Origin of the sequence: Streptomyces sp. NPDC006476 (assembly GCF_040612015.1) — a bacterium.
Taxonomy (GTDB): Bacteria; Actinomycetota; Actinomycetes; order Streptomycetales; family Streptomycetaceae; genus Streptomyces; species Streptomyces griseorubiginosus_B.
Genome location: NZ_JBEXPK010000022.1, coordinates 1 through 57671 on the forward strand (window position 1 = coordinate 1; position 57671 = coordinate 57671).

45 protein-coding genes, 2 tRNA genes and 2 pseudogenes (1 of these 49 running past the window's edge) are annotated in these 57671 nt (G+C 70.8%); 38 read left to right on the forward strand and 11 right to left on the reverse strand.

Annotation, left to right across the window (positions count from 1 at the left end; all coding sequences use genetic code 11):
• The first annotated feature begins 196 nt into the window (after positions 1-196).
• The 3 genes from rsfS to ABZZ74_RS24750 all read left to right on the forward strand — a co-directional run bounded on the left by rsfS (position 197) and on the right by ABZZ74_RS24750 (position 1462).
• On the forward strand, positions 197-640 hold the full coding sequence (gene rsfS / locus ABZZ74_RS24740) for a ribosome silencing factor (protein ID WP_208783010.1): 444 nt from the start codon (positions 197-199) through the stop codon (positions 638-640).
• The gene (locus ABZZ74_RS24745) at positions 640-1311 is read left to right on the forward strand and encodes a histidine phosphatase family protein (RefSeq protein ID WP_356768376.1); all 672 of its coding nucleotides are present in this window, start codon (positions 640-642) and stop codon (positions 1309-1311) included. Before rsfS ends, ABZZ74_RS24745 begins: the two co-directional genes overlap by 1 nt.
• 78 nt (positions 1312-1389) lie before the next feature.
• A tRNA-Ala gene (locus tag ABZZ74_RS24750) sits at positions 1390-1462 on the forward strand.
• Between the two features lie 28 nt (positions 1463-1490).
• Here the strand turns inward: ABZZ74_RS24750 and ABZZ74_RS24755 are convergent.
• Positions 1491-2357: a helix-turn-helix transcriptional regulator gene (locus ABZZ74_RS24755; protein ID WP_356768378.1), complete on the reverse strand. Its 867-nt coding sequence runs from the start codon at positions 2355-2357 to the stop codon at positions 1491-1493.
• 239 nt (positions 2358-2596) lie between these two features.
• On the opposite strand from ABZZ74_RS24755, the gene ABZZ74_RS24760 reads away from it, so the two are divergent.
• From ABZZ74_RS24760 to ABZZ74_RS24775, 4 genes are all read left to right on the forward strand, one after another.
• Positions 2597-3961 (forward strand): MFS transporter, encoded by a 1365-nt coding sequence (locus ABZZ74_RS24760; protein ID WP_356768616.1) that lies wholly within the window; start codon positions 2597-2599, stop codon positions 3959-3961.
• Positions 3962-4030: 69 nt separating this feature from the next.
• Positions 4031-4204, forward strand: a complete 174-nt coding sequence (locus ABZZ74_RS24765; RefSeq protein WP_133041029.1) for a hypothetical protein — start codon at positions 4031-4033, stop codon at positions 4202-4204.
• Positions 4205-4207: 3 nt separating this feature from the next.
• Positions 4208-4441: a hypothetical protein gene (locus ABZZ74_RS24770; RefSeq protein ID WP_003976229.1), complete on the forward strand. Its 234-nt coding sequence runs from the start codon at positions 4208-4210 to the stop codon at positions 4439-4441.
• 104 nt (positions 4442-4545) lie between these two features.
• Positions 4546-4618, forward strand: a tRNA-Ala gene (locus ABZZ74_RS24775).
• A 128-nt stretch (positions 4619-4746) separates the two neighbouring features.
• Here ABZZ74_RS24775 and ABZZ74_RS24780 read toward each other — a convergent pair.
• Together ABZZ74_RS24780 and ABZZ74_RS24785 are read right to left on the reverse strand one after the other, a co-directional pair.
• Positions 4747-6357 carry an NADH-ubiquinone oxidoreductase-F iron-sulfur binding region domain-containing protein gene (locus ABZZ74_RS24780; protein ID WP_356768380.1) on the reverse strand — a complete coding sequence of 537 codons (1611 nt, stop codon included), beginning with the start codon at positions 6355-6357 and terminating at the stop codon, positions 4747-4749.
• Complete coding sequence (locus ABZZ74_RS24785) at positions 6354-7673, reverse strand: ferric reductase-like transmembrane domain-containing protein (RefSeq protein WP_356768382.1); 1320 nt, start codon at positions 7671-7673, stop codon at positions 6354-6356. The genes ABZZ74_RS24780 and ABZZ74_RS24785 overlap by 4 nt, the downstream gene beginning before the upstream one ends.
• Positions 7674-8093: 420 nt before the next feature.
• On the opposite strand from ABZZ74_RS24785, the gene leuS reads away from it, so the two are divergent.
• From leuS to ABZZ74_RS24810, 5 genes and pseudogenes are all read left to right on the forward strand, one after another.
• Positions 8094-10967, forward strand: a complete 2874-nt coding sequence (leuS, locus tag ABZZ74_RS24790; protein ID WP_356768384.1) for a leucine--tRNA ligase — start codon at positions 8094-8096, stop codon at positions 10965-10967.
• Between the two features lie 174 nt (positions 10968-11141).
• A complete protein-coding gene (locus ABZZ74_RS24795; protein WP_356768386.1) occupies positions 11142-11870 on the forward strand; it encodes a hypothetical protein in 729 nt (242 codons plus the stop codon).
• Positions 11871-11942: 72 nt separating this feature from the next.
• Positions 11943-12788, forward strand: coding sequence for a DegV family protein (locus ABZZ74_RS24800; protein WP_356768388.1), 846 nt, complete (start codon positions 11943-11945; stop codon positions 12786-12788).
• Positions 12789-12904: 116 nt separating this feature from the next.
• Positions 12905-14029 (forward strand): ComEA family DNA-binding protein, encoded by a 1125-nt coding sequence (locus ABZZ74_RS24805; RefSeq protein ID WP_356768390.1) that lies wholly within the window; start codon positions 12905-12907, stop codon positions 14027-14029.
• A 119-nt stretch (positions 14030-14148) separates the two neighbouring features.
• Positions 14149-16101, forward strand: a pseudogene (locus ABZZ74_RS24810) (ComEC/Rec2 family competence protein); the annotation flags it as partial.
• A 130-nt stretch (positions 16102-16231) separates the two neighbouring features.
• On the opposite strand, the gene ABZZ74_RS24815 reads toward ABZZ74_RS24810, so the two are convergent.
• Complete coding sequence (locus ABZZ74_RS24815; protein WP_356768392.1) at positions 16232-16840, reverse strand: hypothetical protein; 609 nt, start codon at positions 16838-16840, stop codon at positions 16232-16234.
• Between the two features lie 418 nt (positions 16841-17258).
• Here ABZZ74_RS24815 and ABZZ74_RS24820 point away from each other — a divergent pair, with 418 nt between their 5' ends.
• The 10 genes and pseudogenes from ABZZ74_RS24820 (at position 17259) to holA (ending at position 28418) form a co-directional block, all read left to right on the forward strand.
• Entirely contained in the window at positions 17259-18725 is a 1467-nt protein-coding gene (locus ABZZ74_RS24820) for a hypothetical protein (protein ID WP_356768394.1), read from the forward strand.
• Positions 18709-20628, forward strand: coding sequence for a hypothetical protein (locus ABZZ74_RS24825; RefSeq protein ID WP_356768396.1), 1920 nt, complete (start codon positions 18709-18711; stop codon positions 20626-20628). The genes ABZZ74_RS24820 and ABZZ74_RS24825 overlap by 17 nt, the downstream gene beginning before the upstream one ends.
• On the forward strand, positions 20625-22697 hold the full coding sequence (locus ABZZ74_RS24830; protein ID WP_356768398.1) for an integrase: 2073 nt from the start codon (positions 20625-20627) through the stop codon (positions 22695-22697). The genes ABZZ74_RS24825 and ABZZ74_RS24830 overlap by 4 nt, the downstream gene beginning before the upstream one ends.
• Entirely contained in the window at positions 22694-23134 is a 441-nt protein-coding gene (locus ABZZ74_RS24835; protein WP_356768400.1) for a hypothetical protein, read from the forward strand. The genes ABZZ74_RS24830 and ABZZ74_RS24835 overlap by 4 nt, the downstream gene beginning before the upstream one ends.
• Before the next feature lie 66 nt (positions 23135-23200).
• On the forward strand, positions 23201-24469 hold the full coding sequence (locus tag ABZZ74_RS24840; RefSeq protein WP_356768402.1) for a hypothetical protein: 1269 nt from the start codon (positions 23201-23203) through the stop codon (positions 24467-24469).
• 114 nt (positions 24470-24583) lie between these two features.
• A pseudogene (locus ABZZ74_RS24845) lies at positions 24584-25183 on the forward strand (MBL fold metallo-hydrolase); the annotation flags it as partial.
• A gap of 4 nt (positions 25184-25187) precedes the next feature.
• Positions 25188-25988 carry an arylamine N-acetyltransferase gene (locus tag ABZZ74_RS24850; protein WP_356768404.1) on the forward strand — a complete coding sequence of 267 codons (801 nt, stop codon included), beginning with the start codon at positions 25188-25190 and terminating at the stop codon, positions 25986-25988.
• Positions 25989-26116: 128 nt separating this feature from the next.
• Complete coding sequence (locus tag ABZZ74_RS24855; protein ID WP_356768406.1) at positions 26117-26998, forward strand: YceI family protein; 882 nt, start codon at positions 26117-26119, stop codon at positions 26996-26998.
• Positions 26999-27120: 122 nt separating this feature from the next.
• Positions 27121-27366 carry a hypothetical protein gene (locus tag ABZZ74_RS24860; RefSeq protein ID WP_356768408.1) on the forward strand — a complete coding sequence of 82 codons (246 nt, stop codon included), beginning with the start codon at positions 27121-27123 and terminating at the stop codon, positions 27364-27366.
• Between the two features lie 62 nt (positions 27367-27428).
• A complete protein-coding gene (gene holA, locus ABZZ74_RS24865; protein WP_356768410.1) occupies positions 27429-28418 on the forward strand; it encodes a DNA polymerase III subunit delta in 990 nt (329 codons plus the stop codon).
• A 503-nt stretch (positions 28419-28921) separates the two neighbouring features.
• Here the strand turns inward: holA and rpsT are convergent.
• Positions 28922-29188, reverse strand: a complete 267-nt coding sequence (gene rpsT, locus ABZZ74_RS24870) for a 30S ribosomal protein S20 (protein WP_133041041.1) — start codon at positions 29186-29188, stop codon at positions 28922-28924.
• Positions 29189-29432: 244 nt separating this feature from the next.
• Here rpsT and lepA point away from each other — a divergent pair, with 244 nt between their 5' ends.
• Positions 29433-31301, forward strand: a complete 1869-nt coding sequence (gene lepA, locus ABZZ74_RS24875) for a translation elongation factor 4 (RefSeq protein WP_133041043.1) — start codon at positions 29433-29435, stop codon at positions 31299-31301.
• A gap of 249 nt (positions 31302-31550) precedes the next feature.
• On the forward strand, positions 31551-33425 hold the full coding sequence (locus ABZZ74_RS24880; protein ID WP_356768412.1) for an AMP-binding protein: 1875 nt from the start codon (positions 31551-31553) through the stop codon (positions 33423-33425).
• Between the two features lie 31 nt (positions 33426-33456).
• Here the strand turns inward: ABZZ74_RS24880 and ABZZ74_RS24885 are convergent, their stop codons facing one another.
• Positions 33457-34011 carry a response regulator gene (locus tag ABZZ74_RS24885; protein WP_356768414.1) on the reverse strand — a complete coding sequence of 185 codons (555 nt, stop codon included), beginning with the start codon at positions 34009-34011 and terminating at the stop codon, positions 33457-33459.
• Positions 34012-34023: 12 nt separating this feature from the next.
• Positions 34024-38160, reverse strand: a complete 4137-nt coding sequence (locus ABZZ74_RS24890; protein ID WP_356768416.1) for a HAMP domain-containing protein — start codon at positions 38158-38160, stop codon at positions 34024-34026.
• A gap of 102 nt (positions 38161-38262) precedes the next feature.
• On the opposite strand from ABZZ74_RS24890, the gene ABZZ74_RS24895 reads away from it, so the two are divergent.
• Positions 38263-40185 (forward strand): SpoIIE family protein phosphatase, encoded by a 1923-nt coding sequence (locus ABZZ74_RS24895; RefSeq protein ID WP_356768417.1) that lies wholly within the window; start codon positions 38263-38265, stop codon positions 40183-40185.
• Positions 40186-40216: 31 nt separating this feature from the next.
• Positions 40217-41449, forward strand: coding sequence for a radical SAM family heme chaperone HemW (gene hemW, locus ABZZ74_RS24900; protein ID WP_356768419.1), 1233 nt, complete (start codon positions 40217-40219; stop codon positions 41447-41449).
• 22 nt (positions 41450-41471) lie between these two features.
• Here the strand turns inward: hemW and ABZZ74_RS24905 are convergent, their stop codons facing one another.
• Positions 41472-42269, reverse strand: a complete 798-nt coding sequence (locus ABZZ74_RS24905) for a DUF3097 domain-containing protein (RefSeq protein ID WP_356768421.1) — start codon at positions 42267-42269, stop codon at positions 41472-41474.
• A 31-nt stretch (positions 42270-42300) separates the two neighbouring features.
• Positions 42301-43032 carry an MBL fold metallo-hydrolase gene (locus ABZZ74_RS24910; protein WP_356768423.1) on the reverse strand — a complete coding sequence of 244 codons (732 nt, stop codon included), beginning with the start codon at positions 43030-43032 and terminating at the stop codon, positions 42301-42303.
• Positions 43033-43182: 150 nt separating this feature from the next.
• Here ABZZ74_RS24910 and hrcA point away from each other — a divergent pair, with 150 nt between their 5' ends.
• The 10 genes from hrcA to ABZZ74_RS24960 all read left to right on the forward strand — a co-directional run bounded on the left by hrcA (position 43183) and on the right by ABZZ74_RS24960 (position 53978).
• Positions 43183-44199 (forward strand): heat-inducible transcriptional repressor HrcA, encoded by a 1017-nt coding sequence (hrcA, locus tag ABZZ74_RS24915; protein WP_208782632.1) that lies wholly within the window; start codon positions 43183-43185, stop codon positions 44197-44199.
• Positions 44200-45336: a molecular chaperone DnaJ gene (gene dnaJ, locus ABZZ74_RS24920; RefSeq protein ID WP_356768425.1), complete on the forward strand. Its 1137-nt coding sequence runs from the start codon at positions 44200-44202 to the stop codon at positions 45334-45336.
• A 190-nt stretch (positions 45337-45526) separates the two neighbouring features.
• A complete protein-coding gene (locus tag ABZZ74_RS24925; protein WP_356768427.1) occupies positions 45527-46603 on the forward strand; it encodes a nitronate monooxygenase in 1077 nt (358 codons plus the stop codon).
• Positions 46600-47346 carry a 16S rRNA (uracil(1498)-N(3))-methyltransferase gene (locus ABZZ74_RS24930; protein WP_356768429.1) on the forward strand — a complete coding sequence of 249 codons (747 nt, stop codon included), beginning with the start codon at positions 46600-46602 and terminating at the stop codon, positions 47344-47346. Before ABZZ74_RS24925 ends, ABZZ74_RS24930 begins: the two co-directional genes overlap by 4 nt.
• Before the next feature lie 19 nt (positions 47347-47365).
• Complete coding sequence (locus tag ABZZ74_RS24935; RefSeq protein ID WP_356768431.1) at positions 47366-47758, forward strand: VOC family protein; 393 nt, start codon at positions 47366-47368, stop codon at positions 47756-47758.
• 85 nt (positions 47759-47843) lie between these two features.
• On the forward strand, positions 47844-48404 hold the full coding sequence (locus tag ABZZ74_RS24940) for a hypothetical protein (RefSeq protein WP_356768433.1): 561 nt from the start codon (positions 47844-47846) through the stop codon (positions 48402-48404).
• 45 nt (positions 48405-48449) lie between these two features.
• Positions 48450-51650 carry a S41 family peptidase gene (locus ABZZ74_RS24945; RefSeq protein WP_356768435.1) on the forward strand — a complete coding sequence of 1067 codons (3201 nt, stop codon included), beginning with the start codon at positions 48450-48452 and terminating at the stop codon, positions 51648-51650.
• A gap of 52 nt (positions 51651-51702) precedes the next feature.
• A complete protein-coding gene (locus ABZZ74_RS24950; protein ID WP_356768437.1) occupies positions 51703-52056 on the forward strand; it encodes a histidine triad nucleotide-binding protein in 354 nt (117 codons plus the stop codon).
• 6 nt (positions 52057-52062) lie between these two features.
• Complete coding sequence (locus tag ABZZ74_RS24955; RefSeq protein WP_356768440.1) at positions 52063-52968, forward strand: ribonuclease Z; 906 nt, start codon at positions 52063-52065, stop codon at positions 52966-52968.
• Between the two features lie 20 nt (positions 52969-52988).
• Positions 52989-53978, forward strand: a complete 990-nt coding sequence (locus ABZZ74_RS24960) for an adenosine deaminase (protein WP_356768442.1) — start codon at positions 52989-52991, stop codon at positions 53976-53978.
• Here ABZZ74_RS24960 and ABZZ74_RS24965 read toward each other — a convergent pair.
• Positions 53975-55159 carry an MFS transporter gene (locus tag ABZZ74_RS24965; RefSeq protein ID WP_356768444.1) on the reverse strand — a complete coding sequence of 395 codons (1185 nt, stop codon included), beginning with the start codon at positions 55157-55159 and terminating at the stop codon, positions 53975-53977. The two genes, ABZZ74_RS24960 and ABZZ74_RS24965, sit on opposite strands and share 4 nt — an antisense overlap.
• Before the next feature lie 188 nt (positions 55160-55347).
• Entirely contained in the window at positions 55348-56133 is a 786-nt protein-coding gene (locus ABZZ74_RS24970) for an IclR family transcriptional regulator (RefSeq protein ID WP_356768446.1), read from the reverse strand.
• A 76-nt stretch (positions 56134-56209) separates the two neighbouring features.
• On the opposite strand from ABZZ74_RS24970, the gene ABZZ74_RS24975 reads away from it, so the two are divergent.
• Both ABZZ74_RS24975 and ABZZ74_RS24980 read left to right on the forward strand, forming a co-directional pair.
• A complete protein-coding gene (locus tag ABZZ74_RS24975; RefSeq protein WP_356768448.1) occupies positions 56210-57175 on the forward strand; it encodes a 5-dehydro-4-deoxyglucarate dehydratase in 966 nt (321 codons plus the stop codon).
• Positions 57172-57671, forward strand: the 5' portion of a protein-coding gene (locus ABZZ74_RS24980) for a glucarate dehydratase family protein (protein WP_356768450.1). 790 nt of this gene lie beyond the right edge of the window; 500 of the gene's 1290 nt are visible here — the first part of the coding sequence; the start codon lies at positions 57172-57174; the stop codon falls past the right edge of the window. The genes ABZZ74_RS24975 and ABZZ74_RS24980 overlap by 4 nt, the downstream gene beginning before the upstream one ends.

The following is a 57671-nucleotide window of genomic DNA, read 5'->3' on the forward strand; positions in this document are numbered from 1 at the left end:
GACCAGCGTCAGGTGGACTGGCAGTTCACCAACCACGACGCACGCATCAAACTGCGCCACCTCTACCCCAGAAATTAGCTGCGACAATCTACTAGTCACCCGGCGGGCGCCCCACGTGATCCCTTAATCACGTGGGGTGCGCCCGGCGGTCCGTGAGACCCTTGGTGTCAAGTGACCGCCGACCGAAAGCCACGTAGTGACCGCCACCGACCGCTCCATCGAACTCATCCACACCGCCGCCCAGGCGGCCGCCGACAAGCTCGCGCACGATGTCATCGCCTACGACGTCAGCGACGTCCTGTCGATCACGGACGCCTTCCTGCTGGCCTCCGCTCCCAACGACCGCCAGGTCAAGTCGATCGTCGACGAGATCGAGGAGCGGCTGCAGAAGGAACTCGGCGCCAAGCCGGTGCGCCGCGAGGGCGACCGCGAGGCCCGCTGGGTACTGCTCGACTACGTCGACATCGTCGTCCACGTCCAGCACAGCGAGGAGCGTGTCTTCTACGCCCTGGAGCGGCTGTGGAAGGACTGCCCCGAGCTGGAGCTGCCCGCCGACGCCAAGGCCACCCGCGGCAAGGGCGAGGAGCACGCCAAGCTGCAGGCTGCCGAGGAGGCAGCCGACCTCGGCGGTGAGTGGTGATGAGCGCCACCGGTGAGGTGTCCACCGGCCGCCCCGGGCGGGGCCGCCGCGTCATCCTGTGGCGGCACGGCCAGACCGCGTGGAACGTGGAGCGCCGCTTCCAGGGCACCACGGACGTGCCGCTGACCGAGTCCGGGCTGGCTCAGGCCCGCCGGGCCGCCCGGCTGCTGGTCTCCCTGGCGCCGGACGCGATCGTCGCCTCCGACCTCCAGCGCGCGGCCCACACGGCGGCCGAGCTCGCCGCGCTCACCGGCCTGGAGGTCACCCACGACGAGGGCCTGCGCGAGACCTACGCGGGCGTCTGGCAGGGGCTGACGCACAAGGAGATCATCGAGCGGTACGGCGAGCAGTACGCCGCGTGGAAGCGCGGTGAGCCGGTCCGCCGGGGCGGCGGCGAGCTGGAGACCGAGGTTGCCGACCGGGCGGCCCCCGTGGTGCTCCGGCACGCCGAGAAGCTCCCCGACGACGGCACGCTGGTCGTGGTCAGCCACGGCGGGACGATCCGCACCACCATCGGGCGCCTGCTCGGTCTGGAGGCCCACCACTGGGAGAGCCTCGGCGGTCTCTCCAACTGCAGCTGGTCGGTCCTGGGCGAGGGCGCCCGCGGCTGGCGGCTGCTCGAGCACAACGCCGGCACCCTGCCGGAACCGGTGCTCGGTGACGACGACTGAGCGGATTTCACTTTCCGGCAGGTCGCAGGCTAAAGTTCTTCTTGTTCGCCCCGCCGAGCGGGGAGAACGAGGGAACACGGGGCTATAGCTCAGTTGGTAGAGCGCCTGCATGGCATGCAGGAGGTCAGGAGTTCAATTCTCCTTAGCTCCACAAACTTCACACCGGGATCCCGCCTCCGTCAGGAGGCGGGATTTCTCGTTGGCCACACCCGCTCGCTGCGCTCCCGGAGCAGCGCCACCTTCGTCCGTGCCGCCTCGTCCTCGGGCGTGTAGACGACGATGCGGCACTCCGGCATCCCGTCGATCTGCAGCGACTGCGAGCCCATCCGCAGTTCGCCCACCGCCTCATGACGGAACGTCTTCACCCGCGGCCCCGGAGGTGTCACCTCGCCGCTCGCCCACAGCCGGGCGAAGTGGGGACTGGCCTCCGACAGTCCGCTGATGAACCCCTCCCAGGCCGGCTCGCCCACGTGGCGGCCGTACCAGGACCGCAGCGTCGCCACCATCAGCGGCAGCTCGCGGTCGCGGTACACCACCGGGCAGGCCTCCTCCGGCAGTGTGAACAGCGTCCACAGCACGTTCGGTACGCCGATCCGGAGCGTTTCCGGCACCAGGAACAGGGCGCGGTAGGCGGCGTTGGTGGCCAGGACGTCGTACCGCGAGCTGTAGACCACCGCCATGAGCGGGTCGAGGGCGTCGATGATGCTCTGCACCTCCGGCCCGACGGACTGCGTCAGCCGCTCCGGGTCCGGTTCGAAGGGCACCTCCGCCAGCCGGTACAGATGCTCCCGCTCCGGCGGGTCCAGCCGCAGTGTGCGCGCCACCGCGTCCAGGACCTGCGCGGAGGCGTTGATCGGGCGGCCCTGCTCCAGCCATGTGTACCAGGTCACGCCGACGCCGGAGAGCTGGGCGACCTCCTCGCGGCGCAGGCCCGGTGTGCGGCGTCTGAACCCCGGGGGCATGCCGACGTCCGCCGGAGTCACCCGGGCCCGCCTCGTGCGCAGGAAGGCGGCCAGCTCCGGCCGCTTGCGATGTGTCGTCGTCATCGTCACGTCCCCCGTCACGTCCCCGTCGTACACCCATCCTCAATGCCGGGCTTGTCCGCTGCCAGGTGCTGTCAGTACCAGCATCGGCGGGCTCTCGGCACCCGTACCGAGTCGTCGTCAGGCTCGACGGCATGACGACGACCACGCCCGGGACGGGGCCGGGTTCCGTCCCGGCTCCACGCCCCGCATCCAGTAAAGCCCCCGCCACTGACAACCGGTCCCGGCAACTGCTCGCGCTGGTGCTCGCGGCCCAGTTCATGGCCCTGCTCGACGTGTTCATCGTGAACGTCGCGGCTCCCACCATCGGCACCGAACTCCACGCCTCCGGCTCCGACTTGCAGCTGGTCGTCGCCGGATACGCCATCACGTACTCGGTGCTGCTGATCACCGGCGCCCGCCTCGGCGACCGGCTGGGACACGGCCGGGTCCATCTCGCCGGGCTCGCCCTGTTCACCGTCGCCTCGCTGGCCTGCGGACTGGCCCGGGGGTCGACCGAACTCATCGTGTTCCGGCTGGTGCAGGGCGCCGGATCGGCCGTGATGATCCCGCAGGTGCTCAGCCTGATCCAGCGCACCTTCACCGGCGAGGCCCGGGCCCGGGCGCTCGGCGCGTACTCAGCCGTCATCGCCGTCGGCGCCGCCGCCGGGCAGGTCGTCGGCGGACTCCTGGTCAGCGCCGACCTGTTCGGCACGAGCTGGCGGCCGGTGTTCCTGGTGAACGTGCCCGTGGGCCTCGTCCTGCTGGCCGTCGGCAGCCGGGTCCTGCCGGCCAGGGACTCGGCCGCACCGGAGCGGGCGCGCGGCCTGGACCTGCCCGGTCTGCTGCTGCTCGGCGCGGCCGTGTCGCTGTTCACGGTGCCGCTGGTGCTCGGCCAGGAGCAGGACTGGCCGCTGTGGTCCTGGCTGTCCCTGGCCTGCGCGGCGGTCCTCTTCGCGCTGTTCAGCCGTTACGAGTCCGGGCTGGCCCGGCGCGGCGGCGCCCCGCTCATCGCACCACGGGTGCTGCGGCAGCCCGGCATGGGCCTGGCGGTGTTCCGCATCCTGGCGGTCATGGCCGTCAACGGCGGTTTCCTGTTCGTGCTCACCCTGCACGTCCAGGGCGGCCTCGGATACAGCGCCCTGCGCGCGGGCCTCGGCTTCGCGCCGACGGCGGTCGTCTTCGGCGTCGTGGGACTGACCTGGCGCTCCTGGCCCGCGTCCTGGCAGCGGCTGCTGACGCCGGCCGGTTTCGTGGTGACCGCCCTGTCCGTGATCGGCGTGGGGCTGCTGCTGAAGGGCGGCGACGACGGCGGGGCCGCACTGTACGTGGCGTACGCCGGTGTCGGCGTGGGCATCGCGCTCGGCTTCAGCCCGACCCTGACCCGGGCGCTGGCCACCGTCCGGCCGGAGGACGCGGCGGACGCCAGCGGCCTGCTCGCCACGGTCGCACAGCTGGGACAGCTGACCGGAGTCGCCGCGTTCGGCACACTGTTCTTGAACCGGCTTGAGTCACTTGGGGCCCCGGGGGCGTATACCTCTGCGGAGGCGCTTCTGGCGTGCATGTTCGCGCTGGCCGGTACGGCCGCGGTGGGTGCCGTGTCCGGACTGGTACTGAGGCGTCGCTGACCGTATCGGTCCGGCCGTGGCAGAATCAAACGGCCGGAAGGGGGCGCGGCCCGACGGGAGGGAGCAGTGATGCCTGCGAGCATCCTCGAGGAGGACGGCCACCTCCTCGAAGCGGCGTCGACACGGGACACGGTCACCCGCCTGAGCTGCCCTTCCTGTGGTTCCGCCCACGTCGCGCAGGTTCTCGGCGACAACGGCGGGATCTCCTACGTGTGCACGGCCTGCGGCCACAGCTGGAGCTGAACGATGGGTGCACACAGGCGGAAGTGCGACTGGTGCGGCAGTGGTACGCCCATCGTCCGCGACATGGAACCGGTCAATCCCGACTACCAGTACTGGTGCGAGGAATGCGCGCGGGCGCTGATCATAAAGGGCGACCCGATCGAGACCTACCGCGAGCTGGAGGGCGAGCCGATCTACGGCCGTCTTCTGGAGGAACACTGCACGCTCAAGCGGTTCTACTCGTTCGTGACAGCCTGACCCCGTCCCGCGCGCGGGCCTCGGGCAAACGATTTGGTGTTCCACCCGGTCGACCGTGTAATGTTGGCGTCGCCGCCGGGGAAACCGGGCGGAACACACCGCAAGGGGCTATAGCTCAGTTGGTAGAGCGCCTGCATGGCATGCAGGAGGTCAGGAGTTCAATTCTCCTTAGCTCCACAGCAGATCCCGCCGGATCATCACGATCCGGCGGGATCTTTTCTGCGTTCAGGGGGAGTTGACTTCCGGGAGTCGGCGCAAACGGAAGGGCCGCCCGGTCGGGCGGCCCTTCGACGTGCGCGTGCGGCTCAGCGGCCCAGGGCGCGCCGTCCGCGGCCCTGGGAGAGGACCGGCAGGTTGCGGGCGGGGGCGCGGGGCGTCTCCTCCTCGATGCGCAGGGCGAGCGCAGGGCAGCGGCGCACCGCGCGGACCGCCTTGGCCTCCGCGTAGCGCGGCACCTGCGCCTGGGCGACGGTCGGGAAGCCGTCGGCGCCCAGCTCGAAGACCTCCGGGAGGATGTCCGCGCACAGCCCGTGGCCCCGGCACAGCGTCCAGTCGACGTAGATCTTCTGGCGGCTGGCCCCGTTGTCCGCAGGGGCCTCCGCGCCGCCCGGGATGCCTGTAGGCATCTTGCCACCCTCGAAGAGCGGCAGAACGCCCTCCACGGGCCGTCCGCAGCCGTTTCCGAGGACATGGGCGGCCAGGTCGTCGGTGAATGCCTTGATGGTCGACTCCAGGAACATCGCGGAGCCGTCCGGGTGCGAGCACGCACCGCGCCGCTTGACGTTCTTGGCGACCTGCTTGAGGGCCTCCAGGGCGGCCGGACCGCCGCCGTTGATGATGTCCTCCATGCCGCGCGCGGCGGCCGGCAGACCGAGGTAGCAGGGACCGCACTGGCCCGCGCTCTCCTCGGCCAGCCACTGCGCCACCCGCAGCGACTCGCCGAGCGGGCAGGTCTCCTGACTGATCGGCAGGATCGCGCCGGCGCCCAGCGCACCGCCCACCGCGTCCAGGGAGTTGCGGGAGATGACCGCCTCGTTGACGGTCGCCGCGTCGATCCACTTGCCGTGGTAGCCGCCGGTCAGCACGCCCTGCGGGACCGGCGGGGCGCCGGCCAGCTGCAGCACGTAGCGCAGCGGCACGCCCGTGGGGACCTCGATCACCATGGGGCGGGCGACCGCGCCGGAGACGGTGAGCATGACGGTGCCCGGCTCGTCGTACAGGCCGGTGTTGCCGTAGCGCTCGGGGCCGATGCGGGCGGCGATGGCCAGCTGGGCGAAGGTCTCGGCGTTCGACAGCAGCGTGGGCGCACCGCCGACGCCGTTCTGCGAGGCGCTGACCTTGCGGCCGGGCGGGATCGCCGGGCCGCCGTCGATCGACCGGATCAGCGACGCGGCCGCACCGGTCACCATGCGGACCGGGTTGCGCTGGACGAACGCCTTGAGGGCCGAGCGGCGGCTGTTGCTCAGGCCGCGTTCGGCGAGGGCGGCCTCCATGGAGCGCTGGGTGGACTCCCGGGTGACGCCGATCACGAGCGTGCGGGCGCCCAGGGCCTCGGCGCACAGCAGCGCGCCGTCCAGGATGAGGTGCGGGGCACGGTTGATGAGCACCGTGTCCTTGCGGCAGGCCGGCTCGTCCTCGCTGCCGTTGACGACCACGACGGGCCGCACCCCGCGCTTGATCGCCACTTCGGCGACCGAGCGCAGCTTCTTATGGAAGGGGAAGCCCGCGCCGCCGCGGCCCTTCAGGCTGATGTTCTCGGCGAGCTTGGCGAGTGCCTCGCCGCCGAGGGGGTCGAGCGGCCCATGCACCTTGAGGTGCATGGGCAGATCAAGTCTTTCGACAAGGTCGAAGCCCGACGTGAGCTGCGGAAGACCGACCACGCGGACTTCTGGAACGTCGGGCAGGGCCTCGTTCACCTATAGCCTCCGGAAGGCGTGTTCCAAGGTTCGCCCGAACCCGATGCGTCGAACGACTCACCGGGGGGTTGATTGGCGGGACCGCTGTTGTACGTGTCGTTCGGGTTGTACGTCCCGTAGAGGTTGTTTGTCTCACCGGTGTCGTACACATCACTGCTTTGGTACGCGGTGGTGCCCGAATTGCCATAGGTAGGGATGTTGTATCCGGTGTCCTGCATCGGGTCGTACGCCGACGGTGGCGCCTCGCCGACCGGAGGCGGAGTGGGGACCGGCCAGGTGCCCGAGGTGCTGCCGCCGGTGTCCACGCGCGGGATGCCCCCCGTGCCCTGCATGTCCGGCAGGTCCATGCGGGCCGTCTGGTCGGCTCCGTAGGGCTGCTGGGTGCGCTGCTGGGGCGTGACGGCGCGGTAGGCGGCCGCGAAGCCACCGGTGGAGTCCGGGGGCATCGTGCGCGAAAAGCCGGTGTCGTAGAACCCGTTGGTGGCGGGTGGGGTCATCGTCTCCGTGGGGGCCTGCCGCGGTGCGCGCATCTCGTAGCCCGGCAGTGCGGACGAGGCCTTGGCCACGCGCGCGCGGCTGGACTCGAGATCGTCGCGGGCGGCCGTCGGCTCGTTGCCGAGCATCATGGCGAGCCGGTCGGCGACCCTGCGCTTGAACGGGCGCGGGGCCGCGCGCAGGGCGAGGGCCGCCATGATCCCGACCAGGCACAGCTCGTACGAGATCATGAAGAAGGGCTTCGCGGGGCGGCCCGCGAACAGGCCGTGGATCACCGCGAAGCACAGGGCGGGGTAGGCCAGCATGTGCATCGCGCGCCAGCGGGCCGCGACCGGCGCCGGGGAGGCGAACTGGTTGCGCAGGGCGCCGGTGACGCCTACGAAGATCATCAGGTAGGCGGCCATAGAGCCCATGCCGATCAGGGCGGCGCTGTCCGGGTTCGCGTCCCCGCTGCCGGAGAACACCAGACCGAACGGGATCAGAGTCGCGATCCAGCTGGCGTGGTCGAGCGCGATCTTTTCCCCGATGTGGACGATCAGGAACGCGATGGATGCGACGGCGGTCACCCGGTGGATGCCCTGCGCCACGATCCGCTGGCGGATGTTGAGGATGAGCCGGTCCTGGGCCACCAGGCCCCAGATGCACGAGCAGGTGAGCAGGACGAGCGACAGCACGCCCGCACCGAAGTTCAAAAACTGCTGCAGCCAGTCGCCGCCGGCCAGCACGACTATGGGTATGAGCAGCAGGACGACAGCCGTCGCCACCCCATAGGCCGACCGGCCGGGCTTGGGGAGCGAGCTGTTACTACGACGAGGGTTCATGGGGGCAACTCCGAGCAGTTTCGGGAAAGCGGTCCCGCTGCCGAACTCTAAGTGGCGCCATACCGATCGGTACGAGGTTTGAGTTATTGCGCTGTTACCTAAGGACAACGCAGTCGTTGTGATGTCCGGATGTCGGGTGTTACGCGAAGTAACTTTGACCGTGATTCAGTTGTGGCACCGGGCGTGCGCCCGGTGCCAAGGACCCATACGGAAGCGCGTCGCATCGTGCTCAAGCGCTGCGGTACCCTAACGCCATGCGTGCCGTACGCCTTCTGCTTAGCGGGCCGCGCTGATCAGTCCCGACCACCGGGCGGACCGGATGGTTCGGAATCGGCGCGGCGTCCCCTCCTGTGCGAGGGGATTTTTCGTTTCCGGCAACGAGCAGCCGCTGGCAGAGACGACCGATGGAGCTTGAGGATCATGAGCGAGACGAACCCCGCTGCCACCGCCGAGGTGGTCGCGCCGCACCGCTACACGGCCGCGATGGCGGCCGAGATCGAGGCACGCTGGCAGGACTTCTGGGACGCCGAGGGCACGTACGCGGCGCCGAACCCCAAGGGTGACCTGGCCGGCGACCCGGAGGTCGTCGCCCGCCCCAAGAAGTACATCATGGACATGTTCCCGTACCCCTCCGGTGCGGGCCTGCACGTCGGCCACCCCCTGGGCTACATCGCCACCGACGTCTTCGCGCGCTTCCAGCGCATGACGGGCCACAACGTCCTGCACACCCTGGGCTTCGACGCCTTCGGCCTGCCCGCCGAGCAGTACGCGGTGCAGACCGGCACGCACCCGCGTGTCTCCACCGAGGCCAACATCGAGAACATGAAGGTCCAGCTGCGCCGGCTGGGCCTGGGCCACGACAAGCGCCGGTCGTTCGCCACGATCGACCCGGAGTACTACAAGTGGACCCAGTGGATCTTCCTGCAGATCTTCAACTCCTGGTACGACGACGAGGCGGACCGGGCCCGTCCGATCTCCGAGCTGATCGCCCAGTTCGAGACCGGTGAGCGCGTCGTACCGGGCCACACGCGCGCGTGGCACGAGCTGAGCGCCACGGAGCGCGCCGACGTCCTGGGCGGGTTCCGGCTGGCCTACGCCTCCGACGCGCCGGTCAACTGGTGTCCGGGCCTGGGCACCGTGCTGGCCAACGAGGAGGTCACCGCCGACGGCCGCTCCGAGCGCGGCAACTTCCCCGTCTTCAAGGCCAAGCTGCGCCAGTGGAACATGCGCATCACCGCCTACGCCGACCGGCTGCTGCGGGACCTGGAGGCGCTGGACTGGCCCGAGGCGATCAAGCTGCAGCAGCGCAACTGGATCGGCCGCTCCGAGGGCGCCCGCGTCGACTTCCCGATCGACGGCGAGCGCATCACGGTCTTCACCACCCGCCCGGACACCCTGTTCGGCGCGTCCTACATGGTGCTGGCGCCTGAGCACCCGCTGGTCGAGAAGTTCACCCCGGCCGCCTGGCCGGAGGGCACCCACGAGGTGTGGACCGGCGGTCACGCCACGCCCGCCGAGGCCGTCGCCGCCTACCGCGCGCAGGCCGCCTCCAAGTCCGACGTGGAGCGGCAGGCCGAGGCCAAGGACAAGACCGGTGTCTTCATCGGCGCCTACGCGACCAATCCGGTCAACGGCCGGCAGGTCCCGGTGTTCATCGCCGACTACGTGCTGATGGGCTACGGCACCGGCGCGATCATGGCCGTCCCGGCGGGCGACCAGCGCGACTTCGAGTTCGCGCGCGCCTTCGAACTGCCGATCGTCTGCATCGTCGAGCCGACCGACGGCCGCGGCACCGACACCTCCACGTGGGAGGACGCCTTCGCGTCGTACGAGGCGAAGATCATCAACTCCTCGAACGACGACATCTCCCTGGACGGCCTGCCGGTCGCCGAGGCCAAGGCGCGCATCACCGAGTGGCTGGAGCGCAAGGGCATCGGCGAGGGAACGGTCAACTTCCGGCTGCGCGACTGGCTGTTCAGCCGCCAGCGCTACTGGGGCGAGCCCTTCCCGATCGTCTACGACGAGGACGGCGTCGCGCACGCCCTGCCCGAGTCGATGCTGCCGCTGGAGCTGCCCGAGGTCGAGGACTACAGCCCCCGCACCTTCGACCCGGACGACGCCGACACCCAGCCCGAGACCCCGCTGTCGCGGAACGAGGAGTGGGTCGACGTCACCCTGGACCTGGGCGACGGTCCGAAGAAGTACCGCCGTGAGACCAACACCATGCCCAACTGGGCCGGCTCCTGCTGGTACGAACTGCGCTACCTGGACCCGCACAACGCCGAGCAGCTGGTCGACCCGGAGATCGAGCGGTACTGGATGGGCCCGCGCGCGGGCATGCCGCACGGCGGCGTCGACCTGTACGTCGGCGGCGCCGAGCACGCGGTGCTGCACCTGCTGTACGCCCGCTTCTGGTCCAAGGTGCTGTACGACCTGGGGCACGTCTCCTCCGCGGAGCCGTTCCACAAGCTGTTCAACCAGGGCATGATCCAGGCCTACGTCTACCGCGACAGCCGGGGCATCGCCGTGCCGGCCGCCGAGGTGGAGGAGCGCGACGGCGCCTACTACTTCCAGGGCGAGAAGGTCTCCCGGCTGCTGGGCAAGATGGGCAAGTCCCTGAAGAACGCGGTCACTCCGGACGAGATCGCCGCCGAGTACGGGGCCGACACCCTGCGCCTGTACGAGATGGCGATGGGTCCGCTGGACGTCTCGCGGCCGTGGGACACGCGCGCGGTGGTCGGCCAGTTCCGGCTGCTGCAGCGGCTGTGGCGCAACATCGTCGACGAGGCGAGCGGTGAGGTCACCGTCTCCGACGCCGAGCCCGACGAGGACACGCTGCGGGCCCTGCACAAGGCGATCGACGGAGTCCGCCAGGACCTGGAGGGCCTGCGCTTCAACACCGCCATCGCCAAGGTCACGGAGCTGAACAACCACCTGACCAAGGCGGGCGGAACCGTGCCGCGCTCGGTCGCCGAGCCGCTGGTCCTGCTGATCGCGCCGCTGGCCCCGCACATCGCCGAGGAACTGTGGCGCAAGCTGGGCCACACCGACTCGGTCGTCCACCAGGACTTCCCGGTCGCCGACCCGCGGTACGTGGTCGACGAGGCCGTGACCTGCGTCGTGCAGATCCGGGGCAAGGTCAAGGCCCGCCTGGAGGTGCCGCCGTCCATCTCCGCGGAGGAGCTGGAGAAGGTGGCGCTGGCCGACGAGAAGGTCGTCGCGGCACTGGAGGGCGCCGGGATCCGCAAGGTCATCGTGCGTGAGCCGAAGCTGGTGAACATCGTTCCCGCGTAACCGTCGGGCAGGTGGGGCGGGCGACACGTCCGCCGTCTCCGGGTAGTCCCCTAAGGGCAGGATCCGGGTCTTCCACGGGCAGGTTCGGGGTTCTTCTGGAACTCCGGACCTGCCCGTCTCGTTTACCGTGGAAGAGCCGCGCGACATGTCGCGACAGCCCGGAGGAGGAGCACAGTGGAAGCAGTGATCGCAGTGTTCGCCCTGCTCTTCGTCCTCTTCCTGGTGCTCGGCGCGTACGCCACCGTCAAGGTGATCGGCGCCGCCAAGCGCGGCGTGGACCGCACCATCGACCAGGCCCGGCGCACGGTCGAGGACCACACCCTGCGCGCCAAGAGCTTCGTGCAACAGGGGCCGGCGGCCGAGGTCGCCGCGCTGCGCCTGAAGCTGCGCACCTCGATGCGCGCCACCCAGGACGCGCTGCACGCGGGCGCCCGGGACGACCAGTCCCTGAAGGAGTCCCTTGACCTCTTCCGGCGACTGAGCGTGCACGGGCACGAACTGGACGGCGAGCTCAAGCGCCTCGAGGGCGAGCCCGACCGGGCGACCCTCGCCCAGCGGCTGCCAGACCTGCGCGCCCGCACCGAGCGCATCACCCAGTCCGCCGACTCCCTGCGCTGGGCGGCCCGGGACCGGGCCCACCGGTTCGCCGCGGACGACCTGGACACGCTGAGCGCCCAGATCGACGTGGAGGCGGGCGCCCTGCGGCACTGGACGAAGGAGGAGCCGTCCGCCGCCCCGCCGCCGTGGCCGGACGCACCGGCCGCCGACAACGCGAGGGCGCAGCAGACCTGGCCGGAGACACCGCGCCGAGCCGAGGAGCCGAAGCGGGCCGCCATCACCCCGCCGGGACAGCGCCCGAGCTACCCCTGGCAGAAGAAACCCCGTCCCGAGAGCACTACTTGATCCGGTCAAGGGCAGACCAGGTGACAGGGGTCGGGCTGCCGTACGGGCACTACGCCAGGTAACCTCCAGCTCATGTCCCGCCATGTCGCGATCGTCACCGATTCAACGGCCTACCTGCCGCCGCGGACGATGGAGCGCCACGGCATCACAGCGGTCCCCCTGACCGTGGTCGTCGGTGGCCAGGCGCTGGACGAGGGCACCGAGATCTCGACCCGTTCGCTGGCCCAGGCACTGCAGAAGCGGCGCCCCGTCACCACCTCGCGGCCCAGCCCCCAGCTCTTCGCCGAGACCTACCGCAAGGTCGCCGAGACCGGCGCCACCGGAATCGTCTCCCTGCACCTCTCCGCCGAACTGTCGGGCACCTACGACGCGGCGGTCCTCGCGGCGCGTGAGGCGCCGGTGCCGGTGCGGGTGGTGGACACCGGGACGGTCGCGATGGCGCTCGGCTTCTGCGCGCTCGCCGCCGCGGAGGCGGCCGAGGCGGGCGGCACGGTGGACGAGGCCGTCACGGCCGCGGAGAAGCGGTCCGCGGGCACCTCCGCCTACTTCTACGTCGACACCCTCGACTATCTGCGCCGGGGCGGTCGGATCGGCGCGGCACAGGCGCTGCTGGGTTCGGCGCTGGCCGTGAAACCGCTGCTCCAACTGGACGGCGGGAGAATCGAACTCCTCGAGAAGGTCCGGACCGCGTCCAGGGCGATCGCCCGGCTGGAGGAGATCGCGGTCGACCGGGCCGGCAGCGCGCCGGTCGACATCGCCGTCCACCATCTCGCCGCCCCCGACCGGGCCTCGGCGCTGGCGGACCGGCTGCGGGCGAGGGTGCCCGGGCTGGCGGACCTGCATGTGAGCGAGGTTGGGGCGGTGATCGGGGCGCACACCGGGCCCGGACTGCTGGGGGTCGTGGTCTCGCCGCGGTGACGGTGACGTTGATCGGTTCACCCGTGCGGGTGGCGGAGTTGTCCACAACCGGTGGGTAATCCCCAGGAATTGAGCAAGATCATCGCGGTGGTGGCGGGGCGGGTGATCCTCGCCGCATGGCACTTCGATCACGTTCACGCACAGCGACCGTCTCCAGCGGCCCCGGACGCGGCCCCGCCACGGACGGCCGGATTCGCCATCGCCGCGCACCGGCAGGAAGCCGGGGGCGGGCCCGGCATCGGCATGAGTCGGCGGAGGAGCTCCGTCGGCGGGCGGAGGTGCTGTTTCCCGAACGGCCGGAGGGATGGCGGGGGTTGGGGCCACCGGGGCCGCCGGGACCGCCCGAGGAGGACGGGGGTGACTTGCCTCAGGAGGGGCGGGACTGCCCTCAAGGGGAGGGGCGGGGCTTTCCACCGGCGGGAGATGTGGCCGAACAGACCGAGGTCCGGCGGCCGGTGGAGACCTGGCGGGCGCGCGTCGGACCCGCGCTGCGGGAGCGGATGCCGGTGTGGTTGCAGACGCGGTGCGGGCTGGAGCGGCGGAGCGTGGTCGCGCTCGGGGTGCTGCTCGTGGTCGCCGCCGTGTTCGCCGTGCAGCACTTCTGGAGCGGGCGGCCGCAGTCCGTGCGGGCACCGGAGGTGGTGCCGGCGGCGGTGCCGCTCGGTGAAGGGAAGGGCGGGGAGGGGGAGTTCGGGCAGGGGAGGCTCGGCGGCTGGAAGACTGACGGAGAGTCGGGTGCGGGTGGCTCCGGCGGTGTGACGCGGGCCGGAGGTATGGCTGGGGCCACCGCCGGCGCCGAGATCGTCGTCGATGTCAGTGGCAAGGTCCGCAGGCCCGGGATCCAACGGCTGCCGGCCGGTTCACGGGTCGTCGACGCCCTGCGCGCGGCCGGTGGCGTGCGGCCCGGCACGAACACGGACGGACTCAACCGGGCCCGTTTCCTCGTCGACGGCGAGCAGGTGGTCGTGGGCGGGCCGGCCGCTCCGGCGCGCGGTCCGGCGGGTGTTGCCGGTGCGGCCGGCGGTGGTCCGGCAGGGGCGGCCTCAGGGGCGCCCGTCGCCCTCAACACGGCGACCGTGGACCAGCTCGACACCCTGCCGGGCGTGGGCCCTGTCCTGGCCCAGCACATCATCGACTACCGCACACAGCACGGCGGCTTCCGCTCGGTGGACGAGCTGCGCGAGGTGAACGGCATCGGCGACCGCCGCTTCGCCGACCTGCGGAATCTGGTGCGGCCATGAGCCGCGACCCCGTTCGGCCCGGGAACGGTACGGATCACCGCGCCGACAACCGGGCCGACAACCGGGCCGACAACCGGGCCGACGCCCGCGCCGCCGTCCACGCCGCCTCCGGAACCCGCCTGGGAGCGGCCCACCCCCGGCAGGAGGGACCGACGGACCTGCGCCTCGTCCCACCCGCGCTCGCGACCTGGGCGACGGCGGCGCTGACACTGGACGCCCCGCCAGGGTGGGGCACGGGCATCGCAGTGCTCTGTCTTGGCGCTGCGGGTCTGCTGCTGTTGGCGGGGAGACGGGTGGTGGCGGGCGGCCGTACTGGGAGAGGTGCATGGCCGCGGACCTCTCTCGCCGCCCTGCTGCTGTGCGTCACCGCGGCCGCCGTGTCCGCCGGGTTGCACGGTGTCGATGTGCGCCGTGGGCCCGTGCCGGAGTTGGCGCGGCGGTACGCCACCGTGACGGCCGAGGTCGAGGTGACCCACGACCCGCGGGTCACCCGGCCCAGGGTGAGAGGGGACCACGCAGCCCCGGCCTCCGTGCTGGTCGAGGGAGAGGTGCGCCGGGTCGAGGAGGCGGACGGAACGGTCGTGGCGACGCGGGCGCCCGTGCTAGTGATCGTGAACGTCGCGTCGCGAGAGGCGAAAGCCGACAGGGCGGACGCCGCCGGGTCGGCAGCCGGCAGGTCGGCAGCCAGTAGGGCGGAAGCCGGCAGGGCACCCTCCGTCGAGGGCCCGCCCCGGTCGCCCTGGCTCGAGTTGCTGCCCTCCACGCGGGTGCGGGTCGTGGCGCGGGTCGTGCCCGCGCTGGTCGGTGGGGACCGGGTCGCCGGGGTGTTGCGGGTCCGGGACAAGGGCGTGCCGGAGGTGGTGGGGGGACCGTCGGCGGCACAGCGGTTCGCCGGGCGGTTGCGGGGCGGGCTGCGGGAGGCGACCGACGGATTGCCGGAGGACGCCCGGGCCCTGCTGCCGGGGCTGGTCGTCGGCGACACCTCGCGGATCGGCCCGGAGCTGGACGAGGCCTTCGAGGAGACGGACCTCGCGCACACCCTCGCGGTGTCCGGAAGCAACCTCACGATCATCCTGGCCCTGCTCATCGGACCACCCGGCATGGCCCAGTTGGTGGAGCGCCGAGGGCTCGCGCCCAGGCTCGGCATTCCGCTGCGCGCGACCGCGGTGCTCGGCGGCGCGCTCACCCTCGGGTTCGTCGTCGTGTGCCGCCCGGACCCGAGCGTGCTGCGCGCCGCCGCCTGCGGAGCCGTCGTCCTGCTGGCCCTGGCGACCGGGCGCCGCAGATCGCTGATCCCGGCGCTGGCGACGGCCGTCCTGCTGCTGGTGCTCTACGACCCCTGGCTGTCGCGGAGTTACGGCTTCCTGCTCTCCGTGCTGGCCACCGGCGCGCTGCTCATCCTCGCCCCGCGCTGGAGCGAGGCGCTGCGACGGCACCGGGTTCCGCCGAGGCTGGCCGAGGGGCTGGCCGCGGCGGCCGCGGCGCAGGCCCTGTGCGCGCCGGTCGTCGCCGTGCTGTCGGCGCGGGTGAGCCTGGTGGCGGTGCCCTGCAACCTGCTCGTCGAGGTCGCCGTCGCCCCGGCGACCGTGCTGGGCTTCGCCGCACTGGCGACGGCGCCGGTGGCGATGCCCGTGGCCGAGGCGCTGGCGTGGTGCGGGAGTTGGCCCGCCGGGTGGATCGCGGGTGTCGCCCGCGCCGGGGCGGCTTTGCCCGGCGGGGGAGTGGACTGGCCCGGCAGCTGGGGCGGGGCGCTGCTGCTGGCCCTGGTCACGGTGGTCGTCGTACTGGTCGGGCGGCGGCTGCTGCGGCACCCGTGGCTGTGCGTGGCGTGCGGGCTTCTGCTGCTGCTCGTCGTCGTGCAGCCACCGCCGCTGACCCGGGTGATCACGGGGTGGCCGCCGCCGGGATGGCGGTTCGCGATGTGCGATGTGGGCCAGGGCGATGCGACGGTGCTCGCGGCGGGGGACGGCGCTGGTGTGGTCGTGGACGCCGGGCCCGACCCCAAGCTGGTCGACCACTGTCTGCGCACGCTCGGGATCACCCGCGTCCCGCTCGTCGTGCTCACCCACTTCTTCTCCTGGTAGTTGTGGCGACTCTCATCGAGAGACAGCCGGACCGGAGCATCGGAGTCGGGAGCGCGTCGACAGCTGTACGCCCCCTCCTAGGAGGGGGCGTACAGCTTCCTGTGCTTGTGATGTTCTCTCAGATACGCCTATCACTAACGCGCTTGATGCCCTGGTACAGCTTTTTCCTGGAGATGAGAAATATGAGGAACAGGCCCCCTGCGGCGGCAATCTTTCCTGGATCCAAGGGTTTCCGGGTCCTGGTCTCTGTGACCGCCCCTTCGTGTTGATCCTCCGTGCCAGCAACCTGTCGTGGAACAAGGAGTTTTGAGGCTCCGGTTTCTGCCTCTGCCCTTTCCTGCGGATCTTCAGCAAGATGAACGGTGTTTGCGCCGTCCTTTCGGAGCCTGTTAATGATCGATACCGCGACAAGGAACGTCAACTCGATCAGTGTGGCGTCAACGTGATAGAGGCCGACGAGTGTGAGCCCGGCGACCTCGAAACATGCAAGTGTAATTACGGTGACCTTGTTCCAGCCTCCAAGGATGTCGGACAGGGTCCGAGCAAGGTCCCCGAGTCCTGCGGCGACCAGGATGACGAGGATCAGGTGCTGATGCAGTGCGATCAGCACCAAGCTGGATGCGAGGAGCGATACGATCACCGCGCCGGTCCAGGGGTTACCGTCCGGCAACGGTCCGTGTTTTTCCTTGCGTGTTCCTTCCTGAGCCGCGCTAGACTCAGTTTCCATCGAACCTCCAGTAGGTCCGTGGGGGCGGTGGCGACCGACCTTTTCTCGAGAGAGATCGCCAGCGCCCCCGGTTTTTTATGTTGTGGAGTAAGGCTGCCACGCACACCTCGTGCTGCGAAAGTGTCTCCCGTGGCCATGGTCACGTGCGGGAAGTTGTTGCCCCAAACCCACAAAGCTCCCGAAACCCTTGCGGTGCTTGGGTCCACTGCGGTGCGGTCTCGGCAAGGTCTGATGGTGATCCGCGAATTTCGTACCTTCATCCAAGGTCTATTCGCGAGTGAATTACCGTTCCTCTTCGTGTCCTGACTGCGACGGCTGGTGATCACCGATCTCGGCGATGAGGCGGGGAAGGTTGACGCCGTAGGTTCCCCATCCTCGTTACCTATGTCGGTTGGGCGTTCTGTCACCGGGAGAGGTAGTGGATCTGTTCTTCGTTCGCCGTGCCTATCTCCGGGAGCGGGCTGAGCTGTTCCCGGAGGTGGGCGAGGAGGCGTTACGACGGCTGGACTTCCGTGCACTCCCGGAGCGTCTGCCGGTCATCGTGGACGAGCAGATGCGGCCGGTCGAGCCAGCGTGCAGTTGGTTTCGTCACCTGGCCTACCTGGGGCGCGATCCGGAGGACACGCTGCGGCACTACGCCTACATCGTGCTGCGGCTGATGGAGTTCCTGGCGGAGCGGGGCCGGGACCTGGCCACGGCAGTGGAGTCCGACCTGGTGGCTTACCGGCGGTCGCGCACGGAGTTGCAGGACGAGCCGGTGGGCGGGACGGTCTGGGACCGCGAGGCTTCGGTGATCAACACGCTGCTGGACTGGATGGTCAGGCAGCACCTGCGCCGGGCGTCGCCTCTGCGGGCGGCCGGCTCCTCGAACCCGCTGTCCACCGGGATGAGCCGGGACATGGACATCCGGCACCTGACGCTGGGGCAGTACCTGTTCTTCCGGGACGTCGGACTGGGCGGGCAGAACCTGGACGGCGGGGTGGACCGGGCCTTCCGCGGCCAGGCGCCGAACCGGAGCCGGGCGGCGGCCGACCTGGCCCTGACGTCGGGGATGCGGCCACAGGAGTGGTCGACGGTGCTGCTGCCGGAACTCGCGGTCGGGCGGCGGCGCCCCGGTGAGGGGGCGGAGTTCGACCTCCAGGCATGCGCGAAATACCAGAAGCACCGCCTCGCCTACGTCCCGCCAGACACGCTGACCTCGGTGGACCGCTTCGTGCTGATCGAGCGGCCGGAGATGGCGGAGGCGATGGCCCGCACGCTGGAGCGGCGCCACCGGGACCTGTTTGTGGTCGCCGAGATCGACTACGCACGGCGTCGGCTGCGGGGACGCTGGCAGGGCCGGGACCGGGCGTTCGCCTGGCCGGCGATGCCGCCGAAGCTGAGGCGGGTCACGGTCCACGAGGGACCGGCCGGGCTGGAGCCGTTGGCGGTGTTCATCGGTCACGGCAGCCTGATGCTCACCTCGTCGTCCTGGGACCGGGTCCGCTACCAGGCATGGGACCGGATGACGGCGGTCCGTGAGGACGAGCGGGCCCCTCAACTCCCTACGAAGCGCTGGCGCTTCCACGACCTAAGGCACACGTTCGCCCTTCGGCTGTTGGACTTCCTGATGCGGCGGGCGGCCGAGCGCGAGCGGACCGCGGACCGGGCGGGCACGGCGACGCTCGCCGAGCACATCGCCTTCAACCCGCTGCTGATCGTCAGCCGGAGGCTCGGTCATTCGAGCCCGGCCGTGACCTACGAGTACCTGCGCTACCTGGAGGACCCGATGTCCTACGTCGACGCGGCGTTCGCCCAGTGGGTGGCCGGGGATGAGGACACCTACGCGGACATCGCCCTGCGGGCCATGAAGGTCGAGGAGGCCGGTCATGCCGCGGCGCGGTGAACGGCGCCGGGACTTCCGGCACGACGACCCCGATCCGGGGCCGGTGAGGATCGGCGTCCGGCAGGTGGTCACGCCGGACGCCACGGGCAAGAAGCGGGTCCTGCGGTTCGACCCGTCGCAGTTCGCCTGCCGGACGCTCGCGGAGGAACTCGCAGACGAGTGGGTCGAATACATCGAGGTGACCGCCCGCAGGACCGGCACGGCCAGCAACCACCGCCAGGTCCTGCGGCTGTTCTGCGAGTACGTCGACGCCCATCTGCCGGACCGGGCGGCGAAGGCGTCCCTGGCCAGGGAGGACCCGGATCTGGCCGCGGTGCTGCTGGCCTGGGAACAGTCGCTGCCCGCCAAGTGGCCGCGCAGGTCGACACGTCCCGGGGCCTTCGCGGCGAACCTGCGCATTCTGATCAACCGGCGTCAGCAGCATCCCGACCGGGTCCTCGCCGCCAGGCTGGGACGAGTGGCCGCCCAGCACCACGGCTTGGCCTGGGGCACCACCCAGGAGCTGGATGAGTTCTCCCGCAAGGACAAGGCCGCGCTGGTCAGGGCGGCCTGGGACGACGTCGCCCGGCTCCGCAGGCGGCTGCGGGACGGCTGGGAGATGGCCGCCGTCGGCGGACACCCGGCCGAACACGGCTGGTCGAGGATGCCGGATCTGCTCTGGGCCCTGGCCCACCGGACCGTGTCGCCCCTGGAGATGGCCCAGAAGATTCCCTTCCCCCTGACGCCGGAGCTGGCGGCGCTCATCCCGGACAACATCCGGACCGAGGGCACGAGCTCCGGAATGCGCGGCCACGTCCTGCTCCGCGGTCTGCTGAACCAGCTCTATCCCAACGAGCGGGACCTGCACGCCTTCCGGGTCCTCCTGGTCGCCGCGACCGGGCACGCACCGGAGGAGGTGACCGGCCTGACGGAGGACTCGGTGGAGTTCACCGAGAACGGCATCCGGCTGACCATGACCAAGAACCGGGCCCGCAGGATTCACCGCCGGGCCTTCACCCGCATGGACAAGGTGAACGCGGTTGAGCACGTTCGCGAGTACGCGGACCGGCCCCGCCTGGAAGTCTCAGCGATCGTCCGGCAGCTGATGGAGACGACCGCACCCTTGCGCGAGCTCTGCGACGCCCGTCCGGCGCCGTTGTTCTTGCAGGGAACGCTGCCGCCCAACTGGCAGTTCACCGTCAGCCGGGGACGGCTGCGGCTGTTCGGGCGGTGGGTGGAGGAGATGGGGCTCGATCTGGAGGGCCGGGCCGACATCCGGCGGCTGAGGAAGTCTGTGAAGGTGGAGAAGGCCGTCGCCTTCGGCGGCCGGATCACCGACATCGCGGACGATCACCACGAGGAGACGTTCCGCGGCCACTACGCGCAGGGCACAACTCTGCGGATGATCTCCGGACAGGTGATCACCACAGCTCAGCAGTCCTGGTTCGACAAGGCCACCGCTGGCCCGGTCGTCCTGGACGCCGCGGCCGAGGCGGTGCTCGGTGAGGAGGAATCCACACCGGCCCTGCGGGAGTTGGGGCTGAGCGCCGAACAGGTCGAGGACCTGCGAAGCGGGGCGATGGAGATGGGCGTCACCAGCTGCCGTGATCCTTTCGACTCGCCGTTCTCCCGCCCCGGTGACCTCTGCGCGGTCGCCCCGTTGCGCTGCCTGGAGTGCCGCAACGCCTGGATTCTGCCCTCGCACCTGCCTCAACTGCTTTTATTCCAGGACCACTTGGAGGAGTTGCGCACCCGGCTGAGCCCGGTCCACTTCCAGACCCTCTGGGGGCAGACCGCCGCCAACCTGGCGGCGGTCCTCGCCGAGCGGACCGAGGCGGAGACCGCTGCCGCCCGCTGGCACATCGCCGAGGGCACCGCCACCTTGCAGCTTCCCCTCGCCGCACGAGCGGAGTTCGACGCATGAACAGCACAGCCCCCGACCTGCTGGCCGGCGCGGTCTTCCGCGCGGACGAGCCGGTCCTGACCTCGCGTTCCCTGCTGCCGGGCGGGGTCAGTCCACTCTTCGGGCAGAGTGATCAGTGGGACCTGAATGGGGTCCTGCGGCGTCCGGCGAACCTGCACCCGGCCGAGTGGAAGCTGAAGTTCGGTGGCTTCACCGGCTCCTGGCACCTTCGGGCTCGGGAACTGGCCGTGATCGCACTGAGCCCGCGGCACCCGAAGGTGATGGCCGCCGGGATTCCCGCACCGCGCAGGCCGGTCGACCCGCAGACGGCCATCAGGAGGCTCGGTCCCTTGCGGGCCCTGGCGGCCTGGGCCGCTGAGCGCGGTCTTCCGGAGGATCTCGGGGTCTGGTCCGAGCATCAGCTGCACGTCCGCATCGCCGGGCTGAAGGAGTCGGGGCTGTCCGTCGGCACCGTGGTCAGCCACATCACGGTGATCCGCGAGCTGCACCGCTGCGGACCGCTTCTGACCGGGGGCGGCCTGCCCCGAGATCCCTGGGCAGGCATGTCCTCGCGGGCGGCTGCCGGTGTCGCTGCGAGCGGCCCTGGGACGCTGTCGACGCCGGTCATCCCGCCGGAGGTGTGGTTCCCTCTGGTCCGGGCCGCCTGGACCTACATCGACACCTTCGCTCCGGACATCCTGCGAGCCCAGGAGCGATGGCGGCAGCTCCAGGCGGAGGCGACACGGTCGTCCCTGGGCGCGGCAGACCGGCTTCGGGCCTGGCTGGCCGACCCGGGCAACCGCGTCCCGCTGCACGACGAGCTCCTGCCGCCGCGGATCACGGACGCGGGCGAGGTCCACTGGACCCTGCTGTCGTTCCTGATCGGCATCGACAGAGCGGCCAACATCTTCAACCCGCACCGGGGCCTTCGGAAGGTCGCGCTGGAGGCGGTGGAGCGCGGCCAGTGCGCGAGCGCCAGCCTTCTGCCGGAGTATGTGCAGGTCAGGCGCGCGGACGGCACGATGGGCGGCTGGAGCCGGGGACTCGCACCCCGCAGTCTGAAGCGGGAGATCGAGATCATCCGGGTCGCCTGCTACATCTTCGTCACCGCGCTCAGCATGATGCGCGACTCCGAGGTCCAGGAGATCCTCAAAGGCTCGGTGGTCGAGTACTTCGGGGCGCCGGCCGTGGTCTCGGCGGAGGTCAAGGGCGAGGAGGACTTCCCCCGCAAGCACTGGTGGATCATCGAACCGGTCGCCCGAGCGCTGGCCCTGGCCGAGGAGATCACCCCTCACCCCGAGCGGCTGTTCACCGGCATCGCCGGAGAGGTCAGGAACGCGGAACGGTTCACCGCGGCCGAAGGGATCAAGGCTTTCGTCGCGCACGTGAATGCCCGGACCGACGTCAACGGGCTGGAGCCCATCCCGTCCGAGCGGGTTGCCCCGCACATGTTCCGCCGGACCATGAGCATGCTGACCGACCAGTTCCCCGGCTCCGAGATCGCCCTGGGCATCCAGCTCAAGCACGTCGCCTCACGGGCCCTGGCCAACCGCACCACGCAGGGCTATGCCGCCTCCGCGGCGTCCTGGGCCAAGCACCTGGACGCCGCGGTCGAAGCCGCCCGGTTCCGCGGACTGCGGGACCTGTTCGCCGCCCACAAGGCGAACGAGCCGATCGGCTTCGGCCCTGGCGCCGACCAGCTGACCCGCACCTTCGACACGATCCGCGACACCGTCGACGCCCAAGGAGGCGACGCGACGGTCGAACACGCGCTGCTGAAGCAGGCCCGCATCTCCATCCGCTTCGGAACCCTGAACAACTGCCTGTTCGACGCCGCCAACCCTGCCGGCGCCGTCTGTCTGGAGAACACCGTGATCCCAACCGGCCACACCGGCCCCCTGCCCGACCGCTGTCGCCCGGACCGCTGCGGCAACAGCATGATCGGCCCCCAGCACGTCGAGATCTGGGACAGCGAGGAGCGATCCCTCACCAAACTCCTGGAGACCCGCCGCCTGGCCCCGGGACATCGCGCGGCGCTCGAACAGCAGCGGGACGAGGCACGGGCCGTTCTGCGAAAGGCCGGACGATGAGCGACACGGGCGTCTCGGCCAAGACCGAGCACAGGCTCCGCGACGCCATGGACCGGCTCCTGGCGGGCAAACCGCAGCACAGCGACGGCCGACTCACGAAGAACAACCTTGCCCTGGAGGCGGGCGTCAGCCCGGCCACGATGTTCCGCGCGAAGGCGGTGCTGGCCGACTGGGACGCCCATATCGAGACTCATGGCAGCCTCACCCCCGGCGAGGCCCGCCGCGACGCCGACATCGACGACCTCCGCCGACAACTCGGCACAGCCAAGCGAGAGATCACCGAACTCAACCGGCGGCTGACCGCTGCCGCCACTGTCATCGCCGCACTCCACCACGACAACACCGCCCTACGCGGGCACCTCCCTGGCCAGGGAGCAGTTGTCGCCCTCGACGGACACCGGGCCTCCACCCGCCCCGAGGTCACCGGACCGCGCTGATCTTCGGAGACGTTCGCCACGAAAAGCATTCCGTCACACCGGAAAGCCGAGCCTACAATCTGCCCCATGACTTCGGATGCCGTTCAGCCCTGCCCAGTGGCTGACGCTCACAGACGACTGATGGACTGCCACACCCAGTGGCATATGCTGCATGATTCCTACCTTGATCCGGATGGATTCAGGCTCAACCTGAATTCTCTGGTTCCAAACCTCAGAAACGTTACCTGGCTGCTTCAGAAGCAGAAGGCGGTGATTCCTAATTTCGCTACCTGGTATCCGGAGTTCCAGGAATCTTGCAAGAAGAGCGAGATCATGGGGTGGGTTGTCAAATCCCGCAACCGGATCACGAAGGAATCGGACCTGGAGCTCCTGAGTAGCTGCCAGGTGGTCTGGACCCGGAACTGGCTTGAGCGTGTCGAGGCAACCGCTACATTCCCGCCCAGGATGTCCACTTCTGAGATCATTCATGCGCTGCGTCACTCCAACACGCCACCTGTCGGCCTGATCACGGTCCGGCGGAAGTGGGTCGACAAAGCGCTCCCTTCGTGGGAACTCCTGGCCGCCACCGCTGAAGCATATTCTTGGCTCAGCCAGATTTTGTGGAGGGCCCACGAGGCGTTCGGCGTCGAGAGGTGTGACCTCGCGGACCGGCCTGTCGAATGTGTCACGTCGGCGCTTCACAGCACGCTGATGCGCTTGCCCTGCATGCACCTGGCCCAGTCGGAACTACAGGCCCACTTCACCATGTCGGGCGGTGTCGTCGAGGAAGAGTTCGAGTCTTTCGAACCTGACCCTGCGACTCTGAAAGCCGCCGGAGAGCGATACGGGGAACTCAAGTTCCCCACGTCCGGCCCCATCGAAAATGTCCCCGGGTTTATGGCGATAGCTCGGACACTGACAGAGAAAGACGGCCACCACGGCATGTTCGCCTTCCTCTATAACGGGGAAAGGGTGGTCGCGACTCAGGAACTGCGGTTCAACGATCAGGACACCAAGATGCTTTCGTTCGAAGGCATCGCCGACCTGGTGGAATCCACGCGAGCCGACGGGATCGTGATCATTTCCGAGAGCTGGCTCGCGATCCCCACGGAGAAGGAGAAGGAGCTTAAGACCATCTTCTTCCCGGCCCGGGACCGTCTCGACCGAATGGAAGGGATCTCGGTCTATGCCGCGACGAGGGACGGCCGGCAAGCGGAACTGCTCTCCATGATCGAGCGTGGCCCCAACGGCGAAGCGAGCTGCGGAGAACCAATAGACGTCACGATTCCGACGGGGGCGAACACGCTCACGCCCATCAGGCGGAAGTGGGACGACATGGAGAAGCGCGGGCTCTGAGCCCTGTCTCGGTCGCCTCTCACGGAACCGCAAACCCACGGCCACGACTCGCACAGCATCAGGCCAGGCCACGGCCACCCCGGGTGTCTCATGAGACATCGAGACGGTGGAGAACACTTCCACGCCGATCATGTGGTGGGACTGCCGGGAGTGCTGCGAGGGCGTTCGGTGGGGGCGATCGAGACGACCGGGTTCCAGGAGCCCGCGGACCAGGTCGAGTTCGTCAGCAGGGAGGCGGCGGCGCGGCACATCCCGCTCACCCGTGCCGTCGCCGGGGAGGTACGGCGCACCGGGGCGCTGTCCTGGCAGGTGCTGTGGCCCCCGCCGGCCCCGGCGCCGGACCCGGACGGGCCGAACGACGCCAGCGTCGCCATGCTGGTCCACTCGGCGGGGCTGCGGCTCCTGCTGCTCGGGGACCTCGAACCGCCGGCCCAGCAGGCCCTGCTGAGGTCACCGCAGGGTGCGCTGCTGGGCGGGGTGGACGTGCTCAAGGTCGCCCATCACGGCTCCGCGTACCAGGATCCGGAGCTGATACGCAGGGTGGCGCCGCGGATCGCGCTGATCAGCTGCGGGGAGGACAACCCGTACGGACATCCCGCACCCAGCACGGTCGCGGCGCTGCGGGCCGAGGGTGCCGTGGTGCTGCGGACCGACCGGGACGGGGCGCTCGCCGTCACGGACCTCGGCGGACGGCCGGCGGTGGCGCGAGACTGAGGGCATGCATATCGCACAGGTCGATGCCTATCTCCGCCGCCTGGGGATCGAGCCCCCGGCATGGCCCACCGCGCCCACCGCCGACGTACTGCGCGACCTGCACCTGCGGCACCTGCGGCAGGTGCCGTTCGAGAACCTGTCCGTGCATCTGGGAGAGGAGATCGTGCTGGAGGAGAAGCGACTGCTGGACAAGGTGGTCGGAGCGCGGCGGGGAGGGTTCTGCTACGAACTCAACGGGGTGTTCGGGGCGTTGCTGGCCGAGCTGGGGTTCGGGGTCACGCTGCTCGCCGCGCGGGTGCACGGGGGTGAGGGGCGGCTGGGGATCCCGTACGACCATCTCGCGCTGCGGGTACGGGCGGTGGACGGGAGCGAGTGGCTGGCGGACGTCGGCTTCGGGGCGCACAGTCTGCATCCACTGGCCTTCGGGGAGCGGGGTGAGCAGCAGGACCCCGCGGGTGTGTTCCGGATCGTCGAGGCGGGGCCGGACCTGGACGTCGTGATGAACGGCGCTCCCCAGTACCGCCTGGAGGTGCGCCCCCGGGAACTGGGCGACTTCGTGGCCGGGGCCTGGTGGCACTCCACCTCGCCGGCCTCCCACTTCGTGCGGTCGCTGGTGTGCTCGCGGGTGACCGAGGACGGCGGGCGGATCACACTCAGCGGACGCACCTTCAAGGTGACGAGCGCCGACGGGGCGCGTGAGCAGCGTGAGTTGGACTCGGACGAGGAGGTGCTGGCGGTCTACCGGGAGGAGTTCGGAATCGACCTGCGCCGCGTGCCGACTGTGCGGAAATCACAACAGGGGTGATGGATCCGGGCGACATCGGACCAGCCGTTGCTACTCGTGCGTAGACAGTCCGTGTTGCCTCGAAAGCCTCATCGGTGATCGAATGTCTCTTCGGCAACATTGGTGTCGAGCGCACAGGGGTGGCGTGGATGTTCGGCCGCTGGCTGGGAAACCGAACGAGTCGGGTGCAACGGACGAGTCCCCTGGCGGCGGTGCAGACTCCGCCGAGCGCGGGGGTGCTGAGCTGCAGGGTGCTGGATCCGGTCAACGAACCGGTGCCGCATGCGGAGTTCGCGGTCAGCGACACCATGGGCCGCAAGGTGGTGGGGGGCGAGACGGATCCGTTCGGGTCGTTCGTGACGACGGTACCGGCAGGGGAGTACCGGCTTGCGGTGTCGGCCGAGGGATACACGCCGTACCGGGCGAGCGCGACCGTCGGGGAGAACACGCTCGCCTCCCTGGGGGACGTGACGCTGCAGATCGCGCAGCCCGCGGAGCTGCCGGCGCCCGGCGACTGGGACATCGAGCAGACGCACTCCTCGATCGGGTTCACGGCGCGGCACATTGGGCTGGCGCGGATCCACGGGCGGTTCAACTCCTTCGCGGGTGCCGTGCGGATCGGGGACCCGGTGGAGCGGTCGGCGATGCATGTGGTGATCGACGCGGCGTCCATCGACACGAACGTGCGGATGCGGGACGACCATCTGCGCTCGGCCGACTTCCTGGACGTGGCGCGCTTTCCGACGCTGGAGTTCTACAGCGAGCGGTTCGTGCACAAGGGCGGGAACCGGTGGGCGGTGACGGGGGCGCTGTCGTTGCACGGGGTGACGCGGACGGTGACGCTGGACACGGAGTACCTGGGGCTGGGCAACGGCATGGAGGGCGAGGTGCGGGCGGCCTGCCGGGCCCGGACCGAGCTGCATCGCGACGACTTCACGGTGAGCTGGCAGACGATGCTGGCGCGGGGCATCGCGGTGGTGGGGCCGAGTATCCGGGTCGATCTGGATGTGCAGATCGTTCGCAAGGGCTGACGGAGGCTGACAGGGGTCGGCAGAGGCCGTCGGGGTCGACGGGGGCCATGCGGGTCATGGGGGCCATGCGGTCCATGGGGGCTGGGTACGGAGAGGCGGCTCGCTGCGCGGAGAATGGGGCCGTGAGTGATGTGAGACATGTGCTGGTGCTGCCCGACCGTGACGCGGCGCAGGAGGCGGCGGAGGCGCTGGGGGAGCGGTTCGGGGTCGTCGAGGAGCCGCGGCTCGTCCGGGACGCCCTGGCGGGTGAGGACGACGCGGAGGACGCGCAGTGGCTGGTCGTCCTGCGGGACGAGGACGGGCGGCTGGATCCCGGAGAGCTGGACGCGTTCGCGGGGGAGTGGGACGGCTGGCGCGAGGAGCCGTGACGCTCGGCGGGGAGTGGTGACGCCGGGCCCCGTTGTCAGTGGGGCGTGCCATGCTTTACGCGATGGCCAGGAAGAACTCTGATGACGACCCTCTCGCCCCCGTGACGCTCGCCGTGGGCCAGGAGGACCTCCTGCTCGACCGTGCCGTGCGGGAGGTGGTGGCCGCCGCCAAGGCCGCCGACGCCGACACGGACGTACGCGACCTCACCCCGGACCAGTTGCAGCCCGGCACGCTCGCCGAGTTGACCAGTCCCTCGCTCTTCGCGGAGCGCAAAGTCGTGGTCGTACGCAACGCGCAGGATCTTTCGGCCGACACGGTCAAGGACGTGAAGGCGTATCTCGGGGCGCCCGCGGAGGAGATCACGCTCGTGCTGCTGCACGCGGGCGGCGCCAAAGGGAAGGCGCTGCTCGACGCCGCCCGCAAGTCGGGGGCGCGGGAGGTCGCCTGTCCGAAGATGACCAAGCCGGCGGACCGGCTGGCGTTTGTGCGGGGGGAGTTCCGGGCGGCGGGGAGGTCCGCCACGCCGGAGGCCTGTCAGGCGCTCGTCGATGCCATCGGGAGTGATCTGCGGGAGCTGGCCTCGGCGGTTTCGCAGCTGGTGGCGGACGTGGAGGGGACCATCGACGACGCCGTCGTCGGGCGGTACTACACGGGGCGGGCCGAGGCGTCGAGTTTTGAAGTCGCCGACCGGGCGGTGGAGGGGCGGGCGGCGGAGGCGCTGGAGGCGCTGCGGTGGGCGTTGTCCACGGGGGTCGCGCCTGTGCTGATCACCAGTGCGTTGGCGCAGGGGGTGCGGGCGATCGGGAAGCTGTCGTCCGCTCGTGGGGGGCGGCCGGCGGATCTGGCGCGGGAGTTGGGGATGCCGCCGTGGAAGATCGATCGGGTGCGGCAGCAGATGCGGGGGTGGACGCCGGATGGGGTTGCTGTGGCGTTGCGGGCGGTGGCGGAGGCGGATGCGGGGGTGAAGGGGGGCGGGGAGGATCCCGACTACGCGCTGGAGAAGGCGGTTGTGGTGATTGCTCGGGCTGCGCGGTCGCGGGGGCGGGGGTAAGGGTGCCGGGGGTGTGGTGACGTTCGGTCGGTGGGCGGGTACGGACCGATGGTTCTCGCCCCCGCCGCCCCTACCCGTCCCATCCCCAGGGGCTCCGCCCCCTGCACCCCCGCCGGGGCTCCGCCCCCTGCACCCCCGCCGGGCCTCCGCCCCGGACCCCGGTCGGCCCTTCGGGCCTCGTCCGCAAACGCCGGACGGGCTGAAACGTCGAACGCCGGACGCGGCCTGAAAAGCCAAACGCCGGACGCCCTGCTTCATGCAAGCCCGCTGAAAGCAATCTCGCGGCCCTTGGCCCAAGCCTGGCCGTGGTATGCCGAAGGCCCCGCCGCCCGCCCGGGGAAGGGCAAGCAGTGGGGCCTTCGGTTCAGGATGTCGAGCCCGTACCCGCGTGGCGAACGCAGGCCGCGTACGGGCTCTGGGGCCGGTTGGGAGCGGATGAGAGAGGGCCCGCTCGGGTCCTTCCGGCGGTGGGTCCTCGTGGACCCGGTCAGATCAGAAAGGTGTCAGCCCTGGAGGGACGCGACCTTCGAAGCAAGCGCCGACTTCTTGTTGGCGGCCTGGTTCTTGTGGATGACGCCCTTGGAGACGGCCTTGTCGAGCTGACGCGCCGCAGCGCGCTGGTACTCGGTGGCCTTCTCGACGTCACCCGCGGCAGCGGCCTCGCGGGCCTTGCGGATCGCGGTCTTCAGGGAGGACTTGACGGCCTTGTTGCGCAGCCGCGCCTTCTCGTTGGTCTTGATCCGCTTGATCTGGGACTTGATGTTCGCCACGAATGAGCCTCTACAGGTTCAGGCACGAGCCAGGAGCACTCCGGGCATGGAGGGATCCGGGTCCCGTACCAGGTGATTTCTTGATGGTGTGCCTCGCGCTGAGAGGGCATGAGACACAGCCACTCAGACTACCAGGGGGCGGGCCGACGGCCCAAAACGGTCCCCGGTCGCCGCCCGTGGGACCATGGAGCCTACGTATCGATCCGACCCGAGGCATAAGGCGCCTCAAGAGACAGGACCCTGCGTGCCCGCGACCCCTAACAATGTGCCCGAGCCGAGCCGTACCGACCCGGCTCTGATCCGCAATTTCTGCATCATCGCGCACATCGACCACGGCAAGTCCACGCTCGCCGACCGGATGCTCCAGCTGACCGGCGTCGTCGAGCAGCGGCAGATGCGTGCTCAGTACCTCGACCGGATGGACATCGAGCGCGAGCGCGGCATCACGATCAAGTCCCAGGCGGTGCGGTTGCCGTGGGCCCCGACCCATGACAAGACCAACACGCACATCCTCAACATGATCGACACCCCGGGGCACGTCGACTTCACCTACGAGGTCTCGCGGTCGCTCGCCGCCTGCGAGGGGACCATCCTCCTCGTCGACGCCGCCCAGGGCATCGAGGCGCAGACCCTCGCCAACCTCTACCTGGCGATGGAGAACGACCTCACGATCATCCCGGTGCTCAACAAGATCGACCTGCCGGCCGCGCAGCCGGAGAAGTTCGCGGAGGAGCTCGCCAACCTCGTCGGGTGCGACCCCGACGACGTGCTGCGGGTGTCCGCCAAGACCGGTGTCGGCGTCGACGCGCTGCTGGACAAGGTGGTGGCGGAGATCCCGGCGCCGGTCGGTGTCGCCGACGCGCCCGCCCGCGCGATGATCTTCGACTCGGTGTACGACTCCTACCGCGGTGTCGTGACGTACGTCCGTGTCATCGACGGTCAGCTCAACAAGCGCGAGCGGATCCGGATGATGTCCACCGACGCCACCCACGAGCTGCTGGAGATCGGGACGAACTCGCCCGAGATGCTGGCGGCCGACGGGCTCGGCGTCGGTGAGGTGGGTTACCTCATCACCGGTGTGAAGGACGTCCGCCAGTCCAAGGTCGGTGACACCGTCACCAGCCAGCACAAGGGGGCCACGGAGGCTCTGGGTGGATACAAGGACCCGAAGCCGATGGTCTTCTCGGGGCTGTATCCACTCGACGGCTCCGACTACCCCGAGCTGCGCGAGGCCCTGGACAAGCTCCAGCTCAACGACGCCGCCCTGGTGTACGAACCGGAGACCTCCGCCGCCCTCGGTTTCGGCTTCCGCGTCGGCTTCCTGGGCCTGCTCCACCTCGACGTCATCCGGGAGCGGCTGGAGCGGGAGTTCGGGCTCGACCTCATCGCCACCGCGCCCAACGTGGTCTACCGGGTCGTGATGGAGGACGGCAGCGAGCACACCGTCACCAACCCGAGCGAGTTCCCCGAGGGCAAGATCAACGAGGTGTACGAGCCGGTCGTACGCGCCACGATCCTCGCGCCGTCGGAGTTCATCGGCTCGATCATGGAGCTGTGCCAGACCCGGCGCGGCACCCTGCTCGGCATGGACTACCTGTCCGAGGATCGGGTCGAGATCCGTTACACGCTCCCGCTCGCGGAGATCGTCTTCGACTTCTTCGACCAGCTGAAGTCGAAGACGCGCGGTTACGCCTCGCTCGACTACGAGCCCACCGGCGAGCAGACCTCGAACCTCGTCAAGGTCGACATCCTGCTGCACGGCGACAAGGTGGACGCGTTCTCCGCGATCACCCACCGCGACCAGGCGTACGCCTATGGCGTGCGGCTCGTCGCCAAGCTGCGCGAGCTCATTCCGCGGCAGGCCTTCGAGGTCCCCATCCAGGCCGCCATCGGCTCCCGGGTGATCGCCCGCGAGACCATCCGCGCCATCCGCAAGGACGTCCTCGCCAAGTGCTACGGCGGTGACATCTCCCGTAAGCGGAAGCTGCTGGAGAAGCAGAAGGAGGGCAAGAAGCGGATGAAGATGGTGGGTTCCGTGGAGGTTCCGCAGGAGGCCTTCATCGCGGTGCTCTCCAGCGATGACAGCGCGGGGTCGGCCAAGGGCAAGAAGTAACCGCGGGTTACAGCCGGTTACCTGTCAAAGCGGGCAGAAGGGGGGCTCGTCGTGCGAAAGCGTGGCGGGCCCCTACGCGTGCGTAACGTCGCGCTCTGTAGGAAGTGACAGGCCGCGGACTCTTACGAACCGGCCGGTCGGGCTCTACTCTGATCTCTGCTCGATAGTTACTCGCGAGTTAAACAAACGCTACTGCGTGAAGCCAGCCGCACTTGAGCCAGCCGCACTGCGCGGGCCCCGGAGGATGTCGTGAGCGACACACAGACCCTGATCGAGAACCGTCCGCCGAGCGTGGCGACCCTCTTCCTGGAGCGCGTGGCGGCCACCCCGGACGCCGAGGCGTACCGCTACCCGGTGCCGCCGGCCTCGGGCGCGGGCCCGGACGAGTGGAAGTCGCTGAACTGGGCGCAGGCCGCCGAGCGGGTCTACTCGATCGCCGCCGGACTCATCGAACTGGGCGTGCAGCCCGAGCAGCGGGTCGCGCTGGCCTCCTCGACCCGGCTCGACTGGATCCTCGCCGACCTCGGCATCATGTGCGCGGGCGCGGCCACGACCACGGTCTATCCGCAGACCAACGCCGACGAGTCGGCGTTCATCCTCTCCGACTCCGAGAGCCGGGTGCTGATCGCCGAGGACGCGGCGCAGCTGGCCAAGGCCGTGGAGAAGCGGGCCGAGCTGCCCGCCCTCACGCAGATCGTGGTGATCGACCCGACCGGTGTCGAGACCAGCGACTGGGTGTTGACCCTCGCCGAGCTGGAGGCCCGGGGCGCCGCGCGGCTGGAGAAGGACCCCGACCTGATCAGGGAGCGGGTCGGCGCGATCACCAAGGACCAGCTCGCCACCCTCATCTACACCTCCGGCACCACCGGCCGGCCCAAGGGCGTCCGGCTCGCGCACGACAGCTGGGCGTACATGGCGAAGGCGATCGCCGCGACCGGGCTGATCGGCAGCGAGGACGTGCAGTACCTGTGGCTGCCGCTCGCGCACGTCTTCGGCAAGGTGCTGACCTCCGGGCAGATCGAGGTCGGTCACGTCACCGCCGTGGACGGTCGCGTCGACAAGATCATCGAGAATCTGCCGGTCGTGCAGCCGACGTACATGGCGGCCGTGCCGCGCATCTTCGAGAAGGTCTACAACGGGGTCGCCGCCAAGGCCCGTGCGGGCGGCGGCGCCAAGTACAAGATCTTCCAGTGGGCGGCGGAGGTCGCCCGCGAGTACGCGAAGGTCTCGCAGGACAACTTCCGGCGCACGGGGACGGCCTCGGTGCCGTTCGGGCTCGGCGCGAAGCACAAGGTCGCCGACGCGCTGGTGTACGCCAAGATCCGTGAGGCGTTCGGCGGGAACCTGCGGGCGTGTGTCTCCGGCTCGGCGGCGCTCGCGCCCGAGATCGGCTACTTCTTCTCCGGCGCCGGCATCCACATCCTCGAGGGGTACGGCCTGACGGAGTCCTCGGCCGCCTCCTTCGTGAACCCGGGCGAGGCCTACCGGACCGGCACGGTCGGCAAGCCGCTGCCCGGCACGGAGGTGCGGATCGCCGACGACGGGGAGATCCTGCTGCGCAGCCCCGGCATCATGCAGGGCTACCACGGGCTGCCGGAGAAGACCGCCGAGGTGCTGGAGGCCGACGGCTGGTTCCACACCGGGGACATCGGCGAGCTCTCGCCCGACGGCTATCTGCGGATCACCGACCGCAAGAAGGACCTCATCAAGACCTCCGGCGGCAAATACATCGCGCCGGCCGAGGTCGAGGGCCAGTTCAAGGCGGTCTGCCCGTACGTGTCCAACATCCTGGTGCACGGCGCCGACCGGAACTTCTGCACGGCGCTCATCGCGCTGGACGAGCCGTCCCTTCTGGAGTGGGCCAAGGAGAACGGCCTGGAGGGCAAGTCCTACGCCGACGTCGTCGCCGCACCGGCCACCGTCGCGATGGTCGAGGGCTACGTCAAGGAACTCAACGCCGGTCTGCAGAAGTGGCAGACCATCAAGAAGTTCCGCCTCCTGCCCCGCGACCTCGACGTCGAACACGGCGAGATCACGCCGAGCCTGAAGCTCAAGCGCCCGGTGGTGGAACGGGAGTACAAGCACTTGATCGACGAGATGTACGCGGGCACGCGCGAGGCGTGAGTCCGCGGTGGTGTGGCTTCGCGTAGTCGGGTCACACCGGGTGTCCGTGGGGCACCAGGCGTCGTAACTCCCGGATCTGGGCGTGCAGTCGGTCCAGGTCCGGGGGGTTCTCGCCGGTGAACTGGTGCTCCAGTTCCGCCAGTCGGTGGCTCAGTTCGCCGTGCAGCCGCTCCAGTTGCCGTTTCTTGCGGTGCAGGTCGAGGAAGACGGTGACCTTGGCCCGGAGCACCCAGGGGTCGAACGGCTTGGTCAGGTAGTCCGCCGCGCCCGTCGCGTAGCCGCGGAAGGCGTAGCCGGAGTCGTCGTCCGCGCCGGTCAGGAAGATGATCGGGACGTCCTTGGTCTGGTCGAGCCGTTTGATGTTGGCGGCCGTCTCGAAGCCGTCCATGCCCGGCATCCGCACGTCGAGCAGGACCAGGGCGAAGCGCCGGCGCAGCAGCGCCTTCATCGCCTCCTCGCCCGAACGCGCGCGGAACAGCGGCTCGTTGAGGGACCCCAGGACGGCCTCCAGCGCGATCAGGTTGTCCTCCATGTCGTCCACGAGGAGGATGCCGGCGCGCTCGTCGGTCGTTGCCTCAGCGCTCATGGTGACTGTGCCTCATTCGGTTTCCGGCGCCGGCGTCGCCGCCGCCTCCTCGGTGTCCGCCCGTTCCGCGTGTCCCGCGCCCTCCGGATCCAGCAGCGCGCAGACGACCGTCAGCAGCTGGTCGACGTCCACCGGCTTGGGTACGTAGTCGTTGGCGCCCCGGGCGATGGACTTCTCCCGGTCGCCGGGCATCGCCTTCGCGGTGAGCGCGACGATCGGCAGACCCGCCCAGCGCGGGGTGCGGCGGATGGCGGCGATGGTCTCGTAGCCGTCCATCTCCGGCATCATGATGTCCATCAGGACCAGTTCGACGTCCGGATTGCGTTCCAGGGTCTCGATGCCCTCGCGGCCGTTCTCCGCGTAGAGCACGGGCATGCCGACGCGGCCGAGGACATGGGTGAGCGCGAAGACGTTGCGGATGTCGTCGTCGACGATCAGCACCCGCCGCCCCGGCAGCACCCGACCGGCCCGCCCGGCCTTCCACGCCTCCAGCTTGGTCGGCGCCGGCCAGGAGTCGTCCACGTCGTGCGTGGCCGTGAACGGCTCGGCGGCGGGCTGCTCCTGCACCGGCGGCGTACGGTCCTCGGGCGCCGGTCCGGTCGCCGCGTGACCGGGGCTGACGACGGGGACGTACAGCGTGAAGGTGGAGCCCTGCCCCGGCTCGCTCTCGGCGACGATACGACCGCCCAGCAGGCCCGCGATCTCGCGGCTGATGGACAGCCCGAGGCCCGTGCCGCCGTACTTGCGGTTGGTGGTGCCGTCCGCCTGCTGGAACGCCTCGAAGATCACCGGGAGTTTCTCCGCCGCGATGCCGATGCCGGTGTCGCTGACGGCGAACGCGATCACCTCGTCGCTGCCCTGGACGTACCGGTGCTCGGGGTCCTTGACCCGGCTCACCCGCAACTCGACCCGGCCGGTCGCGGTGAACTTGATCGCGTTGGAGAGCAGGTTGCGCAGGATCTGCTGGAGGCGCTGCTCGTCCGAGTGCATCTCGCGCGGCACGTCCTCGCCGACCGCCACCTCGAAGGCGAGCCCCCGGTCGAGGGTGAGCGGGCGGAAGGTGGCGTGGACGTAGTCGAGCAGCTTGATCAGCGGCAGCTTCTTCGGCCGTACGTCCATCCGGCCGGCCTCGATCTTGGAGAGGTCGAGGATGTCGTTGATCAGCTGCAGGAGGTCGGAGCCCGAACGGTGGATCGTCGTCGCGAACTGGACTTCCTGGTCGGAGAGATGGCCGTCCGGGTTGTCGGAGAGCAGCCGCGCCAGGATCAGCAGGGAGTTCAGCGGTGTGCGCAGTTCGTGCGACATGTTCGCCAGGAACTCCGACTTGTACTGGGAGCTGGTGGCCAGCAGGGCCGCCTTCTCCTCCAGTTCGGCATTCGAGCGCTGCAACTCCGCCTGCTGCTTCTGCAGTTCGTCGGAGCGTTCCTGGAGCTGCATGGCGAGGCGCTGGGACTCGCCCAGCAGGGACTCCGTGCGGGAGTTGGCGATGATCGTGTTGATGGCGACGCCGATGGTGTTCACGAACTGGTCGAAGAAGGCCAGGTGGACGTCGGAGAAGCGGGAGAAGGAGGCCAGTTCGATCACGCCGAGCAGCTTGTCCTCGAAGAGGATCGGGATGATCACGACGCTGGTGGGAGCCGCCTCACCGAGACCGCTGTTGATCTTGATGTAGTCCGGCGGGGCCTCCTCGACCAGGATCCGCTTCTTCTCCCGGGCCGCCTGGCGCACCAGGCCGTGCACCGGCAGGCCGCCCGTCTCCACGGTCGCGCCCTGCGCCGAGCCGTAGCCCGCGATGAACGCCAGTCCCTTTGCGGGAACGGTTGTGCGGAGGGATGAGCCGTCCTCGTCCGGATCGGCCAGGAAGAACGCGCCGTACTGGGCGTTCACCAGCGGGGTCAGCTCGCGCAGGATCAGGTCGGCGACCTCCATCAGGTCCCGGTGGCCCTGCATCAGGGCCGCGAGCCGGGCGAGGTTCGACTCCAGCCAGTCCTTGGCGCGGGTCGTCTCACGGAGGTTGGCCACCATCAGGTTGATGTTGTCCTTCAGCTCGGCGACCTCGCCGCGCGCCTCCACCGTGATCGAGCGGGACATGTCGCCCTGCGCCACCGCGGAGGCGACCTCGGCGATTGCCCGGACCTGGGTGGTCAGGTTCAGGGCGAGTTCGTTGACGTTCGTCGTCAGGCGCTTCCAGGTGCCGTACACACCCTCGACCCGTGCCTGGCCGCCGAGTTGGCCCTCGGAACCGACCTCGCGGGCCACCCGGGTGACCTCGGAGGAGAACGAGGACAGCGTGTCGACCATGGTGTTGATGGCGGTCTTGAGCTCCAGGATCTCGCCGCGCGCGTCCACGTCGATCTTCTTGGAGAGGTCGCCGTTGGCGACGGCGGTGGTGACCTGGGCGATGTTCCGCACCTGTGAAGTCAGGTTGTCGGCCATGTAGTTGACGTTGTCGGTCAGATCCCGCCACACACCGGAGACACCCAGCACCTGGGCGCGTCCGCCGAGCCGTCCGTCGGTGCCGACCTCGCGGGCCACGCGGGTGACCTCGTCGGCGAAGGCGCGCAGCTGCTCCACCATCGTGTTGACGGTGTCCTTGAGTTCGAGGATCTCGCCGCGCGCGTCGACGGTGATCTTCTTGGAGAGGTCGCCGTTGGCGACGGCGGTGGTGACCTGGGCGATGTTGCGGACCTGCGAGGTCAGGTTCAGCGCCATGAAGTTGACGTTGTCGGTGAGGTCCTTCCAGACGCCCGACACGCCCCGCACCTGAGCCTGACCGCCGAGGTTCCCCTCGGTGCCGACCTCGCGGGCGACGCGGGTGACCTCGTCGGCGAAGGCGGAGAGCTGGTCCACCATCGTGTTGATCGTGGACTTCAGCTCCAGGATCTCGCCCTTCGCCTCCACCGTGATCTTCTTGCCGAGATCGCCCTGGGCGACGGCGGTGGAGACGAGAGCGATATTGCGGACCTGCGAGGTCAGGTTGTCCGCCATGAAGTTGACGTTGTCGGTGAGGTCCTTCCAGACGCCCGACACGCCCCGCACCTGAGCCCGCCCGCCCAGGTTCCCCTCGGTGCCGACCTCGCGGGCCACGCGGGTGACCTCGTCGGCGAAGGCGGAGAGCTGGTCCACCATCGTGTTGATGGTCGACTTCAGCTCCAGGATCTCGCCCTGGGCGTCGACGGTGATCTTCTGGCTGAGGTCCCCGTTGGCCACCGCCGTGGTCACCTGGGCGATGTTGCGGACCTGGGACGTCAGGTTCGACGCCATGAAGTTGACGTTGTCGGTCAGGTCCTTCCAGACCCCGCTCACCCCGCGCACCTGAGCACGGCCGCCCAACTGCCCCTCGGTGCCCACCTCGCGGGCGACCCTGGTCACCTCGTCGGCGAAGGCGGACAGCTGGTCGACCATCGTGTTCACGGTCAGCTTCAGTTCGAGCAGCTCACCGGTCGCCTCGACCGTGACCGTACGGGTCAGGTCGCCGCGCGCCACCGCCGTTGTCACCAGGGCGATGTCCCGCACCTGCGCGGTCAGCCGGGACGCCATGGTGTTGACCGCTTCGGTCACATCCCGCCAACTGCCCGACAGACCCTGCACCTTGGCGCGCCCGCCCAGACGCCCCTCCGTGCCCACCTCGCGCGCGACCCGGGTCACCTCGCCGGTGAACAGCGACAGCTGGTCGACCATCTTGTTCACGGCCCGCCCCAGCCTGCGCAGATCACCCCGCAACTGCCGGTTGCCGTCGTGCAGATCCACCCGTTGGGTCAGATCGCCGCCCGCCACCGCGTCCAGCACCCGGGTCGCGTTCGCCGCCGGGGCCACCAGGGCGTCCAGCACCTGGTTCACATCGTTGACGCGGGAGGTCCAGGCACCCTGCCCCGGGCTCGCCGTGAGCCGCTCGTCGAGCCGCCCGTGACGCACCAACTCCCGCTTCACCCGCTGCACTTCGACGTTGAAGTGGGTGCTGCGGTCCATGATCTGATTGAAGAGCGCCGTCAGTTCGGCCACCATGCCGTGGCCGGTCTCCGGGACCTTCGTGAAGTCGCCGTCCCGCGCGGCCGTCATCGCCGCGAGCAACGGGCGCAGCTCAGATGCTCGGAGTTGTTCCGGTTTCTGTCCGTCTTCGAGCACTGGCGTAGCACTGTTCTCACTCATGGCGGCCCACTTCGGTAACTCGGCGCTTATGGGCGTGGCCAGTCTGTCACTCTGTCCGCATCGACTGAGGTGTATTCGTCCGAACCGCTCGGGGAGTTGGGCATGGGGGCCATTCCGACGCAACGGGAGACGGCTTCCCGTGCCTCCGATGCGCCGGCGCGCCAGGACGCGGACGGCGCGCGGGGCGGCGCGCGGACGTACGCCACGCTGCCCGGAAGCGCCGTCACGCCCAGGGCCGCCCGGGCCCTGGTGCGTACCGCCTGTGCCCAGTGGGCCGAGGAGGAACGGCCCGGCACCGAGCACCTCACCGACCGTCTCGCCGACGACGCCGTCCTCGTCACCAGCGAACTCGTCACCAACGCCGTCGTACACGCGGGCACCGACGTCGAGGTGGAGTGCCGGCTGGAGGAGGCGACCGGCGCGCTCGTCGTCGAGGTCCGCGACCAGCACCCCTCCCGCGCCCCACGCGGCTCGGAGCCCGAAGTACCGTACGAGACGCCGGAGTACGGGCGCGGACTGCGGCTGGTCACCGCGCTCGCCGAGTCCTGGGGCGTCACCTACCGCCGGGGCGCGAAGACGGTGTGGGCGCGGCTGTCCGCCGAGGGCGACACGGCCGTCGACGAGATCGCCGCGTACGCCGGCCGGGAGGCACTGGAGCGCGGGCTCGACGTCGCCGAGATCCTCGCGCCCGAGCCCCGGCGCGCCGAGCGCGACCGGGAGTGGGTGGGCCGGGGCGCCCTGTCCTTCCTCGCCGAGGCCTCCGACCTGCTCGCCGGGCAGCTGGACGAGAACCTGGTCGCCGCGCTCGCCGGGCAGCTGATCGTGCCGCGGCTCGCCGACTGGTGTGCGGTGTGGACGGAGGACGAGGCCATGGGCCGCTGGGACGCCGACGGCGTCTCGGGCCCCGGCGCTGGGCCGAGGCTGGCCCGGGTGTGGCACTGCAGCGAGAACCGCATCGAGGAACTGCGCGCGGCCTTGGAGAAGGATCCGCCGCGCCCTGCCGACGGCATACGGTCCGGGCCGGTGCCGTATCCCTGGCCCGGTGACGCGCTCGATCTGCGCGAGGCGCACGGCACCGCCCTCGCCTACCGGCTGATCGCGGGCGGTCGCCCGCTCGGCACCCTGGTCATCGGCCGCTCCGGCCTGCCGCGCTTCCCCGACGAGGTCACCGGCCTGGTCGAGGACCTCAGCCGCCGGGTCGCCCTCGCCATCGGCACGGCCCGCCAGTACGCCCGCCAGGCCACCATCAGCCAGGTCCTGCAGCGCGGTCTGCTGCCCGTCGCCGTCGCCGAGATCCCCGGCGTACGCAGCGCACTCGTCTACGAACCCTGCGACAAGGGCGGCCCCAGCGGCGACTTCTACGACGTCTTCCCGGCCGGCGACGGCCGCTGGTGCTTCGCGGTCGGCGACGTCCAGGGCAAGGGTCCCGAGGCCGCCGTCCTCATCGGCCTCGCCCGGCCCTGGCTGCGGCTGCTGGCCCGCGAGGGCTACCGCGTCGCCGACGTCCTCGACCGCCTCAACCAACTGCTCCTCGACGACACCACGGAGGCCGCCGACGCCGCGGCCCGCGCCCTCGCGAGCGGTCGCCCACCGGGCCCCGGCGACGGCCCCCAGACCCGCTTCCTCTCCCTCCTGTACGGCGAGCTGGTGCCCGTCGGTGACGGCGTCCGCTGCACCCTCGCCTCCGCCGGCCACCCCCTGCCGCTGCTGCTCGGCGCCGACGGCACCGTCCGCACGGCGGCCCGTCCGCAGACCCTGCTCGGTGTCATCGAGGACGAGACCTACACCAGCGAGACCTTCGAGCTCGGCCCCGGCGACACCCTGTTGTGCGTCACCGACGGCGTCACCGAGCGCCGCTCCGGTTCCCGCCAGTTCGACGACGCCGACGGCCTCGCCACCGCCCTGGCCGGCTGCGCGGGTCTGAGCGCGGAGCTGATCGCCGAGCGCATCAATAGATTGGTGCACGAGTTCGGCGGCAGGCCGCCGGAGGACGATCTGGCGCTGCTGGTGCTGCAGGCGGAGTGAGCAGTCGCAGCGGTACGGGACAATGGAGGGCATGCCTTCCGCACTCCCCGACGGCGAGCCGGTCCCCGCCGACGGCGCGCTCCCCGCCTCCGCGCTCAGCGGGGCGGCCGACCGCCCTCTCGGCTTCTACCTGCACGTCCCGTATTGCGCCACCCGCTGCGGGTACTGCGACTTCAACACCTACACCGCGACCGAACTGCGCGGCACGGGCGGTGTCCTCGCCTCCCGGGACAACTACGCGGACACCCTGGTCGACGAGATCCGCCTGGCCCGCAAGGTCCTCGGCGACGACCCGCGCCCGGTCCGCACCGTCTTCGTCGGCGGCGGCACGCCGACGCTGCTGGCGGCGGACGATCTCGTACGGATGCTGTCCGCGATCCGCGACGAGTTCGGCCTCGCGCCCGACGCCGAGGTCACCACGGAGGCCAACCCGGAGTCCGTCGACCCGGCCTATCTGGCCGCCCTCCGCGAGGGCGGCTTCAACCGCGTCTCCTTCGGCATGCAGAGCGCGAAGCAGCACGTACTGAAGGTCCTGGACCGCACCCACACCCCCGGCCGCCCCGAGGCGTGTGTCGCGGAGGCCCGGGCGGCCGGCTTCGAGCACGTCAACCTGGACCTGATCTACGGCACCCCGGGGGAGTCGGACGACGACTGGCGGGCCTCCCTGGAGGCGGCGATCGGGGCGGGCCCGGACCATGTGTCGGCGTACGCGCTGATCGTCGAGGAGGGCACGCAGCTCGCCCGTCGGATCCGCCGCGGCGAGGTCCCGATGACGGACGACGACGTCCACGCGGACCGGTACCTGATCGCGGAGGACGTCCTGTCCGCGGCGGGCTTCGACTGGTACGAGGTCTCCAACTGGGCGACCGCTCCCGAGGCCCGTTGCCTGCACAACGAGCTGTACTGGCGCGGCGCCGACTGGTGGGGCGCGGGCCCCGGCGCGCACTCGCACGTCGGCGGGGTGCGCTGGTGGAACGTGAAGCACCCCGGCGCGTACGCGGCGGCGCTGGCGGCGGGACGCTCACCGGGCGCCGGCCGTGAACTCCTGACGGACGAGGACCGCCGGGTGGAGCGGATCCTGCTGGAGCTGCGGCTGCGGGAGGGCGTACCGCTGACCCTCCTGAAGCCGGAGGGCCTGGCCGCCGCACGCCGGGCCCTGACGGACGAACTGCTGCAGCGGGGCCCGTACGACGAGGGCCGTGCGGTGCTCACCCTGCGCGGGCGGTTGCTGGCGGACGCCGTGGTCAGGGACTTGGTGGACTGACCAGGGCCCGCCTGTACCCGCACTAGGCGGTGACGAAGTCGATCAGTTCCTCCACTCGGCCCAGGAGCTCGGGCTCCAGGTCCTTGTAGGAGTGGACGCGGGAGAGGATGCCCTGCCAGGCGGCGCCCGTGTTGTCCGGCCAGCCGAGGGACCGGCACACGCCCGTCTTCCAGTCCTGGCCGCGCGGGATGCGCGGCCAGGACTCGATGCCCAGGGCCGACGGCTTCACCGCCTCCCAGATGTCGATGTAGGGGTGGCCGACGACCAGGGCGTGTTCGCTGGTCACCGACTCCGCGATGCGCCACTCCTTGGTGCCCCGGACCAGATGGTCGACCAGCACACCGAGCCGGGCGTCCGGGCCGGGGGCGAAGTCCGCCACGATCGACGGCAGGTCGTCCACGCCCTCCAGGTACTCCACGACCACGCCCTCGATGCGCAGGTCGTCGCCCCAGACCTTCTCCACCAGCTCCGCGTCGTGTCGGCCCTCCACGTAGATGCGCCCGGCGCGGGCCACGCGCGCACGTGCGCCCGGGACGGCGACCGAGCCGGAGGCGGTGCGGGTGGGGCGTGCCGGGGCCGAGGAGGGGCGGACCAGGGTGACCACCCTGCCCTCCAGCAGGAACCCCCGCGGCTCCAGCGGGAACACCCGGTGCTTGCCGAAGCGGTCCTCCAGGGTCACCGTTCCGGCCTCGCAGCGGATCACCGCCCCGCAGAATCCGGTGCCGGGCTCCTCCACTACCAGACCGGGCTCCGCCGGGACCTCCGGGACGGGCTTCGGCTTCTTCCAGGGAGGGGTCAGGTCGGCGGAGTACTGGCGCATTCGGATGACGATAGGAGAAGCGCGACGGCGATCACCGCGACACGCCGAAACGCGCCGCCAGCGCGTCCCGTTGCGCCCTTACGAACCCCGCGTCCACCACTGCTCCGTGACCGGGCACGTACAGCGCGTCCTCGCCGCCGAGAGCCAGCAGCCGGTCCAGTGCGGCCGGCCAGTGCGACGGTACGGCGTCGGGTCCCGCCTGCGGTTCGCCGGACTCCTCGACCAGGTCGCCGCAGAAGACCACCTCCGGGGAGCCGGGCACCAGGACCACGAGGTCATGGGCCGTGTGGCCCGGGCCCACGTTCGCCAGCAGCACCTGCCGGCCGCCGCCCAGGTCCAGGGTGCGCTCGCCGGAGACATGATGGCGGGGCGCCACGAGGGCGGTCACGGCCTCCTCGGCCACCTCCGCGTCCATGCCGTTGCGCACCGCGTCCGCCACCAGCTCCTCCCGCGCGTGCCGGGCCTCGAACACCGAGTCGATGCCGACCGCGCCGTACACCTCCGCGCCCGCGAAGGCGGGGGCCCCGAGGACGTGGTCGAAGTGCGGATGCGTGAGCGCGAGATGAGTCACACGCCGACCGGCCAGCGCCTCCGCCCGGGTCCGCAGCTCCGCGCCCTCCGCCAGGCTCGACCCGGCGTCGATCACCAGCGCCGTGCCCGCCCCCACGACCAGCCCCGCCGTGCAGTCCCACCCCGGCAGCCGACACCGCCCCACCCCGGCCGCGACCCGCTCCCACCCGAGCTCTTCCCAAGTCACCGTCATACCGCGACGCTAACCGTACGACCCTCTCAACCGGGCCCGACCTTGCCCTGGGTGTACCCCACAGCCGTACACTGGGCCGGGGAACGCTGGCACTCGGCGGGACAGAGTGCCAGGCGAAGTGGCTAGGGGACGACTTCTGGAGGTGTGCGCATGCTGAGTGAACGACGGCTCCAGGTGCTGCGCGCCATCGTCCAGGACTACGTCGGCACCGAGGAGCCGGTCGGGTCGAAGGCTCTGACCGAGCGGCACAACCTCGGCGTCTCCCCGGCGACGGTCCGCAACGACATGGCCGCCCTGGAGGACGAGGGGTACATCGCCCAGCCGCACACCAGCGCCGGGCGCATCCCCACCGACAAGGGCTACCGCCTGTTCGTCGACAAGCTCGCCGGCGTCAAGCCGATGAGCGCCCCCGAGCGGCGCGCGATCCAGAACTTCCTCGACGGCGCCGTCGACCTCGACGACGTCGTCGCGCGGACGGTCCGGCTGCTCGCGCAGCTGACCCGGCAGGTCGCCGTCGTGCAGTACCCCTCGCTCACCCGCTCGACCGTGCGGCACGTGGAGCTGCTCTCGCTCGCCCCCGCGCGCGTGATGCTCGTGCTGATCACGGACACCGGCCGGGTCGAGCAGCGCATGGTCGACTGCCCGGCGCCCTTCGGTGAGGCCTCGCTCGCGGACCTGCGGGCGCGGCTCAACAGCCGGGTCGCGGGACGGCGCTTCACGGACGTCCCGCGTCTCGTGGAGGACCTGCCCGAGGGCTTCGACGTGGAGGACCGGGGTACCGTTGCGACGGTGCTCTCCACCCTCCTGGAGACGCTCGTCGAGGAGAACGAGGAGCGGCTGATGATCGGCGGAACCGCCAATCTGACCCGCTTCGGACATGACTTCCCCCTCACCATCCGGCCCGTCCTGGAGGCGCTGGAGGAGCAGGTCGTCCTCCTCAAGTTGCTTGGAGAGGCAGGGGATTCGGGCATGACCGTACGCATCGGTCATGAGAACGCCTACGAGGGACTCAACTCCACGTCCGTGGTCTCGGTCGGCTACGGTTCGGGCGGCGAGGCAGTCGCCAAACTCGGCGTGGTCGGACCGACCCGCATGGATTACCCGGGAACGATGGGAGCGGTACGCGCAGTGGCACGGTACGTCGGACAGATCCTGGCGGAGTCGTAAGTGGCCACGGACTACTACGCCGTTCTCGGCGTGCGCCGCGACGCGTCGCAGGAAGAGATCAAGAAGGCCTTCCGGCGGCTCGCCCGCGAGCTGCACCCGGACGTCAACCCCGATCCGAAGACCCAGGAGCGGTTCAAGGAGATCAACGCCGCTTACGAGGTGCTCTCGGACCCGCAGAAGAAGCAGGTCTACGACCTCGGCGGCGACCCGCTCTCGCAGGCGGGCGGCGGTGGCGCGGGCGGCTTCGGCGCCAGCGGCTTCGGGAACTTCTCGGACATCATGGACGCGTTCTTCGGTACGGCGTCCCAGCGCGGCCCGCGCTCGCGCACCCGGCGCGGCCAGGACGCGATGATCCGGCTGGAGATCGAGCTCGACGAGGCGGCCTTCGGCACCACGAAGGACATCCAGGTCGACACCGCGATCGTCTGCAACACCTGCAACGGCGAGGGGGCGGCCCCCGGCACCACCGCGCAGACGTGTGACATGTGCCGTGGCCGCGGTGAGGTCTCCCAGGTGACCCGGTCCTTCCTGGGCCAGGTCATGACGTCGCGTCCCTGCCCCCAGTGCCAGGGCTTCGGCACGGTCGTACCGACCCCCTGCCCGGAGTGCGCCGGTGACGGCCGGATCCGCTCCCGCCGCACGCTGACGGTGAAGATCCCGGCCGGTGTGGACAACGGCACGCGGATCCAGCTCGCCGGCGAGGGCGAGGTCGGCCCGGGCGGCGGCCCGGCCGGTGACCTGTACGTCGAGATCCACGAGCTGCCGCACACCACCTTCCAGCGGCGCGGGGACGACCTGCACTGCACGGTGACGATCCCGATGACGGCGGCGTCGCTGGGCACCAAGGTGCCGCTGGAGACGCTGGACGGCATGGAGGAGGTCGACATCCGGCCCGGCACCCAGTCCGGCCAGTCGATCCCGCTGCACGGCCGGGGCGTCACGCATCTGCGCGGCGGCGGCCGGGGCGACCTGATCGTCCACGTCGAGGTCCAGACCCCCACCAAGCTCGACCCGGAACAGGAACGCCTCCTGCGCGAACTGGCCAAGCTCCGCGGCGAGGAACGCCCCCAGGGCCAGTTCCAGCCGGGGCAGCAGGGGTTGTTCTCGCGGTTGAAGGATGCGTTCAATGGGCGCTGACGTGGGCTGAGTGGGCTGCCGGGGGTCCGGGGGTTGGCCCCCGGGCGGGCACAGTCAGCCGGGGCAGCAGGGGTTGTTCTCGCGGTTGAAGGATGCGTTCAATGGGCGCTGAGGCTCACTCATTCACGTGGTCCATGCCGTGGGGGATGCCCGATTCGGACTTGTTCGGAGGACGTGACAACATGCGGTCATGTCCTCCGCGCTGACCGATCTCTTCCCGTATCCGATCGTGCAGGCCCCCATGGCGGGCGGCGTCTCCGTGCCCGCGCTCGCCGCCGCCGTGTCCGAGGCCGGCGGGCTGGGGTTCCTGGCCGGTGGGTACAAGACCGCCGACGGCATGTACCAGGAGATCAAGCAGCTGCGGAGCCTGACCAGCCGCCCCTTCGGCGTGAACCTCTTCCTGCCGCAGCCGGAGTACGCCGACCAGGGCGCCGTGGAGATCTACACCCACCAGCTGGCCGGTGAGGCCGCCTGGTACGAGACCGAGCTCGGCGACCCGGACAGCGGCCGGGACGACGGCTACGACGCCAAGCTCGCCGTCCTGCTGGACAACCCGGTGCCCGTGGTGTCGTTCCACTTCGGCGTCCCCAGCCGGGACGTCGTCGACTCCCTGCACCGCCTGGGCACCTTCGTCCTGGTCACCGCGACCACCGCCGAGGAGGCCCTCGCCGTGGAGGGGTCCGGCGCCGACGTGGTGATCGCGCAGGGCGTGGAGGCCGGCGGACACCAGGGCACCCACCGCGACACCCCGGAGAACGACGGCGCCGGCATCGGCCTGCTCTCCCTCGTCGCCCAGGTCCGCGAGACCGTGACGATCCCGATCGTCGCCGCCGGCGGCATCATGCGCGGCGGCCAGATCGCCGCCGTCCTCGCGGCGGGCGCGAGCGCGGCCCAGCTCGGCACCGCGTTCCTGGCCACGGCCGAGTCCGGCGCCAATGCCGTCCACAAGCAGGCGCTCACCAATCCCCTGTTCACGCGTACGGAACTCACCCGCGCCTTCTCCGGCCGCCCCGCCCGTGGCCTGGTCAACCGCTTCATGCGCGAGCACGGCCCGTACGCCCCCGCCGCCTACCCCCAGCTCCACCACATCACCGCGCCGCTGCGCAAGAAGGCCGCCGCGTCCGGCGACGCCCAGGGCATGGCGCTGTGGGCGGGCCAGGGGCACCGCATGGCCCGCGAGCTGCCGGCCGGGCAGCTGGTCGAGGTCCTCGCCGCCGAGCTCGACGCGGCCCGGACGGCGTTGTCGGGCCAGGGGGACCTGCGATGACCGCGCCGGTGTTCGTCGCCGAGGACCTGCCGGCCGGCGCCGGTCCGTACGTCCTCGACGGCGCCGAGGGCCGGCACGCGGTCTCGGTGAAGCGGCTGCAGCCCGGCGAGGAGGTCGTCCTCACCGACGGCGCCGGACGGCACGCGGCCTGCGAGGTGACCGGCACCGAGGGCAAGGACCGGCTGATCGTCCGCATCGTCTCGGTGTCCGAGGAGCCGGAGCCCGCCCCGCGGATCACGGTCGTCCAGGCCCTGCCCAAGGGCGACCGCGGCGAACTGGCCGTGGAGACCATGACCGAGGTCGGTGTCGACGCCGTCGTGCCCTGGCAGGCCGCCCGCTGCATCACCCAGTGGAGGGGCGAGCGCGGACTGAAGGCGCTCGCCAAGTGGCGGGCCACCGCCCGGGAGGCCGGCAAGCAGTCCCGGCGGGTCCGCTTCCCCGAGATCGCGGACGCGGCGACGACCAGACAGGTTGCCGCACTTCTCGCCAAAGCCGACCTCGCCGCCGTCCTGCACTCCGACTTCGAGCACCGCAGCGAGCACCTGGCCACCGCCGAACTCCCCGCCCACGGCGAGATCGTGCTGGTCGTCGGCCCCGAAGGGGGCGTCTCCAAGGACGAGTTGGCGCTGTTCGAGGAGGCGGGTGCGAAGGCGTACGTGCTGGGGCCTACCGTGCTGCGTACATCGACCGCCGGCACCGCGGCCGCGGCCCTGCTCCTGGGCCGCACCGGCCGCTGGTCCTGACCACCCAACGGGGGACCACGTGGAACTCGCCCAAGTCCGCCTCCTCGTCGCCGACTTCGCCGCCTGCTACCGCTTCTACGCCGACGTCCTCGGCCTGAAGCCGCAGTCCGGGGCGAGCGAGGGACCGTACGAGAAGTTCAGCCCGGCCACGGGGTCGGCGGGGATCGCCCTGCAGGACCGCTCGATGATGGCCGAGGTCCTGGACGAACTGGGCGACCCGGCCACCGGCCACCGCTCGCTGGTGGTGCTGCGCGTCGACGACCTCGACGCCTACTGCGAGCGGATCACGGAGCGCGGGGCCACCGTGCTGCACGGACCCGCCCCGATGACCGACCGCATGCGCGTGGCCCATCTCAAGGACCCCGAGGGGAACCTGGTGGAGCTGCAGGAGTGGCTGCTGCTGCGGACCTGAGGCCGGGTCGGCTCCTCCTCGAGGGGCGCTCCAATGACCGTATGCGCCCTTCCGCGGACGCGGACTCGGTGGCAGGCTGCCCTTCATGGGGGTGTTGAGGCGCAGTTGGCGACGGCCACCGGCACGACGGGTGGTGGCCGTGGCGGGGCTTGCCGTCGTGGCCGTCGGAGGAGCCGTGGCCTGTGATCCTGGTGGGCTCGGCACCGCGGCCGTCGCGTACACCACCGACCAGACCGCGACCAAGGAACTGAAGCGGCACAACATCGACGTGCAGTGGCTCAGCTGCACCTCCAACTACGGCAACAACAACACCAGTCACAACAGCATGCCCAGCGCGAGCGAGACCACCGTCGCCAACGTCGACTGCCAGGGGCAGACCAAGGACGGCAAGGACATCACCGTCACCGGCAAGGTCACCCGCGCCGTGGACGGCGCCTGTGTGCGAGGTGACCTGACGGCCAAGGTCGGCGGGAAGACGCTGTTCCACGTCGCCGGGCTCGGCGACTGCACCTCCACGCCCTCCCCGATCGTGAACAATCCCAGCGGCGGCAACGGCAACCAGCCCGGCGCCACCGTCACCGTGACCGTCACGCGGACCATCTGGTGCAAGGGCGACCCGCAGTGCTGGCCGGTCCAGGGCAAGTGATCCAAACCGCTGCCCGGCGACCCGGCGGCTGCCTAGAGTGATCGTGTGACGCAGCCCGCAGCCCCCGCGTATCTCCGGTTCCCGCACCTGCACGGCGAGTTGCTCGCCTTCACCGCCGAGGACGACGTGTGGCTCGCCCCCCTCGACGGCGGCCGGGCCTGGCGGGTCAGCGCGGACAACGTGCCGGTGAACCACCCCCGCATCTCGCCCGACGGCACCACCGTCGCCTGGACCTCCACCCGCGACGGCGCCCCCGAGGTCCATGTGGCCCCGATCGACGGCGGCCCCGCGAAACGCCTGACGTACTGGGGCAGTTCACGCACCCAGGTGCGCGGCTGGACCCCGGACGGAGACGTCCTCGCGATCAGCACCCAGGGCCAGGCCAGCCTGCGCCGCAGCTGGGCACGGGCGATTCCGCTCGACGGCGGCCCGGCGGCCACCCTGCCCTACGGCCCCGTCGGCCATGTTGCCTTCGGCCCGTCCACCGTCCTGCTCTCCGCGCCCATGGGCCGGGAGGCGGCCTGGTGGAAGCGCTACCGGGGCGGCACGGCGGGCAAGCTGTGGATCGACCGGGACGGCGACGGCGAGTTCGTGCGCCTGCACGAGGAGGTGGACGGCAACCTCGAGAGCCCCGTCTGGACCGGCGACCGGATCGCCTTCCTCTCCGACCACGAGGGCGTCGGCGCCGTCTACTCCTCCCTCGCCGACGGCTCCGACCTGCGCCGGCACACTCCGATCGACGGCTTCTACGCCCGCCATCTCGCCGGCGACGGCGCCCGGCTGGTGTACGCGTCGGCCGGTGAGCTGTGGATCCTCGACGACCTGGACACCGCCGAGCCGCGCCGCCTGGACGTCCGGCTCGGCGGCCCCCGGCTCGACCTGCAGCCGTTCCCGGTGAACGCCGCCCGCTGGTTCGGCTCCGCGCACCCCGACCACACCGCCCGCGGCAGCGCGGTCGCCGTCCGCGGCTCCGTGCACTGGGTCACCCACCGCTCAGGCCCCGCCCGCGCCCTGGCCGCCGAACCCGGCGTAAGGGCCCGGCTGCCGCGCACCTTCCGGGTGGACGGCGAGGAACACGTCGTCTGGGTCACCGACGCCGAGGGCGACGACGCCCTGGAGTTCGCCCCCGCGACCGGCACCGCCCCCGGCGCCACCCCGCGCCGGCTGGCCGCCGGACAGCTCGGCCGGGTCCTCGACCTCGCCGTGGCCCCCGACGGCGGCCGCGTCGCCGTCGCCGCGCACGACGGACGCGTCCTGCTCGTCGAACGGGACACCGGCGAGGTTCGCGAGGTCGACCGCTCCACCGACGGCGACGTCTCGGGCCTGGTCTTCTCACCCGACTCCGGCTGGCTCGCCTGGTCCCACCCCGGCCCGCGCCCGCTGCGGCAGCTGCGCCTCGCCAACACCACCGACCTGTCGGTCACCGAGGCCACCCCGCTCCGCTTCCGCGACTACGCGCCGGCGTTCACCCTCGACGGCAAGCACCTCGCCTTCCTCTCCGCGCGCTCCTTCGACCCGGTCTACGACGAGCACGTCTTCGACCTCGCCTTCGTCGGCGGCTCCCGCCCGCACCTGATCCCCCTCGCGGCGACCACCCCGTCCCCGTTCGGACCGCAGCGCCACGGACGCCCCTTCGACGCCCCGGACAAGGAAGAGACCCCCGACAGCGAGGGCACCCCCAGCACCCGCGTCGACCTCGAGGGACTGGCCGACCGGATCGTGCCCTTCCCGGTCGAGGCCGCCCGCTACTCCACCCTGCGCGCCGCCAAGGACGGCGTGCTGTGGCTGCGCCACCCCGTGCGCGGCGTCCTCGGCGCCTCCCGGGCCACCCCGGACGACCCGGACCCCAGGACCGCCCTGGAACGCTACGACCTGGCCCAGCAGCGCATCGAGCACCTCGCCTCCGACGCCGACCACTTCGCCGTCAGCGGCGACGGCAAGCGCGTCCTGCTGTGGACCGAGGACAAGCTCAAGGTCGTCCCCAGCGACCGGCGCGCCTCGAACGACGACGACAGCGACAGCAACATCACCGTCGACCTCGGCCGCGTCCGCCACACCGTCGACCCCGCCGCGGAGTGGCGCCAGATGTACGACGAGACCGGCCGCCTCATGCGGGACAACTTCTGGCGCCCCGACCTCGGCGGCGTCGACTGGGACGGCGTCCTGGACCGCTACCGGCCCGTCCTCGACCGCGTCGCCGCCCACGACGACCTCGTCGACCTCCTCTGGGAGGTCCAGGGCGAACTCGGCACCTCCCACGCCTACGTCACCCCGCGCGGCAACCACGGCCACGGCGAACGCCAGGGACTGCTCGGCGCCGACATCTCCCGCCACGGGGACGGCGCCTGGCGCGTCGACCGCATCCTCCCCGCCGAGACCTCCGACCCCGACGCCCGCTCCCCGCTGGCCGCGCCCGGTGTCGCGGTCCGCGCCGGGGACGCGATCGTCGCGGTCGCCGGCCGCCCGGTGGACCCGGTCACCGGCCCCGGCCCGCTCCTGGTCGGCACGGCCGGCAAACCCGTCGAGCTGACGATCCTCCCCTCCGGCGGCGGCGACCCCCGGCACGCCGTCGTCGTCCCCGTCGCCGACGAGGAACCCCTGCGCTACCACGCCTGGGTCGCCGACCGCCGCGCCTACGTCCACGAGCGCTCCGACGGCCGCCTCGGCTACCTCCACGTCCCCGACATGCAGGCCCCCGGCTGGGCCCAGATCCACCGCGACCTGCGCATCGAGGTGGCCCGCGAGGGCTTGGTGGTCGACGTCCGCGAGAACCGCGGCGGCCACACCTCCCAGCTGGTCGTCGAGAAACTGGCCCGCAGGATCGTCGGCTGGGACCTGCCACGCGGCCTGCGCCCCTACAGCTACCCCGAGGACGCCCCTCGCGGCCCCGTGGTCGCCGTGGCCAACGAGTTCTCCGGCTCCGACGGCGACATCGTCAACGCCGCGATCAAGGCCCTGGGCCTGGGCCCGGTCGTCGGCACCCGCACCTGGGGCGGGGTCATCGGCATCGACAGCCGCTACCGCCTGGTCGACGGCACCCTGGTCACCCAGCCGAAGTACGCGTTCTGGCTGGAGGGTTACGGCTGGGGCGTGGAGAACCACGGCGTCGACCCGGACGTGGAGGTGGTGCAGCGGCCCCAGGACCATGCCGCCGGTCGTGACGCCCAACTGGACGAGGCGATCAGGCTCGCGCTGGAGGCACTGGAGACCAGCCCGGCGAAGACGCCGCCGGGTCTGCCGACCTGACCGCCGACGATAGAGTGGCCCCACATCCGATCATCGCTGTTCAGGAGGGCACATGGCCGGGGAACCGCAGGACGACTGCCTGTTCTGCAAGATCGCGGAAGGGCATGTGCCCGCCACGATCGTCCGTGAGACAGAGACCACCGTCGCCTTCCGGGACATCAACCCCCAGGCCCCCACCCACGTCCTGGTGATCCCCAAGGTCCACTACGAGAACGCGGCCGCCCTCGCCAGCGCCGAACCCACCGTCGCGGCCGACGTCCTCAAAGAAGCCCGGTCCGTTGCGGATGACGAAAAGCTCGAGAGCTACCGCATCGTCTTCAACACGGGCCCCGGCGCCGGCCAGACGGTCTTCCACGCCCACGCCCACGTCCTCGGCGGCCGCGGCCTGCACTGGCCCCCCGGATAACCCACCGTGTCGGTACGTGAATTGGTCGTCCTCGGCACAGCCAGCCAGGTCCCGACCCGGCACCGCAACCACAACGGCTACCTGCTCCGCTGGGACGGCGAGGGCATCCTCTTCGACCCCGGCGAGGGCACCCAGCGCCAGATGCTGCGCGCCGGGGTCGCCGCGCACGACCTGAACCGCATCTGCGTCACCCACTTCCACGGCGACCACTCCCTCGGCCTCGCCGGCGTGATCCAGCGGATCAACCTCGACAAGGTCCCGCACGAGATCACGGCCCATTACCCGCGCAGCGGGCAACGCTTCTTCGACCGCCTGCGCTACGCGACGGCGTACCGCGAGACGGTCGCGCTCACCGAGGCCCCGGTCCACACGGACGGCCCGCTGGCCACCACCCCGGCGTACACGCTGGAGGCCCGCCGGCTCTCCCACCCCGTCGAGTCCTACGGCTACCGCCTCACCGAGCCCGACGGCCGCCGTATGCTCCCCGACCGTCTCGCCGCGCACGGCGTCCGGGGCCCGGACGTCGGCCGCCTCCAGCGCGAGGGGGCACTGGACGGCGTCTCGCTCGACGACGTCAGCGAGGTCCGCCGCGGCCAGCGGTTCGCGTTCGTCATGGACACCCGCCTCTGCGACGGCGTGCACGCGCTCGCGGACGGCGTCGACCTGCTCGTCATCGAGTCGACCTTCCTCGACGAGGACACCGGCCTCGCCACCGAGCACGGCCACCTCACCGCCGGCCAGGCGGCCCGCGTGGCCCGGGACGCCGGCGTACGGCACCTGGTGCTGACGCACTTCAGCCAGCGCTATACCGACCCCGAGGAGTTCGAACGGCAGGCGCGCGCGGCTGGCTTCGAGGGCGAGCTCACGGTGGCGCACGACCTGCTGCGGATCCCGGTTCCGAAACGTCGGTAAATCACCCGTACGATACTGCGATGCCCCTCCCCAAAGCAGAACTGCACCTCCACATCGAAGGAACCCTGGAGCCGGAGCTCGCTTTCGAGCTGGCCGCCCGCAACGGCGTCGAGCTGCCGTACGCCGACACCGCCGAGCTCCGCGAGGCCTACGACTTCGCGGACCTCCAGTCCTTCCTGAACCTGTACTACGAGCTCATGGCCGTCCTGCGCACCGAGCGGGACTTCGAGGACCTCGCCGACGCCTACCTCGCCCGCGCCGCCGCGCAGGGCGTCCGGCACGCGGAGATCTTCTTCGACCCGCAGGCCCATCTCGCGCGGGGCGTGGAGATGGGCACGGTCGTCGAGGGGCTGTGGCGGGCGCTGGGGAGCAGCGTGGCGAACCACGGTGTCTCCACCCGGCTCATCCTCTGCTTCCTGCGCGACGAATCCGCCGAGTCGGCCCTTGAGACCCTGCACGCGGCGAAGCCGTACCTGGACCGGATCACCGGCGTCGGCCTCGACTCGGCGGAGGTCGGGCATCCGCCGGTGAAGTTCCGCGAGGTGTACGACGCCGCCGCGGACCTCGGGCTGCGGCGCGTGGCCCACGCCGGTGAGGAGGGGCCGCCGGAGTACATCACCGAGGCGCTGGACGTGCTCGGCGTCGAGCGGGTCGACCACGGGCTGCGGTGCGTCGAGGACCCGGCGCTGGTCGAGCGGCTGGCGCGGGAGCGGATACCGCTGACCCTGTGCCCGCTGTCCAACGTCCGCCTCCGCACGGTCGACACCCTCGCCGACCACCCCCTGCCGGCGATGCTCGACGCGGGGCTGATGTGCACGGTCAACTCCGACGACCCGGCCTACTTCGGCGGCTACGCGGGCGACAACTTCGAGGCCGTACAGCGGACGCTGGGGCTGTCCCAGGACCGGCTCCGGCAACTGGCCCGCAACTCGTTCCTGGCGTCCTTCCTGGAGGACGACGAGGAGCGGCGGGCGCGGTACCTCGCCGAGGTCGAGGCGTACGAGTTCTAAGCGGCCGTGGTGTCGTAGTCGTGCCGGACAGGCGTTTCCACCGGGATCTCGAGGACCCGGAGAGGGCGTCTGCCCAGCGCGACCACAGTGATCGGTATGGCGATCAGCAACAGCCCCGCCGCCAGCACCGCACCCATGACCGGGAACCCCGCCCACTCCGCCAGCGCACTCCCCGTCAGCGGCCCCGCCGCCGTCCCCAGCGACGACGCCGACCCCACCAGCACCGCCCAACGCCCCCGCGGGTCCAAAGACGCGGCAAGACCGATGACGTACGACAGCACGACCGGGTAGAGCAGGTTCCAGGCGATCTCACCGGTCGCGAAGGAGCCCAGGCCGGTCGCGGACGCGCTGAGCACGATGCAGCCGGCGATGACCGCCGTACCGCCCCCGACCGGCACCGCCCGTCCGAACCGCGGCCCCACCGCGCCCGCGACCGTCACACCCAGCAGTCCCGCGCCGAGCGCCACCGCGAAGACCGCGCCGACGGTGGCCTCCGTCAGATGCGCCTGGGACAGGCCGATCCGGCCGCTGACGCCCCACAGGGCGTTCTGCGCGAGGGACCAGCACAGCATCGTGGCGGCGAGGACCGCGCCGGAGCGCCGGTGAGGGAGCCGCGTGCCGCCGAGGGGGCTGTGCGCGGCGGCCGTACGGACCGGGAGGCGGCCGGTGAGCGGCCAGACGGCGAGCGCGGTCAGGGCGATCGCGGCGAGCGGCTGGCCGTGGCCCGGACCGAGGTGGGGGACCGTCAGATAGACGGCGCCGGCGAGTGCCGAGACGCCGAGCAGGCCGAGAGTGGTGGTGCGGTGCGGATCGGGTTGCGCGGCGATTCCCGTGGCGGCCACCGTCGTCGCCGTACCGGAGCCGAAGCCGCCGATCAGGGCGCCGAGGACGACGGCCGGGATGCCGGCGGTCAGGGCCGCGGTGCCGTAGCCGAGGACGGCGAGGGCGAGGCCGACGCGGGCCAGGGTGCGGGCCCCGATCCGGTCGACCCGTGAGGCGAGGACGAAGCCCGCCGACGCCGAGCTCAGCAGCAGGGCGCTGCCGAGGGCTCCGGCCTCGGTGGCGGTCAGGGGCAGACCCGAGTCCAGGCGGCCGACGGTGGTGGGGAGCAGGTAGGGAGCGAGGTACCCGGCCGTGAAAAGGGCGACGAGGGGCCAGGCGATGGTGCGAGGGGCGAACACGGGCGTTCCCAGGGCATGCGAAAGGAGCGGCTCAAGAAGGGGGGTGGGCGCAGGCCGTCGACGGACAGGAACGCGCGAGCAAGTTGTATCAAGCACGCGGTTTGCGGAAGAAGCTGAAGTCGTGTGATGTGGCGCACGTTGTGTTTGGGGCGGGAGAGGTCGGGTAGACGAGCGCCCCGTTCATCGGGTCAGCGCCAGTGCGCCGAGCCTCCCGCGCCCGGTGCCGTCGCCTCGATCTTCGTCCTGATCTCCCGCATCACCGCCACGATCCGCTCCTCGTGCTCCGGCGTCAGCCGGGCCACCGGCACCGAGCAGCTGACCGCGTCCTGGGCCGGCACCTCGTAGCGCAGCGCGAACCCGAAGCCGACGATGCCGAGGACGCCCTCCTCGCGGTCGACCGCGTAGCCGCGGGCGCGCACCTCGGCGAGGTCGGCGGCCAACGCCTCCCTGGTGGTACGGGTGTTGGGGGTGAGGGCCTCGTACGGGCCCTCGGGAAGGTCGTCGTCGGGGCGTTCGGCCAGCAGCGCCTTGCCGAGCGCGCCCACGTGCGCCGGCAGACGGCGGCCGACCCGGCTGATGGTCCGCAGGTACTCGTGCGACTCCCGGGTGGCCAGATAGGCCACGTCCCGGCCGTCCAGGCGCCCCAGGTGGATCGTCTCGCCCAGCGCCTCCGACGCCTCGTCGAGATACGGCCGTACGACCCGCACGCGCGGGTCGGAGTCCAGATAACTGGTGCCGGTCAGCAGGGCGTGGATGCCGATGCCGTAGAGGGAGCCGGTGATGTCCGTGCGCACCCAGCCCCGGCCGATCAGCGTCTGCAGCAGCGCGTACATCGAGCTGCGCGGCACCTCGAGCGCCTCCGCCAGTTCCTGCAGCCGCGCCGGCCGGTCGCCGCGCGCGGCGAGCAGTTCCAGCAGTTCGACCGTCCGTGCCGCGGACTTCACCTCGCGAACACCGCCGCCTGTCTCCGACATGGGGCGATGGTAGTCCGCCGCCGCCCGCCCGTTGACGCCCGACGTTCGCATATCTAGGCTTTGTCTCCATACATGGATGACATCTATATGGGGAGACGCCGTGACGGGTGAGACGGAAACGACCGCGCGCAGGCTGCGGGAGGGCATGGAGGGCGGAGTGCTCTCCTTCCCGCTGACCTCCTTCCGCGACGACGGCTCGCTCGACCCGGACGGCTTCCGCGCCCATGTCGCGGACCGGCTCGCCACCGCGCCCGGCGCCCTCTTCCCCGCCTGCGGCACCGGCGAGTTCTTCTCACTGGACGAGGACGAGTACCGCCAGGTCGTCACCGTCGCCGTCGAGGAGGCGGCCGGCCGGGTGCCCGTCGTCGCCGGGACCGGATACGGCTGGGCGCAGGCCGCCCGCTTCGCGCGCATCGCCGAGGAGGCCGGCGCCGACGCCCTGCTCGTCCTGCCGCACTACCTCGTCGCCGCCCCGCAGGCGGGCCTCGTCGCCCAGCTGGAACAGATCGCGGCCCGCACCCGGCTCCCGCTGATCGCCTACCAGCGCGGCCAGGTCGCCTACACCCCGGCCTCCTTGAGGCGGATCGCGGACATCCCGAACGTCATCGGCCTCAAGGACGGCCACAGCGACCTCGACCGGCTCCAGCGCCTCACCCTCGCCGCACCCCAGGGCTTCCTGTTCTTCAACGGCGCCGCCACCGCCGAGATCCAGGCCCGCGCGTACGCCACCGTCGGCGTCCCCTCCTACTCCTCCGCCGTGCACGCCTTCGCGCCCGAGATCGCGAACGCCTTCTTCACCGCCCTGCGCGGGCACGACGACAAGACCGTGGACCGGCTGCTGCGCGACTTCTACGTGCCGTTCGTGGAACTCCGCGACCGGGTACCCGGCTACGGCGTGTCCCTCGTCAAGGCCGCGGCCCGGCTGCGCGGAGGTCCCGTCGGCCCCGTCCGCGCCCCGCTCACCGACCCCTCGCCCGCCGACCTGGCCGACCTGCGGGCCCTCCTCGACACCGGCCTCGACCTCGTAGGAGCCTCCCTGTGAACCTCACGATCACGGACGTCTGGCTGACCCCGATCCTGGTCGCCGACCCGCCGCTGCTCAACACCCAGGGCGTGCACCAGCCGTACACCCCGCGGCTGATCGTGGAGGTCCTGACGGCCGACGGGATCACCGGCGTCGGCGAGACGTACGGCGACACCAAGTACCTGGAACTGGCACGCCCCTTCGCCGAGAAGCTGAAGGGCCGTCAAGTGGACGACCTCAACGGCCTGTTCACCCTCGCCGACGAGGTCGCCGTGGACGACGCCCGGGTCTCCGGGCAGGTCGACGTCGGCGGACTGCGCGGCGTCCAGACCGCCGACAAGCTGCGCCTGTCCGTCGTCTCCGCCTTCGAGGTGGCCTGTCTGGACGCCCTCGGCAAGACGCTCGGCCTGCCCGTGCACGCGCTGCTCGGCGGCAAGGTCCGGGATGCCGTCGAGTACAGCGCGTACCTGTTCTACAAGTGGGCCGCCCATCCCGAGGGCGTGGCCTGCGAGCA

What these genes read in the sequence shown, in the direction of transcription:
- ABZZ74_RS24765 (WP_133041029.1), top strand. Translation starts at nt 4,031, where the DNA reads ATGCCTGCGAGCATCCTCGAGGAGGACGGCCACCTCCTCGAAGCGGCG.
- ABZZ74_RS24940 (WP_356768433.1), top strand. Translation starts at nt 47,844, where the DNA reads ATGGGGGTGTTGAGGCGCAGTTGGCGACGGCCACCGGCACGACGGGTG.
- ABZZ74_RS24835 (WP_356768400.1), top strand. Translation starts at nt 22,694, where the DNA reads ATGAGCGACACGGGCGTCTCGGCCAAGACCGAGCACAGGCTCCGCGAC.
- ABZZ74_RS24815 (WP_356768392.1), bottom strand. Translation starts at nt 16,840, where the DNA reads ATGGAAACTGAGTCTAGCGCGGCTCAGGAAGGAACACGCAAGGAAAAA.
- ABZZ74_RS24840 (WP_356768402.1), top strand. Translation starts at nt 23,201, where the DNA reads ATGACTTCGGATGCCGTTCAGCCCTGCCCAGTGGCTGACGCTCACAGA.
- ABZZ74_RS24925 (WP_356768427.1), top strand. Translation starts at nt 45,527, where the DNA reads ATGTCCTCCGCGCTGACCGATCTCTTCCCGTATCCGATCGTGCAGGCC.
- ABZZ74_RS24910 (WP_356768423.1), bottom strand. Translation starts at nt 43,032, where the DNA reads ATGACGGTGACTTGGGAAGAGCTCGGGTGGGAGCGGGTCGCGGCCGGG.
- ABZZ74_RS24975 (WP_356768448.1), top strand. Translation starts at nt 56,210, where the DNA reads ATGACATCTATATGGGGAGACGCCGTGACGGGTGAGACGGAAACGACC.
- ABZZ74_RS24830 (WP_356768398.1), top strand. Translation starts at nt 20,625, where the DNA reads ATGAACAGCACAGCCCCCGACCTGCTGGCCGGCGCGGTCTTCCGCGCG.
- ABZZ74_RS24890 (WP_356768416.1), bottom strand. Translation starts at nt 38,160, where the DNA reads ATGAGTGAGAACAGTGCTACGCCAGTGCTCGAAGACGGACAGAAACCG.
- ABZZ74_RS24970 (WP_356768446.1), bottom strand. Translation starts at nt 56,133, where the DNA reads ATGTCGGAGACAGGCGGCGGTGTTCGCGAGGTGAAGTCCGCGGCACGG.
- holA (WP_356768410.1), top strand. Translation starts at nt 27,429, where the DNA reads ATGGCCAGGAAGAACTCTGATGACGACCCTCTCGCCCCCGTGACGCTC.
- ABZZ74_RS24785 (WP_356768382.1), bottom strand. Translation starts at nt 7,673, where the DNA reads ATGAACCCTCGTCGTAGTAACAGCTCGCTCCCCAAGCCCGGCCGGTCG.
- leuS (WP_356768384.1), top strand. Translation starts at nt 8,094, where the DNA reads ATGAGCGAGACGAACCCCGCTGCCACCGCCGAGGTGGTCGCGCCGCAC.
- ABZZ74_RS24905 (WP_356768421.1), bottom strand. Translation starts at nt 42,269, where the DNA reads ATGCGCCAGTACTCCGCCGACCTGACCCCTCCCTGGAAGAAGCCGAAG.
- ABZZ74_RS24745 (WP_356768376.1), top strand. Translation starts at nt 640, where the DNA reads ATGAGCGCCACCGGTGAGGTGTCCACCGGCCGCCCCGGGCGGGGCCGC.
- ABZZ74_RS24855 (WP_356768406.1), top strand. Translation starts at nt 26,117, where the DNA reads ATGTTCGGCCGCTGGCTGGGAAACCGAACGAGTCGGGTGCAACGGACG.
- ABZZ74_RS24850 (WP_356768404.1), top strand. Translation starts at nt 25,188, where the DNA reads ATGCATATCGCACAGGTCGATGCCTATCTCCGCCGCCTGGGGATCGAG.
- ABZZ74_RS24895 (WP_356768417.1), top strand. Translation starts at nt 38,263, where the DNA reads ATGGGGGCCATTCCGACGCAACGGGAGACGGCTTCCCGTGCCTCCGAT.
- ABZZ74_RS24755 (WP_356768378.1), bottom strand. Translation starts at nt 2,357, where the DNA reads ATGACGACGACACATCGCAAGCGGCCGGAGCTGGCCGCCTTCCTGCGC.
- ABZZ74_RS24960 (WP_356768442.1), top strand. Translation starts at nt 52,989, where the DNA reads ATGCCCCTCCCCAAAGCAGAACTGCACCTCCACATCGAAGGAACCCTG.
- ABZZ74_RS24950 (WP_356768437.1), top strand. Translation starts at nt 51,703, where the DNA reads ATGGCCGGGGAACCGCAGGACGACTGCCTGTTCTGCAAGATCGCGGAA.
- ABZZ74_RS24800 (WP_356768388.1), top strand. Translation starts at nt 11,943, where the DNA reads ATGTCCCGCCATGTCGCGATCGTCACCGATTCAACGGCCTACCTGCCG.
- ABZZ74_RS24885 (WP_356768414.1), bottom strand. Translation starts at nt 34,011, where the DNA reads ATGAGCGCTGAGGCAACGACCGACGAGCGCGCCGGCATCCTCCTCGTG.
- ABZZ74_RS24825 (WP_356768396.1), top strand. Translation starts at nt 18,709, where the DNA reads ATGCCGCGGCGCGGTGAACGGCGCCGGGACTTCCGGCACGACGACCCC.
- hrcA (WP_208782632.1), top strand. Translation starts at nt 43,183, where the DNA reads ATGCTGAGTGAACGACGGCTCCAGGTGCTGCGCGCCATCGTCCAGGAC.
- ABZZ74_RS24770 (WP_003976229.1), top strand. Translation starts at nt 4,208, where the DNA reads ATGGGTGCACACAGGCGGAAGTGCGACTGGTGCGGCAGTGGTACGCCC.
- ABZZ74_RS24805 (WP_356768390.1), top strand. Translation starts at nt 12,905, where the DNA reads ATGGCACTTCGATCACGTTCACGCACAGCGACCGTCTCCAGCGGCCCC.
- ABZZ74_RS24930 (WP_356768429.1), top strand. Translation starts at nt 46,600, where the DNA reads ATGACCGCGCCGGTGTTCGTCGCCGAGGACCTGCCGGCCGGCGCCGGT.
- hemW (WP_356768419.1), top strand. Translation starts at nt 40,217, where the DNA reads ATGCCTTCCGCACTCCCCGACGGCGAGCCGGTCCCCGCCGACGGCGCG.